Origin of the sequence: Streptococcus sp. HMSC034B03 (assembly GCF_001838575.1) — a bacterium.
GTDB lineage: Bacteria > Bacillota > Bacilli > Lactobacillales > Streptococcaceae > Streptococcus > Streptococcus anginosus.
Window position 1 is genome coordinate 230,686 of record NZ_KV837619.1, and the last position, 57,671, is coordinate 288,356.

Here is a 57,671-nt window from a genome sequence, read left to right on the forward strand (position 1 = left end):
CAAAATCGCCATAAACATGTCCGCGGAAGAAATAGTATTGATTGTCTATAAAGTAGAAGGTAACACCGTTTAAAACTGTACGTTTCACGCCTACATATTGACCACGCCAACCGACCTTCACTTCAAAATGGAACAAGTCTTCCATTTGGTCGCCAAACTTTTTATCCACCATATCATAGTATGGAAGAATGACACCCACTTCATGACCAGCTTTCACAAGAGATTTAGGGAGAGCGCCAATGACGTCTCCCAATCCTCCTGTTTTAGAAAAAGGTGCACCTTCTGCTGCTACAAATAAAATTTTCATTGAATTCTATCCTCTGTCACTTTTTCGCCTTTTTTAAGAACAACTGGGTTATCAACTGTTCCTCGAACGGTCACATTCTCAGCAATCTCAACACCCTTATCTAAGATTGCATAGTCTACAACAGCATTTTCGCCAATAAGGACACGTGGGAAAAGAATACTGTTTTTTACACGACTTCCTTTTTTAATACGAGTATTACGAGAAATGACAGAACCACTCACTTCTCCTTCAATAATACTGCCAGAAGCAAATTGAGCATTTGAAACCTTAGAACCGACTGCATAATAAGTTGGCTCTTCGTTTTTTACTTTCGTATAAATCTTTTGATTTGGAGAGAAAAGGGAATAGAATTTTTGTGAATCAAGCATATCAATATTGGCATTGAAGTACGAAGTGACAGAATGAATATTTGCTAAATAACCCGTATATTCATAAGCAAACGCTTTTTCCTGAGCAGCTAAATCACGTAAAACATAACGTAATTTTTGAGGAAATTCTTTTTGTGCTTCTATTTCTAACTTTTCAATCAGCCAAGGTGTATCCACAACAAAGATATCCGTTGACATGTTGTACAAATCCTGATCTTTTTTATCATCAAAAAGATGGTGATTTTTCACATGATCTGTTTCATCAATTTCCAAAACAGCATTGACTTCGGAAATTTCTTCTTTTGGTAATTTTTTATAGACAACTGTGATCGGTTGATCAGTTGTACCATGTAAGTGGAAGACTTGGTTCAAGTCGATGTTCACCAAAACATCACAGTTCAATGCTACCGTTTGATCGCTGCCCGAACGTTTTAAGTAGGTCAATAATTGCTCGTAGTATTCTTTACCAACAGTAGAACTTTCTACGCGCGTATTATAAATACCAAGATAGTAGTGACTCAAAAGAGTAGACAGCCCCCATTCACGCCCCGAACGGATATGGTCAAAGACAGAACTAATATTATCTTGTTGGAAAATGCCAAAGACGCTCCGAATCCCTGCATTGGCCAGGCTAGACAACGGAAAGTCAATTAAACGATATTTCCCACCAAACGGCAAACTGGCAACTGGACGATGATTTGTCAAAGTAGACATATCATGAAATCCAACTGTATTTCCTAAAATTGCTGAATATTTATCAATCTTCATCTGATGGTACCCCCACTTTCTCATTGTATCCGATAACTTGTACTTCGTCTGTTCCATCAATTTCTACACCATCAGAAATGATAGCTCCTTCACCAATAATAGCACGTTTGATTTTTGCACCTTGACCAATGATAGCACCACTCATAATCACAGAATCTTCTACAACTGCATCTTTACGCACTTGAGCTTCCGTAGAAAGAATGGAATGCTTAACCGTGCCATCTACCAAACAGCCGTCCACAACCAAAGAATCTTCTACATGAGCATTTTCTCCAAGGAAGTTTGGTGGGGAAATCAAGTTACGTGAATAAATTTTCCATTGACGATCACGGCTATCTAAAGCATTGTTTGGATCAATATATTCCATATTGGCTTCCCAAAGTGATTCAATCGTTCCAACATCTTTCCAGTAGCCTTTAAATTCATAAGCATAGACGCTTTCGCCGGATTCGAGATAATTTGGAATAACATTCTTACCGAAGTCAGACATATCTACATTGCTCTTTTCAGCAGTGACCAACATATTGCGGAGACGTTTCCAGTCAAAGATATAAATCCCCATAGAAGCCTTGGTAGACTTAGGTTCAGCCGGTTTTTCTTCAAATTCGACAATGCGATTATTAGCATCAGTATTCATGATACCAAAACGACTGGCTTCTTTTAAAGGAACATCCAGAACAGCTACCGTCAGACTGGCGTTGTTGTACTTGTGAGATTGAAGCATATCATCGTAGTCCATTTTGTAAATGTGGTCACCAGACAAAATCAAGACATACTCAGGATTGATAGTATCAATATAATCAATATTTTGATAAATCGCATGACTAGTTCCTTCAAACCAACGATTTCCTTCACTTGCTGAATACGGCTGGAGAATAGAAACTCCTGTATTAATACCATCCAGTCCCCAACTAGAACCATTCCCAATATGACTATTCAAAGCTAATGGTTGGTATTGAGTAATGACACCAACATTATGAATTCCTGAATTGGCACAATTGGACAAAGCAAAGTCAATGATACGGTAGCGTCCACCAAATTGTACTGCTGGTTTGGCAATACTTTGAGTGAGTTTTCCAAGGCGTGTCCCTTGCCCACCGGCAAGAATCAAAGCTAGCATTTCATTCTTCATCTGTTACTCCTTTTTGGACTTCTTACTTCCATTTGCTGATTTCACACGACGTTTAATTTTCCAAATACTTGCCCCTAATGCTGGCAAAGTAAAGGTCAACGTCTGAGGATAATCCTTCCACAAGCCTTCTTGAGACTGAACTGTTTGATTGTGTTCTTTCCACACACCTCCCCATTCTTCTAATTCGGTATTCCAAATTTCTTCATATATGGCTGCTACCGGAACACCAATGGTAAAGTCTTTGCGTTCTACCGGAGCCATATTAAAGACGCAAACTAACATATCTCCCTTGTCATTTTTCCGAATAAAGGAAAGTACACTTTGATCTGTATTATCCGCATCAATAATCTCTAAACCGTCCCAACTCAAGTCATTTTCCCACAAAACGCGATTTTCTTTATAAAGCTGATTGAGCTGAGAAGTGAAATGCTGCATCTTGGCATTCATATTATCAGCCAAATCACGCCATTCTAAAGATTCTTCGCATTTCCATTCTAAGAATTGTCCCCATTCGCTGCCCATAAATAGTAATTTCTTCCCTGGGTGACATATTTGATAAGTATAAAGATTTCGCAGACCAGCAAATTGATTATAGCGATCTCCCCACATCTTATGCATGAGACTCTTCTTACCATGTACCACTTCGTCATGAGAGAATGGCAGTAAGAAGTTTTCAGAGAAAGCATACATAAAACTAAAGGTTACTAGATTAAAATCATACTTGCGGTAAATTGGGTCTTCTTCGTAGAAGCGCAGAATGTCATTCATCCAGCCCATGTTCCACTTGTAGTCAAATCCAAGACCACCCATTTCTGCCATACCTGTAATCTTTGTATCACTCGTGCTTTCCTCTGCAATCATCATGACATCTGGATGAGCCAGTTTGATAACCGTGTTCAAGCGTTGAAGGAAGTAATAGCCTTCGTAGTTGCGATTGCCCCCGTCAATATTTGGTTGCCATGGACCACTATCATAATCTAGGTAGAGCATGTTGCTAACAGCATCCACACGGATTCCGTCTAAGTGATAAAAGTCAATCCAAAACTTGATACTAGAAATCAAGAAAGACTGCACTTCATTCTTTCCTAAGTCAAAGTTAAGAGCGCCCCAGCCGTAATTATGGGCACGGTCATGATCTTGATACTCAAATGTAGGCGTACCGTCATAATAAGCCAAAGCATCATCATTGATAGTGAAATGTCCCGGCACCCAGTCTACAATTACACCGATATTATTGATATGACATTCTTCAACAAAATCACGGAATTCTTCTGGCGTACCGTAAGTATGTTCAAGAGCAAAGTACCCCATCAACTGATAGCCCCAACTCAACCCAAGCGGATGCGCCATAAGAGGCATGAATTCCACATGTGTGTAATTCATTTTGACAAGATACGGAATGAGTTCATCTTTTAATTGGGCAAATGAATACGGGGTTCCATCTTCATTTTTCTTCCAAGATCCTGCATGAGCTTCGTAAATATTCACCGGTCTAGAGAAAAATCCCCAACGTTTTCTGCGAGCCAACCACAGACCGTCTTTCCATTTCTTTTCAGGAATTGTTCGAACAACAGCTCCTGTTCCAGGGCGTTTTTCAAAATAAACTGCCAGCGGATCAATTTTCAAAATTTCTTGCCCGCTACTTCGTTTGATGTTGTATTTGTAAATGTCTCCTTCCTTAGGTAAATCCGTAAACACTTCCCATACGCCACCTTCATTACGTGCCATAGGGATTTGATTTTCATACCAGTCGGTAAAGTCTCCAATCAGATGCACACTCTGAGCATTCGGTGCCCATACACGAAATGTATAGCCACTTTGCCCATCTACTTCATCTTGATGAGCCCCCAAATAGTGCTGCAAATGGAAATTTTCACCTGTGGTAAAAGTTCTCAATGCTTCTTGTCTATCCATTTTTCCACCTCGATTTGTAAGCGTTTTCTATGATTCTATTTTACTATTTTTCCTATTTCTTTTCAAGTAAATTTCCATTATTATTACAAAAAATTCTCAAAACCGAACATTTCTTCAAACAATGCCCACTATTAGCAAAAATAACTAGATTTTGTTAAAGTTTTGAACTTTTCATTCCATTCCTACTAAATAGTCGATAAAAGAGTAAACTTTTTTAAATGAAAATTTTCATAAAGGTCTAGACAGCTTTACAAAAAAGGCCGCACAAAGCCGCCTTTTGATTTAGTTTATAAGATTGAATTGCAACAACAGGATATAATTTCAAATATCATTCCTCCATCGTCTGGTTACATACTAGTTTACCGTATTTTTCTGAAATTTTCAATAACTTTTTCTAAAAAATCAGCTGATTTGTGAACTTTTTTATTTTTTTACAACTCAAATATTCGGAAATAGAGGATTCTATTTTTGTAAAAAAGAATTGGGAGCATTCATCAGCCCAATTCTCTAAAAATCTTATCTAGTCTACTTTTACTACTTGAAGTTGAACTCCGCCCAACAACACTAGATATTTTTCTATTTTTTCAATACCATACGAACGACGAAGGGCTTCAGCGTAAAATGCTAATTGTGCCTGGTAGCGCCCCACTAATTCACTTGGATTTGTATATTGATCTGTCTTATAATCAAAGAGAACGATACGATCAGCCAGTAGGAGATAACCGTCCAAAATTCCACGGACCACAAAATCCTGTCCGCTCGCTTGATCTTGCTTTAACATAGCAAAAGGAGCTTCACGATAAACTTTATCTGCCTGCTTTAAGAGTAGTTGACCAAGCTCTGTCTCAAAGAAACTAGCTATCTTTTGCAAATCAATCTTCTTTTTGACAGTTTCTTCTGCCTGAACCTGAGCTAATGTTTCCTTTAAAATAGCTATTGTAGGCAGTTGATTTAAAGGAATACGCTGCATCAGTTCATGGACAGCACTACCGATTTGCGCTCCTGTAACAGGGGCTTTTTTAGCAAAGTCAGGTAGTTCAAAAGAAGTTTTTCCAATAAAATCTGGAGTTTTTTTCTCCATAATCTCAACACCGTCTGTATCCATGATCGGTTCATAAAATTTCTTGATTTGGCTCGGTGTCCGAACACTTGGCAAATGGATGGCTGCTCGATACTGAGTATTTAGCCTGTCCACATTTTCCAAAATATCCAAAGCCCTGCGAATATCCTCAGACTGGCGATTGTGCGCTAAGTTCTCCTCGACAATCCGTTCCTTCAGCTTTAACTGACCTATTTTCTCACTTGTTAAATCGCTATCCGTCACAAATTGTGTTGAAAAAGCTAAATCGTCTTTCTCAAAGACTGTCTGTAAAGCCCAAATCCAGTCTTGAAAACTTGTCATAGTTTGCCTAATGGAGGCTGCTAAACGACCATTTTCAGGAGCAGGGAAGGTCTTTTTCTCTAGGCTTTCTTGACGACCTTTGCCAACCAGATACAGCTTTCTTTCTGCCCGCGTCATAGCAACATAGAGCAGACGCATTTGCTCAGAAATACTTGCCAAATGAATCTCACGCTCATTTTGCACATAAGGAAGAGTATCAATAGACAAGCGAACATGATTAGGCGCTAACTCATCAGCAGCGTCTACCACTACGTCCGCGACATACTTGATGCCGACGCCATTTTGACGACTGAGAATCAAAGCAGAACTACTATCCTTACGATTGAAGACTTTATCCATATTAAGCAAAAAGACATATTTAAATTCCAAACCTTTGCTCTTATGAACTGTCACCAAGCGGACTGCATGCTTCGGAGCCGCAACGACGACACTCGCCAAGTCGTTCTGTGTTTCCAAGATTTTGTCAATCATCCCGATAAAACGCGACACCCCCTTAAAACTCATCTTTTCGTAGTCATTTGCTCGCAAAGTAAGAGCGTAGAGATTCGCTTGACGCCCTGCGCCATTTGGTAGGGCTCCTACATAGTCATAATAAAAGCGGTCTTGATAAATTTTCCAAAGCAAATCATAGAGCGAATTTATTTTTGCAAACTCTCGCCAATCCAGTAGTATTTCTTGAAACTGCTGGATTTTCTTTAAAAGAGGAGGTGTGATGAGTTCGGGATGTTGACCGTGTCCACTCAAAGCATTTTTCAACTTCTCATAAAGATTTTCTTGATGAATAATATAATTAGCTTCAGTCACCTTTTTTTGCAAGGCCAAACGAGCCAATTCATCCTCAGTAAAGGTGAACATTGGTGACTTTAGAAGTGCCACCAAAGCATAATCATTGAGCGGATTGTTAATCGTACGCAGAGTATCCAACATCACCATGACTTCTACAGACTGAAGGTAATTGTCCTCGCCACCGTCGGAAACGACTGGGATACCGTATTTGGCAAACTCAGATAAAATCACATCGTTGCGCGTCCGCGAAGCCGTTAGCAATGTCATATCTTCAAATGGGACATTTTCCTCATTGTTCAGACGGATAATCTCTTTGATAACCAGCGCCACTTCTCCCGCAGAAATAGAAGAAACATCCTTGTCATTCTCCTCATTATTCGTCTCAAGCATTCCGTCATAAATGAGAAACTCCGTCTGATATTGTGGATTTGGCTCTTTCTTATCAGGATTTCCAGCTACTAGATAATGCGTTTCATTGTAATCAATTTCTCCCACTTCCTCATCCATGAGACGTTTGAAAACGTCATTCGTGGCTTCCAAGACTTCTACATGACTGCGGAAATTCTCTTTCAAAACAATCAATTTCCCTTGCTGGCTATCGTCTTGATAGGTTTTAAATTTCTCATTAAAAATCTGTGGATCAGCCTGACGAAAACGGTAAATAGATTGCTTAATATCCCCCACCATAAAGCGATTATGCCCATTTGATAACAGCTCCAGCATACGCTCCTGCGTATGGTTGGTATCCTGATACTCGTCCACCATGACTTCATGATATTTTGTCCGATAAAAGTGGCGCACATCAGGAAATTCTTCTAAAATCTGAATGGCAAAATGACTGATGTCTGCAAATTCAAACGCATTTTCTTCTTTTTTCCGATTCAAATAACTTTCAACAAATGCTTTCATAAACCGTTGCAAGACAAGCAGGATTTCTCTTGCTTCCTCATGATAAGTTACTTGAAATTCAAAGCGATAAAATCGATCCGCTAAATTACGTAAAACTTGAATTTTTTCCTTACGTTTTTCATTATAAGTGCTGATAATTTCTTTTAATTCTTCTTTGCGTCCGCTGTTTGTCAAAGCTTTCCCATTGCTTGCACGTGAAATCTCTACAATTCTATCAAGTGCTGTGAGATAAGCTTCCTCAGAGGACTGCTCTTGTAAGCTTACCAGACAATCAAGCACGCTCTGCACATTCTCAAGGTATTTTGCTTTGGGAAATTCCTTGGCTTCATTCGCCAAATGATAATGGAAAAATTCTTCTAGGTCAAAAAGGGCTTCTTTTGTTTGTGCCAAAAGTTGCGCTTTTTCTTCTTGGAAATCTGCACGTTCATAGCCTTTCAAAAAATCTTTTTCCAACCATGCTATTGGACTACTAGTGGATTGCAAAAAAGCATAAATCTTATAAATCTGCTCTCGAAAACCAAGCAAATCTTTTCTTTGACCGGTAAAGTTTTTGACTAATTTTTTAAATAAAGCAGCCTGATCAGATTGATAGAATTCTTCAAAAACTTGCTCGAAAACTTCATTTTGCAGCAATAACTGCTCACTTGCGCTTTGTAAAATGCGAAAATTCGGCGCCAATTCTAGGAGATAACCATATTTATTTAGGACTTTTTGAGTGAAAGAGTCCATGGTACCAATGTCAGCATTTGGAATATCAGCTAATTGCTGTGCCAAATGCTGTTTGAGCTCCTCATCGCCTGTTGCCTTCAAAGCCTTGGATAACTCTTTCTCCAAGCGCTCTTTTAATTCACTGGCTGCTTTAACGGTAAAAGTCGAAATGAAGAGCTGGTCAATGCGAACTCCCCGCAGAATTTGGTCAATAATCCGCTGCACCATAACAAAGGTTTTTCCTGAGCCTGCAGAAGCAGATACAAGGATATTTTGACCGGAGGAGTAAATGGCTTCGATTTGCTCTGGTGTACGTTTTTGAGCTTTGTCAGACTGAGCTTCTCGTTCCTGCAAAGTATAGATTTCTTCCTGACTCAAAAATGGAATCTGTCTCATTTCTCTAACTCCTCCTTCATCTTTTCTATCCATGCTTGACGCTTCTTTTCACCTATCGGGTGACTATCTAACTTAACCAAATGGCGGGCGCTAGAGAGGTGAAGATTCGCTTCAAAACCCGTAATGGATTTGTATTGTTCCACAAAAGGCGCAATACTTCTACCATTTTCCGTATAAGGATTGATGTAAAAATGCCCTGCCAAAATCTGCTCAGCAGCACGGCGATACAAGAGTGCATTATAAGCCAACAATGTCTCCAATTCCTCTTGACTCAACAGATTCACTTTCTTTTTATCATACAAACCATTCAGCTGACGAGCCTGCTCAAACAAGAACAGACCTTTGTATTCTAGGTTCTTCATTGCTTCTTTGACAGCGTCGCCTTGCGACTTCGTCTTGGCTAAAGGCACAAGTGGATTGGTCATCTGCAGATACATAGCACCAAAAGCATGCGCTTCTTCATTCATCCACGACTCTTGTTTCAAAGCTGCTAGATAGGTAGGTAATTGAGAATTTAAGCCATTGAAAAATTTCTGAAAATCAAAATTCGTATCGCTTGATTTATAGTCAACAACGCCTAGACTGCCATCTATCTTCAAACGGTCAATCCGGTCAACTTTCCCTCGAATTTGAAGGTTGCGTCCGTCTGACAAGATTAGAACATTTGTTTCTTCTTGACCGAAAACAGCTTCTTCTTGAATGGTTTCTACCAATTCATTTCTCTCTAAAACCTGTCCTGTCGCACGCGCTGTGTCCAGCAAGACTTCGTGAGCAAACAAGGCTTCTGCATTTTCTGTATAAAGAGTTTTAAATTCTGCCTCCTGACTGGTTTCTTGAATGGCTTTTTCTAGGCGATTATCAAATGGCTCACTAGACTGCTCTTGCATGACTTTTTCAAACACACGATGCAGAAAATTTCCATGGCTACGCGCATCTGGGTGAATCGTCATTTCTTCCTGCAAAGCCAAGACATACTTCAAAAAATAAGCATATTGATTGCGGTAGAATTCTGTCAAAGCTGAAGTCGACAGTAGAAATGCCTGATGAGGCGGATAAAGAGCTTGCAATGTCTGTGTTGACAAGGTTTCTGTTTCAAGGCTTGACGTTACATTAGGAATCGAAATACCTTCGCTTTCCAATTTTTTGCGCAGAACCCGCACAGCTACTGACCAAAAAGTCTGTTCTTTCTCCGTCAAAGAGCGCTCTTTATCAATATCACCTTGATTCAACTCAATAACCCTCGCCAGCAGAGCTCGATAAGTTCCAATATCATCACTCGTTGCCTGCGAACGCTTCACTTCAATCGGCAGCCCAATTGGTTGTTCATGCAATTCTAACAAATATGGAGAAATGTTGTTCTCTATTTCATTGACAATCTGAGGAGTGGAGAGCACCAACCTCTCCGTTGCAGCATTCAGAAGTGACAAAGCGACAAAACGATTTTTCTGGAGATTTTCCTGAGCAGCAATTCGCAACTCCGAATGCTCATCAGTCGCTTCATTTAATCGTAATCGGTCTTCATCTGACAAGAGGCTCTTGTTTTGCGCAATTTTTGGAAAATAGTCTTGGGTCAAACCAACAGCATAGACAAAAGGACTTGACAAAGGCTCGATTAAGTCATAAGACTGAATGGTCACGACATCTACTGTTGCTGGAATAGTCCGATAGTTGGATAACAGCATTCCTGACTGCACCAGAGTCAGAAAATCATCTAGCTTGACTTTGCTGGCTGAAAAGACACTGGCAAATTGTTCCAAAACATGACAAAAAGCTTTCCAAACTTCTTCTTGCCGTTCTTGATCTTGCGGATTCGTAAAATCTACTAAACCAGCAAAATTCTGAGAAAAAGAAATTGTTGTTAAAAATTGATGAAATTTTTGAAGCAGGCCTGTCGCTGTTTGACTGCGAGATTTAAAAAATTCCAAGAGAGGAGTGACTATATTTTTTCTTAATTGATTGATATGAACTAGATTAAATTTTCGTTGTTGATTATGAGTAAATTCTTTAGAAAACTTACTCATTCCTCTCACGTCTGCAAAACGGATATATTGCTCAAACAAGTCTAGTTCTTCTTGCTTTAAATGACCATAAAGACCTGTTTTTAAGAGATTGAGCAAATCTTCCGTTCGAAAATTGTAGTGTTTTAGGCGCACTAAAGCTTCAATAAATTGCACCAAAGGGTGATGGGCCATAGCCTCACTTCGTCCCAGATAAAAAGGGATTTGATACTGATCAAAAATCGTCTTTAACTGTAAATGATACGTTTCCACATCTCCCAAAAGAACGCGAATATCCTTATAACGAACTCCATCATGAACTAACTGACGAATGCTTTTTGCCACATATTCTAATTCTTCTTTTTGATTGACTGTTGACCAAATCTGCACATGCGATCGATCCTGCTCCGTTAACTTTAGGTCAACATCTGAGAAATCATACCGACTTTCTAACAGTTTTGAAATCTTTCCAAAAGCATCATCTGGCTGGCTTGCTGGTATATATTCAGGTTTCACTTCAAATTTACCTGCTAACTGTCGCAAGAAATCAACACTCGCCTGATAAAGATTGCCCTCTCGAAAACTTGCACGATACGCTTTTTCACTTGCATAAGCACCGATGATAATTTCCACACCCTTATTATGCAAAAGCTCGATCAAATAAGCTTCCTCAGCCGAAAAGCGCGTAAACCCATCAATAACCAAGATTAAATCCTGCAGCTCCTCATCCACATCACCTGCTATAATATGATGGGTAAAGGCCATGATATTTGAATCAGAAGTAAATTCACTCTGATTAAGCTGATACATCACTACTTGAAAAATCTTGATTAAATCTGCTTTTTTCTCTGCTTCTTCCAAATAGTCTAGGTCTGTATAACTCATCTGAGCGACTTGCAGTTCATGATAGAGCTCAACCAATTGCTGAATAAATTGTGCATCCGTCCGAATGCCACCATACAGCCTCAAATCATGCTCATTCATTTCTGAAAGCACTTTATAAAAGAGCATGCTAAGCCCAATATCATCTATGTTTTCTCCCTTTTGCACATCATTGAGGACAAAATAACGTGCCATCTGCGCAAAACGTGTCACTGTAATAGCAAAGGAAGCATGGTTTTCTAAAAGAGCCAAAACAGCTCTCTCCTTTTCAAATGAAAGAGAATTAGGTGCAATATAAAACACGCGCTTACCTTCCTGTGCCAAGCGTTCTGCTTCTTTCACCAAAATCTTCGTTAAGGGATTGCGAATATCTGTATAAAGTAATTTCATGAGCATCCTGTTTCTGTCAAAATATAGTTTAATTATATCATTTTTAAAGTTTTTCAACAGCGATTGACTGCATGCCTTTTCAAGAAAAATCCCCACAAGAATACTTGTGGAGAACTATTTTTAATGATAAGCTAAAGCTTTTTTGAAGCTCTTCCAAATGCCAATATCATCCGTCTGCAAAATCAAACTGGAGTAAATCCGACCGATATAAACTGTCATTCCTAAGGTAAAGACAAAGGCAATGGCAAATGAAATCCAAGCTTCTAGCCCATTTGCATAACCGTTAATCGCACGGAAGGGCATAAAGAAGGTCGAAATAAACGGAATATAAGAACCAACTTTCAACAAGATCGTGTCACCAGCATTTCCAAGAGCCGTCACTCCCAAAAATCCCAAAATAATCAGCATCACAACAGGCTGAACAGCTTTCCCAACGTCTTCAATTCTCGTCACCATTGAGCCTAAAAAGGCAGATAAGACCACAAACATAAAGACACTCAAGGTGATGAAAGCAATAGTATTAAAGGAAATTGCTTCTCCCAAATGCTTCATCAGATTTGGATTGGCGTTTAAGAATTCTTTTACAAAAGAAATCTGGTCTGAAAAAGCAAGCAACAGCACTGCACCGATTACATAAATGCTGACATGGGTCAAGATAACTGCAAAAATCCCTGCCATTCGACCATAGAAATATTCAGAAGCCTTGATACTGGAGAAAATAACCTCCATAATCTTGGTTCCTTTTTCGCTTGCAATTTCTTGAGCAGTTGAGCTTGTGTAAACAATGAGAATCATATAAAGTACAAGACCAATTGCTGTTGCGACAATCGTTTGAGTTGCCTTCTTCGCTTCTTTCTTCTCATCAATTTTTTCTTTGAAATCAATAGCTCTTGAAAGTAGCTTCACTTGATTAGCTGATAAATTAGCTTGGCTAATATTTGCAACCTGTTGCAACTGCATCAGTTTCTGTGTAATTTCAATTTTTGTAGCACTACTCATGCTCGTATCTGCAAAATAAGTTGCCTTGATTTGCCCCTTTTCTTCTGATACTAGCAAATATCCGCCAACATCGCCATCTTTTACAGCTTTCTTAGCTGCTGCTTTATTTTTATAATCGAAATCTAGATTCTTAGTATCTTTCAGAGCTTCCTTGACTTGAGGATTATCCACTACGACTGCAACACGGTTAGAATTACTACCTGACATGGAGGAAAGATAACCAACTCCCATACTCAGACCGATAAAAATGAAAGGCGAAATAACCATGAAGACAAAACTCCATGACTTGACATGACGAAGATAGGTTTCTTTGATAACAATTAAAGTCTGTTTCATACTTCCACCCCTGATTCTAACTTAAAGATTTCATCAATTGTTGGAGCTTGTTGGTCAAAAGTTTCAATATATTGTCCTTTAGTCAACAAGTCAAACAATTCCTTACCAGCTGCTTCGTCATCTAATATCAATCGCCATGTTCCTTGGTTGGTTAGATTGGCTTTACTTACGTGAGGAAGTTCTTCTAATTCAGTTTGAGACAGCGAGCTAGACACAAAGAGACGCGTTTTGCCGTACTGATTACGAACTTCCTGCACGCTGCCATCTAAAATAACTTTTCCATCACGAATCATAACAACATCATCACACAATTCTTCCACATCGGTCATCACATGGTCAGAGAAAATAATCGTTGCTCCACGCTCTTTTTCCTCAATAATGACCTGTTTCAAAATCTCGGTATTCACAGGATCCAAACCACTAAATGGCTCGTCTAGGATAATCAAGTTTGGTTCATGCAGTAGTGTGATAATCAACTGAACCTTTTGTTGATTACCTTTAGACAAGCTCTTGATTTTATCAGTCAATTTTCCTTTAACTTGCAATCGTTCCATCCACTGAGGCAATTTTTCTCTCACAACTGCACTTGATACACCTTTTAAATTCGCCAAATAACGCACCTGCTCATAGACAGTCAACTTAGGCATCAGACTTCGCTCCTCTGGCAAATAACCAATTTTCTGATAGGTCTCCTGAGAAATTGGTTGCTTATCAAATGTAATGTTTCCGCTGTATTCTAAAAAACGCAGAATGCTGTGGAAAATCGTTGTTTTCCCAGCACCGTTCTTCCCAATCAGACCAAGGATTTGTCCTGATTCAGCTTTGAAATCAACACCAAATAGAACTTGTTTTTGCCCAAAACTTTTTTCTAAATTTTGAATTTCAAGCATCCTAAACCTCCTAAAATTCTAAGTTTACTATATGCATATATAGATTCTCTATATTTAATAGTATAATCTTTTGAAAGCGGATTTTCAAGTTTTTGTGTAAAATTTTCTTATTTTTTTTTACAACAAAAAGAGAGTCATCAATAGCCGCCATTTATAGATTGACTGCCTCTCACTCTCTTACCTTGATTCTATTTGCGCTTTACTAAGCCTTAAAAGCATCCACTAATACTTGAAATTCTTCATTGGAGAGCGTAATCCCTTTCCCCATTTTTGTATGGTCAGGACTCCAACTACGGATATCGTATTTGGCTGGCGCACCATTGAAGCTCACACGATTCAGCTCTTTCGTCCAGCCTTTATCATTTTCTGATAACACCAATAACTTTTCTTCTATCTCAAATTTGAATTCTGACATTTTTGTCTCCTTTTTCTTCTTTCTTGATTTATTCGTAAAAAATTTACTTTTTTAGCGAGTTTGTTATATAATATATTGTAACAAGTTATGGAGAATTTAGCTATGAAAAAATTTCTCGAAATGATTTTAGAGCGCGCAAGTGAATTTATCAATTACAAAAAGGATACACAAGAGATAGAGGAAGACAACGCCAATATTTTGCAGACGATTGAAACAGCTTTGCAAAAAAAATCAGGTGTGCATGTCATTTTTTCAGATAAAAGTTTTACTGGTGATATTGTCAAATATGACAAAGAGCGTCAGCAATTGATTGTTAAAAACTTCCAGAAAAGTATGTCAACGATTATTCGTATTTCAGATATTAAGCGGATTCGTCTGGTTCCAAATACTATCAGAGAAGCGCAAAAAAGAAATTCCAACCTCAGCTAGGAGATTGGAATTTTTTTATTCAAATAAGCTGTAATAATCCGCAATCGTCATTTTCGCTTTCTCTTCTTGATGTAAGTCTTGGATAATTTGTCCATCTTTCATGACAATCAAGCGATTGCCATATTTGAGAGCATCTTCCATATGGTGGGTAATCATGAGAGCAGTCAGTTGATCACGATTTACAAATTCATCTGTCAGACTCATCAATGCCACACTGGTTTTGGGGTCAAGCGCTGCTGTATGTTCATCCAAAAGCAACAGCTCAGGGCGTTTGAGAGTCGCCATCAACAAACTCAAAGCCTGTCTTTGCCCACCCGAGAGAAATTCAATCGGCGTATCTAAGTGTTTTTCTAAACCATTGCCGATTTTGTCTATCGTCTCCTGAAATTCTTTGCGATAATGGCTCAGACGGCGTGGCACTAGACGGCGTTTTTCACCACGAAATTTAGCAATCAATAGGTTTTCTGCCACCGTCATGCGCGGAGCTGTTCCCATCTTTGGGTCTTGAAAGACGCGTGACAGATACTTAGCCCGTTTTTCTGGTGAATAACTGGTCACATTTTCACCTAGAATATAAATGCTGCCACTCGTCAATGGTAATGTTCCTGCAATAACATTGAAAAGCGTGGATTTCCCTGCCCCATTTCCACCTAAAATGGTAATGAAGTTATGCTCAAAAATATCCAGTGAAACATCATTTAAAATAACTTTTTCTTCCTCAATACCTGTGTTGACAATTTTTGTCGCGTTTTTTAATTCTACAATTGCTGTCATTTGCTTAACTTGACTCCTTTAAAGAATTTATTTTTGAAAGTCGGAATCATGAGACAAATTGCCAAGATAACCGCACTATAAAGGCGAAGATAGCTGGTATTAAAGCCAAGCGCAATCACGCCCCAAATCAGGAATTGATAGAAAATAGAGCCGACAACAATCGTTAGTAAACGTTCTGCCAATGTCAGGCTGGTAAAAAGCACCTCTCCGATAATGAGACTGGCAAGCCCCACAACAATGACACCAATCCCGCGCGAGACATCCGCATAACCTTCCTGCTGGGCAATAAGGGCACCAGCTAGGGCAATGACACCATTAGACAGCACCAGACCCATTAACTCCATTCGTCCTGTGTGAATGCCAAAACTCCTTGCCATATCAGGATTATCACCCGTGGCAATGTAAGCTTGACCCAATTTTGTATCTAGAAAAAAAAGCAATGCTACAATTACCAAACTGACAAAAATCAATCCTGTCAGAAGATTGTTTAATTCGCCAGAAAACGGTAGAAAGTCCTGAATTTGCTTCGTTCCAAGAAGTCCAAGATTAGCCCGCCCCATTAACATAAGCATAATAGAATGGCAGGAAGTCATGACTAAAATTCCCGAAAGGAGAGTAGGAATTTTCCCCTTAGTATAGAGAAGCCCTGTTACCATGCCTGCCAGACAGCCTGCCAGAATAGCAACAGCAGTTGCCAGAAAAGGATTGATTCCCTTACTAATCAGCGTAACTGCTACTGCTCCGCCCAATGGAAAAGAGCCCTCTGTTGTCATATCAGGGAAGTTTAAAATGCGGAAAGTCATAAAAATCCCCAAACCCAAAATAGCCCAAACAAGTCCTTGTGAGACAATTGAAATAATCATACTGTTGTCCTAACTTTTAAAATATCGTTTCTTATAATCGGATTACTCAATGACTTGTCCTGCTTTTTTCAGAACATCATCTGGAATTGTTATTCCTAGCTGAGCAGCCACTTTTTTGTTCACAACTGATTTGCCAGTAGCAAAGATTTCAACAGCTGTGTCTGCTGGTTTAGCGCCCTTCAAAATTTTCGCCGTCATTTTTCCAGTCGCCACTCCAAGATCTTTTTGATCGACAACCACTGAACCCAGACCACCTTCTTCTACCATAGCTGTCGCACTTGGATAGATTGGTTTTTTAGCCGTTTGATTGCTGGAAACGACTGTTGAAAAAGCTGAAGCAATGGTGTTGTCAATTGGAATCCAAATGGCATCTACCTTTCCTGTCATCACATTCATGGTTGAAGCAATCTCATTGGTAGAAGGTACAGAATAAGGAAGCACTTTATAGCCTGCTTTTTCAGCCAAAGCTGTAAATTCTTCTACCTGCGTTTTTGAATTGTCTTCACTGCTTGAATAAAGGACGCCGATTGTTTTCACATTCGGTGTTAATTGTTTGATGAGCTCCAATTGCTGTTGAGCTGGGTTGTGGTCAGACACACCTGTAATGTTGCCTCCCGGCTTTTTCAAATCCTTTACTAAATTTGCCCCAACTGGATCAGTCACTGCTCCCATGACGATTGGCTTGTCTTTCGTTGCACTAGCCAAACCTTGAGCAGCAGGCGTTGCGATTCCAATCAGCACGTCATTGCCATTGGCAACTAATTGCTTGCTCATCGTTGCCACTTTACTTTGGTCACCTTCTGCATTCATAAAGTCAATTTTGATCTTCTTGCCTTTATAACCTTCTTGCGCCAATCCTTCTTGAATCCCTTTATAAATCAAATCAAGTGACGGATGACTGACATATTGCAGCACACCAACTTTTACTGTTTTGGTTGTATTGTTTGTCTTCGGTGCTTTCTCGCCATTTACACTAGAATAAATAATGCCTCCGACAACTAATACCACTAAAAGAGCAATCATTCCCATTAACCGTTTGTTTTTCATATCTGTTCTCCATTTCGTATTTTCTAATTTTTATTCGAGTAAAAGCCAGAGTCGCCATCGTTTCAACATATTTTTACCTCCATTAACGAGATTGAAATAATAAAAGAAAAACCCACACACAGTTCATCCTGTGTGAGGGCGTAAATCGCGGTGCCACCTCAATTATGGGAAAAATAATAGACTTCTCCCACATCTCTATCTTGTCTAACAACAAGTTGCACTGTAAGGTGTGCTCACCGAATTTTTATCGTTTCAAATTCAACTTCTATCCATTAGTCCAATTTCATAAAACGCTGCTGCTTGTTTTCACCAACCACAAGCTCTCTGCCAACAACTATTTTATTACTTTTCTAATTTGATATTATTTTAGATGTTTCTGAAACAAAAGTCAAGTATTTTGTCAAACTTTTCTGACAATAATTTTCCAACCTTTTCTTGCTATTTTTTGTTATAATTTTCTTTAGTATCATTCAAGGAGAGAAAAACATGTCCTTTGACGGATTTTTTTTACACCACATGACAGAGGAATTGCGGCAAGAGTTGCTATATGGTCGTATTCAAAAAATCAACCAACCTTTTGAGCAGGAATTAGTGCTGCAAATCCGCAGCAAGCGGCAAAATCACAAATTACTCTTATCCGCTCACCCTGTTTTTGGTCGCATTCAACTAACCAATACCAGCTTTGAAAATCCCGCAGTGCCTAATACATTCATTATGGTCATGCGGAAATACTTGCAAGGCGCCACGATTGAAAGCATTGAACAGATTGATAATGATCGAGTTTTAGAAATTTCTGTCTCCAACAAAAATGAAATTGGAGATAGCGTGGCAGCAACTCTAGTCATCGAAATCATGGGCAAACACAGCAATATCATCCTAATGGATAAGGCAAGCGGCAATATTATTGAAGCTATTAAACATGTTGGCTTTTCTCAAAATAGTTATCGCACGATTCTGCCGGGCTCAACCTATGTCACTCCACCTCAAACAGGCAGTCGCAATCCGTTTACGATTTCTGATGGAAAGTTATTTGAAATTCTCCAGACAGAGGATTTATCGGCTCGTTCTTTACAAAAGCTATTTCAAGGATTGGGGCGAGATACAGCAGCCGAACTCAGTCAGCGCTTAACAAGTGATAAGTTAAAAATCTTCCGCGCCTTCTTCACTAGCTCCACTCAGGCAACCCTGACTAGCAAGTCATTTACCCCCATTCTCTTTGCGGATAGTCAGAAAGAATTTCCTAGTTTATCACAATTGTTAGATGCTTTCTATCAAGATAAGGCAGAGCGCGATCGCGTTAATCAACAAGCCAGCGAACTGATTCATCGAGTGGAGAATGAATTAGAAAAAAATCGTAAAAAATTAACGAAACAAGAGCAAGAACTGGTCGCGACTGAAAATGCGGAAGAATTTCGACAAAAGGGAGAACTCCTCACTACTTTTTTGCACCAAGTTCCAAACAATCAAGACCAAGTAGAACTGGACAATTACTACACAAGCGAGAAAATTACTATTGTGTTGGATAAAGCTTTGACCCCTAACCAAAATGCTCAGCGCTATTTTAAGAAATACCAAAAGCTGAAAGAAGCAGTCAAGCATTTAACGGGACTGATTGAAGAAACTAAAGAAACCATTCAATATTTGGAAAGTGTGGAAACCGCCCTGTCACAAGCTAACTTGACAGAAATTGCTGAAATTCATGAAGAATTGATTCAGACCGGTTTTATTCGCCGGCGTCAGCGTGAAAAGATCCAAAAACGAAAAAAACCTGAGAAATATTTATCTACTGATGGACAGACAATTATTCTGGTTGGACGAAACAATCTGCAAAATGATGAGTTGACCTTTAAAATGGCGAAAAAAGAAGAACTCTGGTTTCATGCCAAGGATATTCCCGGCAGCCATGTGGTCATAACAGGAAACCTGCAACCAAGCGATGAGGTCAAGACAGATGCTGCGGAATTGGCAGCATACTTTTCTAAGGCGAGATTGTCCAATCTTGTTCAGGTGGATATGATTGAAGTCAAAAAACTTAACAAGCCAACAGGTGGTAAACCTGGTTTTGTAACCTACACGGGGCAAAAGACCCTACGCGTTACTCCTGATGAAGCCAAAATTAAATCCATGAAAATGTAAAGGTGTCCGCTAATCGGCACCTTTTTCTGACGACTCTTCGTACGGCCGACCCTCGGATGAAGCAAACTAATTCTCAGGCAGGCTGTCCGAACCTCGGACGAAGTGAAGCACTTTTCTGGCAAACTATCCGAACCTCGGACGAAGTGAATCAGTTCTCAGGCAAACTATCTGACCCTCGGACGGAGTGAAGCAGTTCTTAGGCAAACTATCCGACCCTCAGACGGAGTGAACCAGTTCTTAGATAGGTCGTCGACGTGGGCGGCAGTTTAAACTAATTCCCATTCTCTCCGTCGACCGAGACGACAGATTAAACCAGTTCTCATTCTCTCCGTCGACCAGAGAGACAGACCTAAACAAGGTTGGAAACTGAATTCCAACCTTTGTATTCTATTTCAGACTATTTAAGGTGTATGTAAGTCTCTTAAACCTACCCCGCCGCCTTTTATTCCGATTTCTCAATATCTTCCTTTAGCTCTGCCACATTCAATTTGGCAGAGAGAAACTCTTGGTCTTGAACAGGAAAACGCTGCTCCAATGCTGCAATCGTTCCGATTTCAACCTCTCCATTTTTCATGACAAAATCCATGACATGTCCACCGAATTGGTGGTCATCAGATAGAAAATGAAGATGATAACCAGCTACGCTGACGCCGTGAAACAGCTCCGGCGTCCAAAAGCCAACAATCGTTCCTGAAATGTGTTCTGCATGATACTCCGGCTGATGAGCTGCGATTTCTGCAAACCTCTTTCCCGGAGAGGATTTTGGAGCCATTCGCACGTGCATGCTGCTAAATTCACCATGAATCTTAATTGAGCGAAAAAGATTTTCCCCGACATAGCTAGCTTCTATGCGCTTCTTCAACGCTTCATCAGTCAGCTCAACGTCCTGACGAAAACACGCTTCTTCTCTGTGAAAAGCCACTGCAGCATAAGGAACCGTCCTATCTGTTGAAACTTCTATCACTTCAGGACTTGCTCCTATTCCCTTGGCTTGATAAGCCTTACCGTCAAGCACAATCAGCTCTCCGTCAATAGAGTCTAAAGTACCAATCCCTAAATCTCCATGTTGAAGCAATTCTCCAATCGTCATCGTTCCTTTGTAAAGCCCCGCCATTAAAGCTCCCAAAGTATTGTAGTGAAATAATGTTACAAGCTCTGCCATTTCTCCTCCTAGACAATGTTTACTATCTTTCCTTGAAAAAACAGTGGAAAAACGAACCCTTTTAAAATTTCGAGTTCTTTCCCACTTTTCCTTTAATAAAACTCATCTGGTAAAATCGTTTCTCCTAGTGTACTGCTGCCCTTGTAATCCACTGGTACATCAATGATAACCGGTCCACTTTCCTTTAGGGCTTTTTGCAGCAGCTGTGTCAATTCTGCTGGAGAGGTTGCTCGGAATCCTTTCGCCCCAAAACTCTCTGCATATTTGACAAAATCAACAGGTCCGAAGTCCACTCCAGATGAGCGACCGTATTTCATTTCTTCTTGGAATTCCACCATATTATAATGACCATCGTTCCAAATGAGATGAACAATTGGCAAGTGCAGGCGAACCGCTGTCTCTAGCTCCTGAGCCGAAAAGAGGAAGCCACCGTCTCCAGACACAGAAATAATCTTGGTGTTAGGACGAACCAAGGCTGCTGAAATTGCCCAAGGCAATGCTACACCTAGCGTTTGCATCCCATTTGAAAAAAGCAGATGCCGTGGTTCATAGCTTTTGAAATAACGCGCCATCCAAATATAATGCGTACCCACATCGACAGTAACTGTCATGTCGTCTGTCGTATTTTCCTGCAAGACTTCAACAATATCCAGCGGGTGCAGGCGACCTTTTTCAGTTTGGCTACGGTCAAATTTCACATCACCGTCCATTTTATCTCGCAGCACTTGCAGATATTCCCGCGACCCTTCTGGTAATTGATAACCGTTGATCGCTGGCAGCAATAAATCCAAAGTATTTGCAATATCTCCAATCAGCTCCCGCTCCGGTTGGAAGTAGGTATCAATCTCTGCTGGCTCTACGTCAATCACAATGACGCGGGCAGAAATTTCAGCATTCCAGTTGCGTGCTTCATACTCAATCGGATCATAGCCGATAGCGATGACTAGGTCAGATTTTTTCAGAAGCATATCCCCCGGCTGATTGCGAAACAGACCCACACGTCCAAAGAACGTAGCTTCTTCCAAACCACGTGAAACAATTCCAGCACCTTGGAAAGTTTCCACCACAGGCAACTGTACTTGCTCCAATAACTGACGAATAGAAGCCGTCACTTTGGCACTTGAAGCACCATTCCCCAAGAGAAGAACGGGCAACACAGCATTTTTAATCGCTTGCGCTAGGTAGTTGATGTCAGCTACCGAGCTTGACCCCAACTGCGGATCCGTCAACGGTTTAATCGCTTTCACTTGCACTTGACTATCCACCACATCCTGCGGAATGGAAATGAAACTTGCTCCCGGCATTCCTGACTTGGCATGACGATACGCATTGGCAATGATTTCTGAAAGAGTATTGCCGTCTTGCACTTCGACTGAATACTTAGTAATCGGCTTAAATAGTGCAGCATTGTCCATAGATTGGTGAGCGCGTTTGAGAAGATCAGCTCGTTTAACCTGACCAGCCAAAGCCAGCACTGGGTCACCTTCTGCAGTCGCAGTAACCAAACCCGTTGCTAAGTTTGAAGCACCTGGTCCACTCGTTGCAATCACGACACCCGGCTCTCCTGTAATCCGCCCAATTCCTTGCGCCATAAAAGCAGCATTTTGTTCATGACGAGCAACGATAAGTTGTGGACCTTTATCCTCTAAGGTATCAAACACACGGTCAATCTTTGCACCGGGAATCCCAAATACATAATCTACCTTGTGATTGATTAAACTATCCACAATCAAATCCGCACCAAATTTTTCAGTCATTTTCTTCGTCCTTCCTGAATATCACGCTCATCATTATATCATAATTCCCATGCGTCTTATAGGATTGTGCTTGTTACTCTTTTTACAAACTATTGTACAATTCCTGCATCTCCACATCATCTGGAACCAAGTGAAGATAATGCTCTGCTTGGTGTTTTGCTTCTTCAAAATCTCCCATTTCACGAAGTAGATAAATATATTGCTCTAAAAATTCTGGATTTTCCTTTAAATCCGAGAGCAACAGTCGATATCGCTCCAAAGCTGCTGTTGTCTGTTCCAAAGCCTGATAGGCACGCGCAATATTCCACTTAGTCAGTACATTGTCTATATCTTGCTCCTCAAATTTCAAAACTTCATCAAAACGCTCTTGCTCTAAGTAAAGATTAGACAAACGCAATGCAATTTCTTCCAAGTCTTCCGCATTATCTTTTGCTTTCAAAAGGTAATCTTCTGCCTTTCGCTCATCGTGCAACTCATAAGAAAGCTGCGAAGCTAGCAACAAAAGACGTGTATCAAATGGATTTTTCGACAAGCCCTGCTGCGTAAGGCGTAATGCTTCTTCTGTCTGATGTTCTGCATGAAGCGACAAAGCATAACCATACTCATAACCTTCAAATTCCGGTGAAATCGTATCAATTTGCTTAAAGTATAGATTAGCTTTTTGATATTCTTTCTGGTCATATAAAATAGTCGCTAATTCAAAGGCTACAGCATCATCGTATTCAATCTCTAAAGCTTTTTCCAAAAATTCAATCGCCACTTCAAATTTCCCCAAACTTGCATAGGAAACGCCAATCCGCTGATAAGTAGAAACACCCGTCTGCTCATAAATCAGGCGATTGTCTAAGCTAGCATACTCTTTAATAGCTTGATTGAAATGTCCCAATTCAAAATCTATTTCAGCCAAGCCAAAAGTCACTAACGGCTCGTCAGACAATTGCTTTGCCTCGGCTAATTTTTCCCTTGCAACATCTGGCAAGCCTTCCATTTGATAGAGATCAGCTTTGACTAAGAGTGCTGTCACATACCAGTCATTATCAGAAGTAATTTCTTCCAGATAAGCAAACGATTCTTCCACTTGTCCATCTTCACTAGCAATCTGTGCCAAACTAATATAAGCTTCTGGATAATGAGGAGCTAATTTTTCATAAATTCGCTTCGCTTGAGGGAAAAAGCCGATACTTTCTAAGTAGTCGGCTAATTCAAGTAATTCTTCCTCTGTATCATTTGTTAGAGCTCTTTCAAAATATTTATTGGCATGCGCCAAATCCTGCTTTTGCAAAGAAGCGATCATTTTCTCACTGTTGTTCAATTTCTTCTCCTGTTTCATCTACCAATTCTTCTTCATACAAGCCGCTGACTTTCTTATACCATTTAAAAATAGCAGCAATCACAACTTTTGCAGACGCATAAACGGGAATTCCCAGTAAAACGCCCCAGATACCAAACATAGATCCCGCTGTCAAAAGGACAAAAAGAACATTGATTGGATGAATGTTCAATTGGCTACCGAGAATTAATGGCGACACAAACCGCCCTTCAATCGTTTGCTCTACAATAAAGACCACAATGACTTTCAAGAGCATAATTGGTCCAGCAATTAAACCCAGAACAAGAGCCGGCAGCATAGCTAGAAAACTTCCCAAATAAGGAATCAAATTTAAAATCCCTGCCGTCACCCCAAGTGTCACTGCATAGCGAAGCCCGATTACTTTAAAGAAAATGATGAACATTATCGCTACGATAATAGCTACAGTTACTTGCCCACGAACGTAATTGGCAAGCTGCGTATTGACATCTGTCAAAATTTGTCCGACTGGTTCACGAAACTTAGTTGGCATGAATTTTGTCAAATAAGATTTTAAGTTTTTTCCATCTCGCAAAAGATAAAAAAGGATAAAAGGCATGATGATAATGGCTACAATCACTTGCGAAGCCGTACTAATCAATGTGCTTACCCAATTCACTGCTTTCGATGAAAAATTACTTGCCCAAGTCGTCACTTGAACTGAAAAATTATTCACAATCTCTTCTAATTGAGGCTTGACATCATCAGAAATTCGATTTTCCAAAAAATCCTGAATTATTTTATTCGACTTTTGCAAATTAGCTGGTAAATTCTTGGCAAAGCTGACAATCTGATGCTGCAAACTTGGAATTGCCACAGCCAATCCCCAAATCAAGAGCAAAGCAATTAAGATAAAGACAATCGTAATCGCGACCAAACGATTGATCTTATGTTTCTCCATAAAATCTACAATTGGATTTAAGAGATAATACAAAAGCCCTGCTAAAATCACCGGCAGCATGATAACTCCGATAAATTCTAGAACAGGAATAAAAATAAAACTAATTTTGCTTAATACAAAAATATTCAACCCCAACAATAAGGTCACCAAAAAAACAGTGATTGCCTTATTGTCTAAAAACCACCGAAAAAACCATGATAGGCTGAAATCCTTCTTTTTGTGTTCCATACAGACATCCTTTTCTTTATTTATCTCATTGTAGCATTTTTCACTAAAAAATTCTTGAAGAAAGGGTAGTCCTTTATGAATTTCCTTCTTGCGCCCGAGTCAAACACAAAAAGCGGTCATCCATTCAATTCATGAACGGATTCCCACTTTTAGCTTTCTTTATCTGAGAAAAAAATTGTAAATCGCATTCGTTTGTCATCAACAGCTTCAAAGCGATAGCGCAAATGATGATTTTCCAAAATCTGTTGCACGATAAAGAGTCCCAGACCTGTTCCACCATCTTTGCGGTTACGACTGTAATCCGGACGATAAAATGGCTGAAATATTTGCTGGATTTGCTGTTCATCCAACACATGTTCTGCATCATTTTCAATGATTAACTGACTGTCTTTAATCATTAAAAGAATCTCTCCGCCGGCTAAGGTATAATGGAAAGCATTATCTAGTAAATTTTTAATAGCTTTCAGCAAATAAGTCTTGTTGCCATGCACTTGAAGCTCTTCTAACTGTACAGTAAATTGATAGCCTTTCACATCAGCTAACATCTTATAGCTGCTCAAGTTTTCCTCCAAGAGCTGATTAAGTGAAAAGTCCTCTTCTTCAGCTTCTATTCGCATTTCAATCTTAGAAATTGCCAAGATAGACTGTACAAGTTTTGATTGCTCTTCCAAAATTTCACGACATTTATGCAGGTATTTATCTTTATCTTTGAAGTCACCAACACCGTAAATCATACCATCCACAATTCCCATCATGCTGGTAATCGGCGTTTTCAGCTCATGAGAAGTCATCCGTAGAAATTCTGCTTTCTCACGTTCACTTTCAGCAACTTTCTCATTTTCCAATCGCAGCGCTTCAATACTTGTCAAAAGATTGTTATACAGACTGTTAATATCTTGAGCGAGAGTGGAAATTTCATCTCGCCCTTTGACAGGACAAGCCACATCTGGAGAAAGAGTTGCCATTTTTCGCGTGCTCTCTGAAATATCTGTAATGCGTTTGGTTGCAAATCGACTATAAAGAAAAGCCACTATACCACCTAACGTTAACGAAAAGAATAAGATATAAGGATAAAGACTTAACAACACGTAAGTAGCATCCGATATTGGTTGGAGCGAATATTCCCCACGTAAGGTCAATGTGGTCCCTTCTGCCGTTCTTATCTTCTTGCTCATACTTTTAGTTTGATTATTCAAACTCATGTCAGAAGGTAAAATTGTTAATTGGAATTCTCCCTTTTCATTAGCTAAATCAATATGTGGATAAATAAGTTTTCCTTTCGCATCTAATATACTAAACCAGACGCGTGTATTCTTTCGATTGTAGTCACTTAAAAGCTTTCCTATATCATCTGACGGTTTTCCTTGAACTTGCTGAGCAATCTGAAAGAACTCACTTTTAGCTTCTCGATGCTTGACTTGCTCATAATAAACAGGCATCACAAAATAGAGTGTTGTTAAAACCGTTGTCACGACAATAAAAATTATTGTTCCTGTCAAAAGAAAATGCTTTTTAGCAATTCTCACTCTTCTTCTCCTCCAAGTTGATAGCCCATACCAGTAATGGTTTTAAGAGGAATTCCTGGAATTTTTTTGCGAATATTCTTCACATGATTGTCCAATACACGACTATCCAGTTCGCTATAACCCCAAATTGTATTCATCAATTGATCCCGAGTCACCAAATGATTTTTTCTTTTAGCTAAAGCTTGGATAATTTCATATTCTTTTTTAGTAGGAGACATTTTCTCTTCTTGCCAATAAACTGTACAATCGTCAATTGAAACACGTAAGTCTCCAACGACAATCTCTGATTCTGTCACAGTACTCCGGAAAATATTTTCAATGCGTTTCATCAAAATAAGTGGCGAAAATGGTTTGGTAACATAATCACTGATAAGGTGATTAAAGCTGACCAGCTGAGTATATTCATCATCTAGTGCAGTTAACATCATAACTGGTACCTGCGACGTCTTCCGGATTTCCTTCAACACATCCAAACCGCTCATAGAGGGCAACATAACGTCCAAAATGATGAGGTCAAACGATTTTTCCTCAAATTCACGTAGGGCTTCTGCCCCGTCAAAAACTGGTGTCACCTCATAATGATTTTCTTTCAAAAATTCACAAATCACTTGATTAATCGTAGTGTCATCTTCTACTACTAAAATCTTATGCATTTCTTACTCCTTAAAATATAGATATAAAATTAAATGACTGCTAATCAATGTAAAGATTACTTTTATTATACAACAAAATAGTGAACTTACAAAGATTGAACCGTGATGTAGGATAAAAACTTTCTTCCAAAAAACTAAACATTTTTCAGAAGTCAAACAGACAACCATAATTGTTAGCACAAACACCCACAAATCTATTTTTATTGTATCAAAGTTATCTGTTCCCATCCTATCTCGAATCTATTTTTTATCTATTTTTTCATTATAAAACTGACAGCAGCTTTCATTTGTGAAAACCATTTCATTTCTTTTTGTGTTATAATAAAAGTATCAAATATTTCGAGGTGAATGATGACACAAACAGTTTATTTTGGAACTTATACACGTCGTAGCTCAGAAGGAATTTACAAAGCTGATTTTGATACTAGCACAGGAGAACTGGCAAATTTAACACTTATTGTAAAAGAGCCAAATCCTACGTATTTAGCTTTTGACAAGCAGCATCACCTGTACTCTGTCGGAGCTGAATATGGGGAAGGAGGTATTGCAGCTTACAATAAAACATTCCAATTACTCAACCATGTTGTAGCTGAGGGAGCTCCTCTCTGCTATGTGAGTGTCGATGAAACAAGAAGTCTTGTCTACGGAGCAAACTATCATAAGGGGCAAGTCTTAGTTTATAGACGACAAGAAAATGGCAGCCTTAAATTAGTTGATTCTGATGTTCATATCGGCTACGGTCCTCATGAAAACCAAGCTGCTGCTCATGTGCATTTTGCAGATTTAACACCCGATAAGTATCTGGTTACGTGTGATTTAGGGACTGACGAAGTCATTACATATGACATTAGTGATTATGGTCGGTTAATCCGATTAGATACCTATCACGCGACATCTGGTGCTGGTCCACGTCATATCGTATTTCATCCTCATTACAAAATCGCTTATCTTATTTGTGAATTAAACTCTACCATTGAAGTTTTAATTTATGATGGTGATGGTCAATTTGAACGCCTACAAACTATTTCAACCTTACCAGAAGACTTTTCAGAATTTAATGGAACAGCTGCTATTCGTTTATCTACAGATGGTCGGTTCCTTTACGGTTCTAATCGTGGGCATAATTCAATTGCTGTTTACAAAGTGGTAGGAGACGGAACTCTTGAACTTGTAGAAATTGTTCCAACTAACGGAAAAAATCCACGAGATTTTAATATTACACCAGATCAACAGTATATTATTGCAGTTCATCAGGACTCAGACAATGCCACTGTCCTCAAACGCGACCCAGAAACAGGAAAACTAACAGAAATCTCACATGATTTCTTTGTCCCGGAAGGCGTTTGTGTTGCTTTTACTCATTAAAAAATAAGGGGATTACATACCTATTTACACAATTGCACAGTATAGTTGTCAAATTTACAAAAATCATGTTTTAAAAAACTACATATTGTGATTGGTGTAGACTGTTATATAATTCCTAAAATAAAAAACGCATTCCTGCTGAAATCTGAGATTTTCATTCAATATAAGTAGAAGAAAATTTGAAAGGCATTGGTTATAAGTTTATAAGATCAAGTTATTGAACATTTCTCAAAAACAATTAAAATTACAATAAATAAGATTGTCTGCATGAACAAGTGATTTATCTGATTCAAAATTATATGAAAAATCACTTGAGAAAATATCTTAAACGAATAAAAAATTAAACTTGTTTGAAGAAGACCAAAATAAACTGATAAGCAACTTTTTAGGAATTAAAATTTAACCTACTTTGACAGATTCTTTGCCCTAGAAAGGGAATACACTGCAAAATACAAACTATATTATTTATAGAAAAAACACCTCTAAAGCTAGACTAGACATCAAAATCTAACTTTAGAGGTGTCGTTTCCTTTCGTCTATCTAACGAATGCTCTGCCCATAATTTTTGCTACCACCCATAATTGGGCTCCATGCAAGTAACCATGGCATTTAGCAGTTCTTCAGGACTAACTATCTTCAAGCCTCCATAAACAGGATCCTGAACCATATAAGACGGATCCAAATAATATACATAGGCAACATCTGCCCCATCTGCTGTTAGCACATAGCCTACTCCGATAACATTGTGCTCACCGCTTCTGCCGGGATACATTTTTGAATTATCAAAAGTATAATACATTGGATAACCGTCATTGATATTTTGAATCAGACGCTGCTTGAATAACCTCATATCTTCTGAATCAGAACTTGGATTTGTCACTGTGGCCAATCTATATCCCGCCTGATTGCCATAAGGAGCATCATAGCCAAACATATATCTATTCAAAACTCTTATCGCATTGCTGTTATGTGTCCCGAAAGATTCATCTGTTCCCATTTCATTAGCTAATTGAGCCTGATCAACATTTATCCCTCTACTAGCTAACATCATGGAAACTGTTGCCGGAGCGCAGTAATTCCAATAACGCTGGATAATGAGAGGTACATTTAACCGCACTCTCTGCCCTCCCACAGCCTGAACCTGACTGCCTTGCATACCTTTTTAAATCAACAGCCCCGCTGCAACACTAGGGTCCATCGGAGGATTTTCCTCCACCCTCTCACTTGGTTTGACTTCTCCTGACTCCCCGCCTTGTGTTGGACTTGTTTGCGGGTCACTGCTAGACTGTGAGGACGCTACCGAACTCTGTTCTTTATCAGAACTTTCTGATTTTTTACTAGAATCTACAGTTGACCCCTTTGTAGCATCTGTCTTATTTTTAGACTTAGATTGCTCAGAAACTTTCGAGGAAGACGTGCTATTGTTTTTGGAGGAAGGTGAAGAATTTTGACTACTAGCACAAGCAGCTAGTGCTATGATTGACAGCAAACACACTAGCATTCCAATATTCTTTTTCATGCTTGTCACCCCTTTCTTTTATTCATCAAAGGCGAGGTATCTCATTACAGAATTGTCATTGGTGAAAATTTGTCCCTTCTCAATTTCTTTTTCATCCTTTAAAAAATCAACCCAGAAAATACCTGTTTTTGATAATAGAATAATCCCATCATCATAGTTGTAATTAATCATTTTTTTAAGATCAAATAAATAATATTGTGGTCTAACCCTATCTTTATCAATTCTATCGCCTAAAAATGTAATATAATTTCCTTTATAATCAAGAGTTTCAATCCAATTGGAAGAAAAGAATTGTTTTTCTGTTTCTATATTTCCTAAAGATAAATAGTTTATTCCAAGTTTATATTCGGATATAATAACATTTTTATCATTAGAAAAAAGCCCATTATAAAAGTTATCTTTCCTAGATAATTCCTTGACTTCTTTTTTTAATTCGTCATGTTCATTATATTTAATTATCTTGGTAATTTAATGACTGTTATCTATTAAAATATAATATACATTCCCATTAAAATAAATTGGGTGACTACTATTTTCTTTTTCAATTACTTTCATGTTTCCAGACAATAAATCAAAGGAATACGTTCTATAAATATCAGACTTATAAAACATATTCATATATAATTTATTACCCTGTCTCGCTATTTGCGTATAATGAATAGGATTTACATTTAAAACTGAATGAATGATTTTATAGTCACCCTCACGTAAATTAAAGATAAAATATATTGATTTACGATTTACTTGATCAAATTCCTCAAAAATAATGTAATCTTTATCGGCATAATTAACAATAATAGTTACTATTTCCGATGTTTTATCCACATATTTTATTTTTTTAAAACTTCTATCTTTAATGTTTAGAACTGCCAAATAATTTTCACTTTGATTATTCATATCATACGCTTCACCTATGACTAGTGAATCATCTGTAAGATAGGTAGGAGTGAAATATACCCCTTCAGGATAAGAAATTTTTATAGAAGGTTTCAATAATTCTTCAGATGCAACAGTTTTAAATGCTGTTGCATCTGAAATCTGGTTAGTTTTTGTCTCAGTTGAATTACTTGATAAACTCGCATTATCCCTATTTGAACAACCTGTTAAAAGAAGAAGAACAATGTAAATCAAAAAGAGGGGATAAATTCTAACTAAACTATTACCATGCATAACCACGGCCACCAGTTGCATAGCTCATATTTCGAATCGTAACTCGTTGGTTCATAACAAAACCACCATATCTTCCATATCCTGGGTCAACATATGTAACCGAGTTCCCGTTATCAAAATAGTCTCCTATAACACCAAAATGATACAAAGCTGTTCCGATATTATGACCTTGAAGATACACATCCCCAGGGCTTTCCATTGTATTTACCATAACTGGATTTCCCCAACTCAGTGCCTCTGTAATATGATTTTTCATTTTATTAATTTGTGTATAGGTGTGCCACTCCCAATTAAATCTATATCTTGAACCAGCTACAACAGCATTCAATGCATTGGCTACTCCATTACCAGCATTAGTACCATTGGTTGTAGTCCCCAATAGTGCAGCCATTTGATGTTGGCTTTTATTATATCCTAATGACCTAACAATCATAGAAGCCGATGCTGGTCCACAGTAATAATCATTAATCTGTGTTTGGAATGGTATATTTAAAATAACTTGTTGTGGCTTTGCTTTCAACGTATTTGTTCCTGAGCCTATCTCAAGAGGAGGGTATTCTGAAGGTGTTAACAAATCAACACCTCCATTAACCACTTTTTACTCCTTTATTTTTATTAAACAAATGCATCCGCTTACACTTTAATTTTAATGTTTTTCTTTTAATTTGTCAACTAATTATGTATAAATATCCAATGTCAAATTCAATGGTAATTTCTTAAAGTCACCTCCAGTTTTCATCACAAATAAGAGTTAGATTGAAATGACAAAATAGTGCAAAACATTAGTAGGACTTATTAAACTAAAATACAAACATTTAACCCTCTCAGACCGTAATGACATTCAAATGAGCATTGAACAGAAAAAGCTTTCTATAAAATCAGTTCACAAATTGCTACCATTATTCTGGGCTACTTAAAAAAACATTGCCTACTTTTTGACTGATCCGAAAGTAAAGAATTAAAAAACACCTATACATTTATCCATTGAGGATCCACGTAATTTTCTTATAAAAAGGAATAGAACAATCGTATTTTCATATAATACAAATAAAGAGAAGGAAATAAACCTTCTCTTTATTTGTATAACTTTTCAATTTAAAATCGGATATTTTCTCGTGTTTTTTCATACGATGTAACAAAACGATTGGTTACACCGGGCTCTACTACATCCAATGCTTGTGAGATTTCTTCAAATGAAGCTTGATAATCAAAATCATTCTCAAAAATTTCTAATGCACGGTCGAAAGCAGTTTGTACACCTTCATCAAATGAACGATAGCGATTCGAATACTGTAATAATTGTTCTGTCAACGTTGCATTTTCAACAATTCGATAGGTTTCATTTTCAAGCTCATTCATATCATTTGTCAAAATTTCCAGCATACGATTCACCGATTCAATATTGACACGATACTGCTCCAATTCTGCCACTAAGCTTTCCGTGTTATCACTTGCAGTAAAGAAAATGGTCAGGAAGTTCCGTGGAATACCTGGCAGATTGCGTTTTTCCATATAACGTTTAATTGTATGCAGTTTGTTGATATAAATATTGACTTTTTGTCGAGCATTGGCATCATCTTTTTCAATTTTAGCCAATTTTTCACTCAGTACTAACTGCTCATCTTCAATTTCTTTCACGCGTTTTTGAATTGTTTCAAGATTTTCTTGAAGAACAGAATAAGCTTGTTTTCTTTCTGAAGAATCTTCAATAGCTTCTAAAACAACATCATCTAAACTCGAAAGTTCACTTTGAAGGCGACGAACATGATTCGTATCGCTTTCTGTCAAGAGATACAATTTTGAAAGGCGGGCAATCTCTGTCAAAAGATTTTGATTGTTTTCTTTTGTATGACCTAAATAACCTGGTAAACTATTGACTAATTTGACAACTACTTTATGTGACTTGATTTCACGGTTAAACATGTCATATAAAGCATCCATTTCTTCTTGGATTTGCGTATTTTCATATTGTGCATTGTCTAATTCCAAACTAGCAATGTTTTCACTGTTACGTTTCAAACTAGTATGCAGCTGTTGGAAGCGTGATTCAATATCAGTTTCAATAAAGTGATAACCGGATTCCAGTAATTTGCGATGACCAGACTCCAAATCTTCCAACTGTTCTGGTAACTTTTGATCTAATTCTGATACAAGCTCTGGGATTTTTTCCACAATATGCGTTAAAGCAAGGATATGATCTTCTGTTTTATCTAAAATTTCTGCTGCTTCAACAGGGTCTCCCGATGAATTCAAGGTTACAAATTGAGAGAATTCAGATTGAATTTTCTCTAATTGTTTTTCAATCTCAGGAAGTGCTGAGCCATAACTTTCTGTATCATTTGCCACAGACACTTGCAACTTTTCAAATAAATCCAAAGCATGCAAGACACGACCACTATTTTTAGATTCTTGCTTTTCTAATTCAGCAAGTGCATTGCGAATAGCAGTAATATCTTCTTCAATCAAGTCAATTTGACTCTCGATTTTATCAATACCATGCTTTGCTTTTAGAAACCGAAACGAATTATTGTAACCTTCTGTTTCAAAGAGGTTGTTTTCGATGTCTGCAAAAGAATTTAAAGAAAGGTCAACCCATTTTTGATTCCATTCACGAAAAGCCACTTGACTTTGTCCAATCAAATGCATGTTTTTAACCGCTTCTACTTCATCATTTACAGGAAGATTATAAAGTTCTTCTTTGCGATCTTCTAACTTAGCAAGCAAGGCATCATTTCTTTTTCTTAATAAGACAGCAGTTATGTAAGCAACAATCAAGAGAACTGCTATCACTATGATTAGTATGATTAGTCCGTTAGACATGTAAAACTCCTTCAAAATATTACTTGAAAATAATCATGATTATTATATCATAATTTTCTTGGTAAATGTGAATTTTTTCAGATTTTTTTAAACGTCCAATGTACTGTATACGGCGTTCTCTTCGATAAATTCACGACGAGGTTCTACACGGTCACCCATTAGCATATCAAAAATCTTGTCCGCTTCTGCTGCATCATCGACTGAGACACGCGCCATTAAGCGATGTTCTGGGTTCATCGTTGTTTCCCAAAGTTGGTGGTCGTCCATTTCTCCCAAGCCTTTGTAACGTTGAATACTTGGTTTAGAACGCCCTTCAGAATAACGCTCCAATGCCAACTGTAGCTCTTCTTCTTGATTGGCTCCGGGCTGGATGTATTCTTTCACTTCACTGCCGACTTTCACACCATAAATAGGCGGTTGAGCAATATAGACATACCCCGCTTCTAAAACAGGCTTCATATAACGATAAATCAATGTCAAAAGAAGGGTTCGGATATGCGCACCATCAACATCAGCATCGGTCATAATGACTAATTTTTGATAGCGAGCCTTGCTCACATCAAAATCCGCTCCAAAGCCTGTTCCCATTGCGGTAAAGAGACTACGAATTTCTTCATTGGCTAAAATTTTATCCATGCTGGCTTTTTCAACATTTAAAATCTTACCACGAATTGGCAAAATAGCCTGAAACTCCCGATTTCGACCAGACTTGGCTGAACCACCTGCCGAATCTCCTTCCACGATAAACAATTCTGTTTCATGCGGATCATTAGAAGAGCAATCTGCCAATTTACCAGGTAAGTTGGAGATTTCTAGTCCTGATTTCTTGCGGGTCACTTCACGTGCGCGCTTAGCTGCAATCCTAGCTTTAGATGCCAAAATTCCCTTTTCAACAATTTTTTTAGCAACCGCAGGATTTTCCAAAAGGAAATCTGAAAAAGCTTCGCTAAAGAGACGATTGGTTATTTTAACAACTTCGCTATTTCCAAGCTTCGTCTTTGTTTGTCCTTCAAACTGAGGATTAGGATGTTTGACAGAGATGACAGCTGTCAAACCTTCACGAACATCTTCACCAGTTAGATTATCTTCATTTTCTTTTAAAAGTTTGTTCTTCTTCGCATAGTCATTGATGACACGCGTGAGTGCCGTACGGAATCCTTGTTCGTGAGTCCCACCTTCATGAGTGTGGATATTGTTTGCAAAACTCATGACAGTTTCGTGATAGCCTGTTGTATACTGCATAGCTACTTCAACAGTAATATCATCCATTTCTCCGTCTGTATAAATCGGATTTTCAAAGATAACATCTTTATTTTCATTGATATACTGGACGTAGCTGGCAATCCCACCTTCATAATGGTAATCTTTTGTTTGCTCCAAACCTTCCCGTTTATCGGTAATAGAAATTCGCAGACCACGATTCAAGAATGCTAGTTCTTGCACCCGTTTGTTTAATTTTTCAAAATCAAATTCAACCGTTTCTGTGAAGATTTCTGGGTCTGGTGTAAAATGAACAGTTGTTCCTGTGCGATCAGTCTCGCCGATAATCTCCAGATCCGCTACGACGTGCCCGCGACGGTATTCTTGAAAATGAATCTGACCGTTCTTGTAAACCCGAACATCAAGTTGAGTAGAAAGAGCATTAACCACAGAAGATCCAACACCATGCAATCCTCCAGATACCTTGTACCCGCCACCGCCGAATTTTCCTCCAGCATGAAGAATGGTAAAGACAGTTTCTACCGCAGGACGACCTGTTTTTTCTTGAATATCTACAGGGATTCCACGACCGTCATCAACAACGGTAATCGAATTGTCTTTCTCAATAAACACTTGAATATGTGTTGCAAAACCAGCTAATGCCTCATCAATTGAGTTATCTACAATTTCCCAAACAAGATGATGCAGTCCTTCTTTTGAAGTTGAGCCAATATACATCCCTGGACGCATTCGGACAGCTTCCAAACCTTCTAAAACCTGAATTTGACTGGCATCATAATCTTGTGCTTGCAGTTCTTTATTTTCTTCTGACATACGATTCCTTTTCTATATTTTTATAAATTTCTTGAGATTTTTCATATCATCAAAGAGATAAGTTGCAAAGCCAGCTGATTGACCCGCTTCTGTGTCAATTGAGCGATCTCCGATGACTAACCCATTCTCAATCTGATACTTATCTTTTAAATACAGCATTGACTCAGGATTTGGCTTTCTCTTAAAACCACGATTAGAAGTCACCACTTCTGTAAAGTAGCCTGAAATCCCTGTTTTATCAAGAATCTCTAAAACCTGATCATTCCGATGAGAAATCAGAAAATTACGCCCTCCTTGTGCAACGATATTCTTGAGCAAATCTGCAGCACCTTCAAATAATACTGGATGAGCTAACTCTCTTGCTTCATTCACTTTATAAGTTTGTAAAAATGCAGGAATGTTGGGCGCAAATTGAGCAACTGCATAGGGAGTTGAAACCTTTAGCGCCTTGTAAACATCATCATGGGCAACTTGAATCCCAAAACCAGCTAACGTTTCTACAAATGCAGCCGTTGACGTCTCGTAATTATTGAGGAGAGTCCCCCCTAAATCCCAAATATAATCTTGATAATCCATACCCTTTATTATAACATATTTTTGTAAAAAATGGCGGTAAAAAGGGATAGGAGAGCTTATTTTAGATATGAATTTCCATAAAAAAACTTACTTGGTTAATTCCAAATAAGCTTTAGTATCATAGAACATCAATCACTATAGACATCATTGTAAAGCATCGCCGTTGCAAGCTGCTCACTGTCTCCACCTAACTGATGAACCAGCTCATAAGAAAAAGTTAGAGCAGTTGCGGGACCTCGACTGGTAATCACTTTCCCATCAACAACGACAGTTTGTTTGATGTAAGTTCCAGTTTCAATATCTGACTCGATACCATCGTAACAGGTAAATTGTTTGTTCTTTAAGACTCCTGCACGATTTAGTGCAATCGGTGCTGCGCAAATGGCTGCTATCCACTTGCCTTCTTCTTGCATCTTTTGTAGAGCTAACATCAAACGATCATCATCTCGCAAATTTGTCGCACCAGGCATTCCTCCCGGCAGTACCACCAATTCATAATCATCTAACTTTCCAGTCCAAACTTTATCTGCTTGAACTGCGATACCGTGAGAACCCGTTACCGCTTTTTCAAATCCAATCATGTCACATAGGATTCCTGCACGGCGAAGAACATCCACAATCGTCAATGCTTCAATTTCTTCAAAGCCATTGGCTAACATAACAGCTACTTTTGTCATACTTCTTCTCCTTTATTTTAATTGTTTTAATACTACTTTTTTACGCCTTGTAGGATAATGTGAGCGTTTCTCATCTGAGAGATTATTTTGATAACTTATCGAAAGCAAGAGTCCGACACCAATTAAATTACTAATAATCGAAGAACCACCTTGAGAAATGAATGGAAGTGGGATTCCTGTTAAAGGCAAAATTCCCGCCACTGCTCCGATATTTTCAAAAATATGAAAGAGTAACATCATGATAAAACCAGTAGAAATATAGGTGTAAAATTGATTATTTGATTTCAGCGTAATTTTTAACATACGATAAATCAATAGCAAATACAAGGCAATCACAATCGTTGCACCGACAAAACCAAAATCTTCTGCAATGACAGTAAAAATCATATCACTTTCACGTACAGGCACCAATAGATTGGATACATTAAACCCTTGTCCCCAGAGACCACCACTACCAATTGCTATTTGACCTTGTGCCTGTTGATAAGTAGTGGTTTGAGCGTAGTCAAACGGATTCAGCCAAGCCAAAATACGGTTGATCTGATAGGTTGGCATCCCAATTTGGTGCAAAAAAGCTCGCCCGTCTTTTGAAATGAAGATAAGTAAAAAGCCACCGCCTACAACCAGAATGGTCAAAACAACTGGTACAATGATTTTCCAAGACACACCTGATAAGAGGACAATTCCTGAAAAGATTGCGATAAAGACTAATGCTGTCCCTAGGTCACTCTGCAATGCCAATAAAATCAGAACGGGTAAGGTATAAAGGGCTAACTCAAAAATCAGGAAGAAGTCCAATTTAACCGTTCGCTCTCTATCTTTATAACGCTGTAAAAAATTAACAACAACTCGTGACAACATCAGAATATAAGAAATTTTCATAAATTCAGATGGTTGAAACAAGGTCACATGTCCTATAGTCACCCAGTTTTTTGCTCCTGTTGAAGAGACTAATTCTGAACTATAAAAAATAAGTGGTAGCACCATCAATGCCAATCCGAACACATATAAGTATGGCGTGATTTGCCAAAGAAATTTTGTATTGAATAGCATGATAACCAGACTGATAACTGTCCCTAGAGCAATCCAGGCAATCTGCTGTCCTACAATTGGCCAAACATTTTTTGGATAATCATGACTAACAGCGATATAAATGGCTACAACACCAATAAAAAGCAAACAAAACACCGGTAATATTAAACTATAGTCCACTCGTGAATCAATCGAGCGTTTTTGATAAGGCATATCTCCTCCAACATACGTAATAAATGTCAGTCACTTTTAAAGCACTTTTACGAGAAAAAGTATTGAATAATTAAGCTAGATACAGCAACTGCAAACCAAGCAAATGCTCCTGTCAACAACGGCGCTGCGCCTGCTTTTCTAAATTGCCCAAAGGATACTCTTGCACCAATTCCAGCAAGAGCCATTGCCATGAGCCACTGTGACAAGAACTTCGTTGCAGGAACGAGCGAACTTGGAAAAATCCCAACACTAGTAACAATAGACGCCACAACAAACCACAAAATAAACCAAGGGAAAATTTTCTTTAAATCGACTTTTTGATGACTGTTTTGTGAGCGTACATATCGGACTCCTGCAAAGATGAGACAAGCTGGTACAATCATTAGAGCACGACTGAGCTTAACAATCGTTGCTAAATCTCCTGCTGACTGACTGTAAGTGTAGCCCGCTGCTACAACAGATGACGTATCATTGATAGCTGTTCCTGCCCAAGTTCCAAAAGTTGCATTATTCATATGCATCAGATGCCCTAAAAATGGGAAAATAAAAACTGCTAAAATGTTAAAGAAGAAAATTGTTGAAATAGATAAAGCGATGTCTTCATCTTTTGCTTCTAAAATCGGTGAAGCTGCTGCAATGGCAGAACCACCACAAATAGCCGTTCCAAATCCAATTAAAGTGGTTAGAACTTTGCCCATTCCCAACAGACGTCCTACCACATAAGCTGAAATAAAAGCAATCAGTATAGTTAAAATGCTAATTTTTAAAGAGGAGATGCCTGTAGCAGAAACCCGACCAATGGACATGCTGAACCCCAGCAAAATAATGGAATATTGCAGTAATTTCTTACCTGAATAAGCTAAACCAGCATGATAAGTCTTTTTTATATGAAAAAGATTATTGGCTAAAATTCCCAAAAGAATGGCAAAAACACTAGAACCTATCAAGGGGAAGAAATTTCCCAAGACAGTAGCTACTGCTGCTAGTACAAAAGCAAAGCCAATCCCTGAAAGATATTTTTGATACATATCGAACCTTCTTTCTTTGTGTTTCTATTATAACAAAATTTAAAACTAGCAGCGGAGGAAATTCGTATTTTTATCAAAAAACTCAGTTTGCATTTTAACTGAGTCTTCTACTCTGCTGACGTTAAAGAGATTTCTTCCTCAAAAACTGCTCAATTTCTTTTGGAATTTTTTTCATACTTGTGACAGATATTGGAGCAATTTTTTCCAAGGCTGTCTGAATTTGCCGTCCGTAACGTTTGGTTAATATGCGATTGTCTAAAATGACGACTGCTGACTGCTGCTCTTGGTGTCGAATTGTACGTCCCAAAGCCTGTTTTAGGCGTAAAATCGCAACAGGCAAGCTATAATCATAAAAAGGATTCTTACCTTCTTGCCGCAATTTGCGATTGAGTTTCTGCGTAAAGAAATCACTCGGATTGTCAAATGGAATGCGTGTAATGACTTCAATCATTTGCTCCTGACTGGAGAAATCTGTTCCTTCCCAAAAACTACCCGACCCCAATAAAATACTCGTTTCCCCTCTGTCAAAACGACGTTTAATATTAGCCGCTTCACCATTCTTATACTGGGCTAAATGAGGTAGGCACAAGCGTTCTGAAACAGCTAACAATAACGCTTTCGATGTAAATAAAACGAAAAGTGGAACTTCCTGAGTAGCTAATTTATGAACCCATTTGACAATCAATTCTGCATAAGTGTCCACATCCAAGTCTACAACATTTGGAAAATTCTTATCCAACCATATTTTCTGCTGATGTTTCTGCTTTTGTGGTAACTGATAAAATGGTGCATTTTCAAAACCAAGTAAATGCGCTAAATGCACTTTTTTACTGATTTCAAGCGTGGCTGAAACGAATAAGACTTGAACTTCTTCAGGCAGCAAAGCTCGAAAATCTAGCACTTCTAGGCAAGCGGCTTCTAACATCGTCACTCGATAATCATCAAACTGCTCTTCTTTTAACCAGAACTGGTCGTATTTTGTGACAAAAATAGTGCGTAAGTCAGAAAGAGATCTTTGATCTAACTCTGATAAATCTTGTCGGAGTTTGGAACAGGTTTCTTTCGTTAACTCATTTTTCTTGTAGTGTTGGAATTGTTCCACCGCATGAGCCAGCTCAAATTGAATATCTTCTAATAAACGACGTTTCAAAATGGTATCTGCTATTTCAAGTTCTGATTGAATTTGCTGCAAGCATTTTGTCATATTGAGAGATTTTCGAGAAAGATTTTCCAAAGCTAAAAACAATTTTTGAGCCTCGTCCACAATCAAAAGTCGATCTTCCACTATAGATTTATCATCTTCTAGCCGCGTCAAAAAATAAGCATGATTGGTCACTAACACACGGCTGCATTTCGATTTTTCTTGACCTTTTTGCCAAAAATCCGCATCATAAAAGAGGGATTTTTTGCTCAATTTGCCATCATGAAGCACCTGTTGAAAATAGGTCTGATAGCGATGCCGTTGACCAATTTCATCCAAATCACCAGATTCCGTTTCTGTGAGCCAAACTAAAAGCAACATCTTGCAACGATTGACCAAACGATTGTCATCTACCTGCTGCAAACTGTCATAAAAGAAGTCAAGTTTTAAATAATTAGCAGGGCTTTTCAAGCTATGAACAGAAACATGAAAGATTTCTTCTAACTTTTGTCCTTCATTTGCCACAATCTGATCTTGCAACACTTTCGTAGGAACCGTTACCAAAATTTGCTTGCTCGTTTGAACCAAAGCAGGGAGCAAGTAACCATAGGTCTTGCCTAAACCTGTCTGAGCTTGTAAAAAACTTGGTTGCTGACTTTTTAAAGCCTGTTCCACATCATGCGCAAACTCATCTTGTTCTTTTCGTTCCTCTAAATCCAACAAATTGATATTGTGTTGGAAATTTTGGGATAATTTCCTTGCTTTTTTAATCTTTTTACTTTTTCTAAGAAAAATTCCCTGCCGCTTCATCAAATCGTGGAAAGTTATGTCCGATATTTGGTGAAAAGCATCTTCTATTGCTAAGCGTGATTCGTAAATCAAACTATCCGAAAATTTCAACAAATATTCCACTAATTCTTTCGGAAGTTTTTGGATTTTTTCTTGTATTTTTAAAAATAATGTAGCCGTTGCTGAGGCATCCGCAAGCGCTGTATGCGCATGTTTCAAAGGAATGTCTAACTGTTCACATAATATTCCTAGATTGTATTTTTCAAACGTTGGGAAAAAGACTTGCGCAAGCTCTACTGTATCTACCCTCGGAGTCACTAATTCAAATCCTTCCCAAAAGAGGGCTTCTGCCAATAAATTAGCATCAAATTTCACATTATGAGCCACAAAAATGGCATCCTCAATCAACTCATAAATCTCACGAGCTACTTGAGAAAAGTCTGGCGCCCTTCTCAATCGCTTGTCTGTCAATCCTGTTAATTGGCAAATATGAGAATCCAGCTTCTCATGAGGATTCACATCGGTTTCATAAGTTTTAACAATCTGACCATTTTCAATCAGCACAATCCCGACTTGAATAATCTTTGCGTTGCTGCTGGCACTGGTCGCCTCCAAATCTACCACAGCATATTTTCTTTTTTCTTGTGTCATACTAGAAAAATTATACCATAAATCCAACTATTTCGTATCACGTTTTATGCCTTATTTTCCCTTGATAAATAACTTAATATTTCTTTTATGTCATTTTTCATATTTTTTGCTAAACTATGAAGTGAAAGGAGTTCTCATGATAACAATTCATAAAACTTTAAACGCTCAAGCATATGAAAATACTTATTATTTAGAAAATGAGCATCACCTCATCGTAGTTGATCCGGGTAGTGACTGGGATAAAATTGCAACCAAAATTCAAGAAATCAATAAGCCAATTACAGCTATTTTGCTGACCCATACTCATTATGATCATATTATGAGTGTTGATTTAGTCCGTCAGCAATTTCACCAGCCGCCTGTCTATGTCGCTGAAAGTGAAGCAACTTGGCTTTACACTCCGGAATATAATCTATCTGGACTAGCTCGCCACCAAGATATGGATAACATCATTCTCCAGCCTGCTGATGTCTTTTTTGATTATCATAGTTCCTATAGTCTAGATGATTTTTATTTTTACGTCGTACCAACACCAGGACATTCCATCGGTGGTGTTTCAATCATCTTTCCTAACGAGCACTTTGTTTTAACCGGCGATGCTTTATTCTGCGAATCAATTGGTCGAACGGACTTCTATACTGGAAATATGGCACAACTCATTTCTAGCATCAAAAACGAATTACTGACCTTGCCTGATTATGACGTTTATCCTGGGCATGGTTCTCAAACCACCATTGTTCATGAAAAAATGTTTAATCCATTTTTGCATTAAAAAAGCCCTAAATGAACTGCATCTCAAAAGTTAGATTTTTCTGTCTAACTTTCGGATCAGGGTTCAATAGGGTTTTTATTATCACTTTTTTTTTTAAATTTTCAAGAATCGTCTCATTGAGAGAACCGAGCCAAATGCTCCGATGATAATTCCTACTACAAAAAGGAAGGAAATCATCAATGGAATAAAGGTTTTTGGTACAATCATTGAAAGATTTTGACTAGCAAGAGATGGATTAAATGACTTGTATGCCATTTCGTAAATAAAATAGACCAAGCCAGCTGGAACAACTGCTCCAAGCAAGCCGATCCAAGCTCCTTCTAACAAGAACGGACCTCGAATGTAACTGTTTTTTGCTCCCACCAGACGCATAATTTGAATTTCACGACTACGTGAAATAATCGTAATCCGAATAGTATTTGAAATCAAGAAAACAGCAATAAAGACTAAGAGGAGCGCTCCTACAATTCCCCATGTACGAATAAAATTAGCTAACGCAAAAATACGTTTTGTATTGGCTCCACCGTATTCTACTTCAGAAACCCCTTCCACTTTCTTCGCATTATTTGCGACAGACGTGACGTATTTAGGGTCAGTTGTATCGACAATATAAGCGTCATGTAGGGGATTGGCATCTCCTTCAAAGAGTTTCCAATCTTTACCCATGACTTCTGTTAGTTTCTTTAATTGTTCTTGTTTGCTAGAAAATGTTACTGATTTCACATTTGACATTTTGTTGAGGGCATCATATACCTTATGGTAGTCCTCATTTTTGACTGTTTGACCTTCTTTTGTAATAGTCTCTTCATTGTCCGCTGTATCTGGTCGCATATAGACCATAACCCGCACATTATTTTCAATATCTGTTGCTAGCTTCGCCGTGTTTAAAATGACTGACACAAAGATTGCGACTAACCCTAGTGTAATCATCACGGAGCTGACTGCAGCAACTGTCATCCAACCATTTCGCTTCAAACTTTTGAGCGATTCAAGCAGGTGACTTAAAAATCTACTATTCATCGTATCCGTATTCTCCTTTTGCTTCATCACGCACCACACGACCATTTTCGATGGCAATAACGCGGTGACGCAAAGTATTTACAATTTGGCTATTGTGGGTTGCCATTAGAACAGTCGTTCCTTGCAGGTTAATTCGCTCCAGTAGATTCATGATTTCCCACGAATTATCTGGGTCCAAATTTCCTGTCGGCTCATCGGCAATCAAAACTTTAGGATTGTTCACAATCGCACGAGCAATGGCAATTCGCTGCTGCTCCCCTCCTGAGAGTTCATTTGGAAATGAACGGACTTTGTGTTTTAAACCAACCAAATCCAACACTTCCATAACGCGCTTTTTGATATTCCGACGGCGTTCTCCAATAACTTCCATAGCGTAGGCGATATTTTCATACACCGTCTTTTTGGGTAGCAATTTATAATCTTGGAAAACGACGCCAACATTACGACGCAACATTGGAATATCACGTTTTTTAATTTTAGCAAGATTAAAGCCAGCAACTTGCAGACTTCCCTTATCAACTTTCACTTCACGATACAATAATCGAATAAAAGTTGATTTCCCTGCTCCAGAAGGACCTACAATATAGGTGAATTCTCCTGGCTCTACTTCAATGGACACACCACGCAGGGCTGTTGTCCCGTTGTCATATTTTTTGACAACATCTCTCATTTCAATAATTGACATTTATTGTTAAGAGTTCCTTTCGTAAGATAGTTTAGGGAGTGGGAGAGGAAACTATGATTGCATTGCAATTACGGTTGTCTGCACCACTCTCGTAAATTTAATATTTAGTTTAACCGCCATTTCAAGTAGGCATCGATGAAGCCATCAATATCTCCGTCCATGACTTTGTCGACCTGTGCGACTTCAAAGCCTGTCCGATGATCTTTGACCATCGTGTAAGGAGTAAAGACATAAGAGCGGATTTGACTTCCCCAAGAAATTTCTTTTTTGTCTCCCTTTAAGGAATCCACTTCAGCTGCTTTCTTTTCTTGCTCCATTTGGTAGAGTTTCGCTTGAAGCAATTTCATTGCCCGATCACGGTTTCCATATTGTGTGCGGTCAACAGTGGATTGTGTCACAATTCCCGTTGGTATGTGGGTTAAACGAACACCGGTTGAAACTTTGTTGACATTTTGCCCGCCAGCACCACCGGAACGGAAAGTGTCCATCTTGATGTCTTCGTCTCGCACCTCAATTTCAATCGTGTCATCCAACTCCGGCATGACTTCCACTGAAGTAAAAGAAGTGTGACGACGCTTAGCTGAGTCAAATGGCGAAATGCGCACCAAGCGATGAACTCCCATTTCAGACTTCAACAAACCATAGGCATGAGGACCCTCAAAAGACAAGGTAACAGACTTAATTCCCGCTTCATCTCCCGCTTGATAGTCCAATACTTCAACCTTGAAACCATGAGCATTGCCAAAGCGTGTATACATCCGCAGCAACATATCCCCCCAGTCTTGAGCTTCTGTTCCACCAGAGCCTGGATGAATTTCAAGGATAGCATTGTTATTATCATAAGGTTCCGACAAGAGGAGTGTCATTTCATAGCTGGTCATTTTTGTTTCCAACTCTGCTAATTTTTCTTCCAACTCTTCCTGTACAGAATCATCCTCCGCTAGAAAATCAAGCAAAATCTCTGATTCGTCAAATAAATCAGTCATTTGCTGGAAGTTATCATAGGTTTGCTTAAGTTCGTTTAATTCTTGAGATGTTTTTTGTGCTGCAATATTATCATCCCAAAAATCAGGTTCTGTCATCTTATTTTCTAAGATTGCAATTTCTTCTTCCAGACCTTCTAAGTCAAAGAGACCCCCTGAAAGAAGCTAATTTTTCACGATTTGCGTCAATTTTTTGACGAATTTCTGAAATATCCATACTTACCTCTTTTCACATATCGTTTTATTATATCACAAGTCAGTATTTTTTTCTAATTTCTGACAGAGTCCAATAATAGTTATTGTATAAAATTTCTAATTCTGAATCAAGAAATTTCGTTCTTTGTTACATGATTGTTAGATAGATTGCCATCTGGCTAAAAATATTAAGAGGTTAGATACGTCAAAATGATATTCATGATAGTCCCTTCTTTACAACCTTTCGCTCGAGAATTTCTAAAACGCCTGATTCTTGATTGCTTGGTGCTTGATACTTTGCTGTTTTCTTGACCTTTTCAGAAGCATTTGCCATCGCATAGCTGTGACCCACATAAGCTAGCATTTCTAGGTCATTTCCACCGTCCCCAAAAGCCATCATCTCCTGTGGTGCAATACCAAAATGCTGACTAAGTAATTCAAGAGCAGAGCCTTTATGAACACCTCTTTGGATGATATCAATCGAACCATGTCCACTTGAAACTGCCTGAACGAGTTGACCAGTAACTTGATTTAGCTTTTCAAGGAGTTGATCTGTTTTTTCTTCTGGCACCAATAAAGCTAACTTGACAAAATCATCTTCTGGTAAATCCTGAAAATTAGAGATTTCTTTCAATGCATGGTAATAAATTGCAATTTCTTCTTTGTACTGTTTGGGTGCTGACTTGAGCAAATAAGTAGAATGAAGTCCGCAAAGAGTTGTTGCATTTTCTAAGTCTTCTGACACAAGCACATCTAAAACTTTTTCAATCTCTGTTCTAGCAATTTTTGCTTCTCGTAATAGCTTATCACCCTCAAAAATTAGTGCTCCATTTTCTGAAACAATGATCAACTCCTCCTGATGTTTTGGAAAAAATGAAGCCAGTTGGGCATACTGATTGCCTGAAATGACGACCACTTTTATGTCTTTGTCTTGCAATGTTCGATAAATTTTCTTAAAGCGCTCCACATCATAGATATTGTCAGAGCGAAGAAATGTACCGTCTATGTCAAATGCTACTAATTTTATCATCTGCAGACCTCCACTTACTTCTATTTTACACCAAAAGACTTAAACCTTCCTATGATTTTTGGCGAAAAATTTATTTCTTTCATCGTCCCTCAAATATGCTACACTAGGAGCATGACAAATTTAGCATTTATGAGCGATCTTCATTTGGATTCAAACCAATTTACCGATGAAGACATCACCATTTTGATTGATTTACTAAAAAAGAAAAAAGTTGACCACATTCACTTTGCAGGGGATCTGTCTAATGATTTTGAACACATTAGTTTGCCTTTTTTACAAAAGCTCAAAAAATCCTTCTCCGTTTCTTACAATTTAGGCAATCATGACATGCTAGGAATGACTGAAGACGACATTCAACAGCACAATTTCAATGTACAATCATTTGGACAGACTCAGTTTATTAGCCTAGCAGGTTGGTATGACTATGGCTTCGTCCCCGAAAAAACACCTGAAGAACACAAACGAACCAAGCAATTTTTCTGGTTTGATAGACGATTGAACCGCAACACTGATGACCCTATACTCACTCAACAGACCCTAGAACAACTTGAGAGAATTTTGACTTCTCTGAATGATCCTATTATCCTAGCTATGCATTTTGTTCCTCACAAAGATTTTCTTTACAATCACCCTTATTTTCAGCGCTTTAATACTTTTCTGGGTAATCAGGCCTTTCATGAGCTCTTTGTCAAATATGGTGTGAAAGGTGTTGTCTTTGGTCATCTTCACCACCGCCACTCCGCTCGAATGATTGACAGCGTCTGCTATCATACAAGACCTCTTGGTTACATCCGCGAATGGCAGTTGACCCAACAATTCTTCGAGGATTATCCTCAATACAAAATATCTCAAATGTACCGTCTCCACAAACGCTATAATGCAGTAAAAGACTTATCTCTTTTCCAATCATATAAGAAAAAGCACCTCCAAAAAGAACTAGAAGATGCACTTATCATTTTTGATATTTAGTACGAAAACAACTGAATAGCTTCTCTTAGCTCGTCTGAGAGAGCTTTTTCTTTGTCTAACTGAAGATAAACTTCTAACAAGCATGAACGAGCATTAGAAAATTGCAAAAAGTCTACTGGTTTTTCTAGTGGAAAATCAAGTGAAGCTAACCAAGTTGCAACTCTGGTTTGTGAGAGTCTCTCATTTAAAATAGCCTGATAGATGACCCGTGCCAAACGCCAGTCCTCATCGCTGATAAAGCGTCAATTCACTCTTTTAAAAATCTTTTCTAGTACTTGAAGAACTTCATTTACTCGTATTATAGGAAAATCTGGGTGACAAATAATCTCAACTAAAAGATCTGCGCCATGAGCAAAGGCATGCACCCAACCATATTCTTCAGAATAACCAATCCTATCATTTTCGTACAACAAATAAGACAGTCCTTGTTCAAATAGAGCCATTCTTTGCTGACTAGAGAGCCTTTTAAAATAAAGTGAATTTTTCTTAGCATCCGCATGTAGCAAATTAGCGAATAATAAAGCCGTAAAAGATCGAGTCAGAGTCGCTTGACCAACCTCTTCTTTTTTATACAAGAGTCCCTGTCGTTTTAGAGCCTCAATCACTACAAAATCAAACTGATCCTTTGTAAATAGTTGTTCTTGTATGGCTCTAGCTAGAGAAACAAAAATTAACTCATCTCGTATTTTATAATCAGGATGACCGATATAATCTAACATCCAAAGAATTTCTTCTCTTTCATAATGCACTTGATTATCAAGTAACCTCTGCTGTAACCTATCTTTTATTCTTACCATTTTATTCCTCGGCTAAGATGAAAAACTCACCATCCTGTTTAGGAAACTGTCCACAAATACTATTATTAATATCATCAGGTGCTAAATACTTTTTTGACCATTGACATATCGTTTCAAAAATTGGTATCACAGACTCTGCTTTTTCTATCAACTAATAAGTAACGCGCACAAGGATTTCATTATATTGTCGTCTTTCTACCATATTATTTTGCATTAATTCTTTCAAAGTTCTAGAGAGAACAGTATCTGTAATATCTAGCATTTCTGCTTATAGTTAGTTACTCACTAATTTGGTAACATATTGCATTTAAAATAGCACTATTTTATAATAAATTCAAATAAAAGGAAAGGGAACTTAATACTATGTCTCAAGTTAAAGCATATTTACAAATCACTCTAGATATTCCGGATGAAAGTCGTCCTGCCGTAGCGAAAGTTTATAATGACTATCGCAAGCCATTTCTAGATACTATCGAAGGGGCTGTGAGCAAGAACTTACTTATTCGCACAGAAGATATGCAAGTTTTACATGGTTTTGACTCTGTTGAGCACGCTCAAAATTATCTACAAAGTGATATGTTCAAAAATGATGTTTTTGTTGGACTTCAACCACTTTGGAAACAAGATCCAGATGTCCGTATTTATAGCTTATAATAAGTACTCAAAATTGTCGCATTCACGGCAATTTTTTATTATACTTTGACAATTAAAAAAGCCACCCGAAGATGACTTTTCTGTCTTAAATGGCATTTTTATCCATGCCTAATTTACGTTGAACAAATTTGACAATTTCTACAATGATAATCATTGAAAAACTGCCAATGAGAACGGCTGCCCATTGTGAAAAGTCTAATTTTGTTACATGGAAAATTCCTTCTAGTGGCTCAACCAAAATGGTAGAAGCCAATAAAATGAATGAAACAAGAATAGACCAGTTGAAAGTTTTAGATTTGAATGGTCCAACTGTTAGAAGTGATTGATAAACAGATTTTACATTAAAGGCATGGAAAAGCTGGATTAGTCCAAGCGTTGCAAAGGACATGGTCAACGCATCCGCATGAATAGATCTCATGTCACCAACATGAACTGGATTCATCAAAGCATAAGCATAAACACCGAGTACCAAAGCACCTTGCAAAAGCCCTTGATAAATAATCGAACTCATGACACCACCTGAGAAAAAGCTAGACTTACGACCACGCGGTTTATGCGTCATCACACCCGGCTCAGCTGGCTCAACCCCTAGTGCAATAGCTGGGAAAGTATCTGTCACAAGGTTGATCCAGAGAAGATGAACCGGCTGCAGCACATCCCAGCCAAAAAGAGTTGCAAGGAAAATAGTCAAAACTTCTGCTGTATTGGCTGAAAGCAAATATTGAATCGTCTTTTGAATGTTAGAGAATACTTTGCGCCCTTCTTCAACAGCCACGATAATCGTTGCAAAGTTATCATCAGCTAGAATCATGTCAGAAGCACCTTTCGAAACTTCTGTCCCTGTAATCCCCATTCCGATACCGATGTCGGCTGTCTTCAAGGCTGGTGCATCATTTACACCGTCACCTGTCATAGCAACAACCTTGCCTTGATGTTGCCATGCTTTGACAATTCGCACCTTATGCTCAGGAGATACACGCGCATAGACAGAATATTGACCAACAACTTTTTCAAACTCTTCGTCTGACAATTCGTTAAGCTCAGCACCAGTCATGACATGGTCTTTACTATCATCATTGATAATTCCAAGGCGTTTAGCAATAGCCTCCGCTGTGTCTTGGTGGTCACCTGTAATCATAATCGGACGGATACCCGCTTCTTTAGCCACTCGAACAGCTTCAGCAGCTTCTGGTCGTTCAGGATCAATCATTCCAATCATACCTGTGAATATTAAATCATTTTCAAGATTTTCAGACGTTAAGTTTTCTGGAATTTCATCAATAATTTTGTAGGCACCAGCTAAAACACGCAAGGCCTGATGAGCCATACCTGAATTATTTTCCTTAATTAACTGAGTCGTTGCTTCATCAATCGGCGCAATATCGCCTGCCTTGTCACGAGCCACACAGCGCTTTAAGAGTTGATCTGGCGCACCTTTTACAGCCACCAAAAATTTACCATCTGGCAAAGGATGAATGGTTGACATGAGCTTACGTTCAGAATCGAACGGCAACTCTGCTACACGAGGATACTGTTGCAAAAAGGCCTTGACATCATACCCTTTATCAAGTGCATACTGAACAAAAGCTGTTTCTGTTGGGTCACCAATGAGTTTCCCGTCTTGGTCAATTTTAGTATCATTAGCAAGTACAACGGAACGTAGCAACGGTAAGTCGAGTCCAAGGTCAATATCTTGTTTTGCTTCATGCAAACTGCCGTCATAAAAGACTTTTTCAACCGTCATCTTGTTCATGGTCAAGGTTCCCGTCTTATCAGAAGCAATAATTTCAGTAGAGCCAAGCGTCTCAACTGCAGGAAGCTTTCTGATAATGGAATTTCTCTTCGCCAAAACTTGTGTGCCAAGTGCCAAGACAATGGTCACAATAGCAGGAAGTCCTTCTGGAATTGCTGCCACAGCAAGTGCGACTGATGTCATCAATTCGCCCAGCGGGTCTTTTCCTTGAACAAATACGCCGACCACAAAAGTGATTGCTGCAATGATTAAAATCGCATAGGTCAGCACTTTTGAAAGACCATTTAGATTTTGCTTGAGTGGAGTATCTGTTTCATCAGCATTTTGGAGCATACCAGCAATATGACCGACTTCTGTAAACATACCTGTATTGACAACGACACCCATTCCACGTCCATACGTAACGTTTGAATTTTGGAATGCCATATTGATACGGTCGCCAATACCTGCATCAGCAGCTACATCAACAGTCAGATGTTTTTCAACTGGAACGGATTCGCCAGTCAGAGCCGCTTCTTCAATTTTTAAAGAATTTGCTTCTAAAAGACGCATGTCAGCAGGTACCACATCACCTGCTTCCAGCATAACGATGTCTCCAGGGACCAATTCTTTTGAGTCTACTTCTGTCACATGCCCGTCACGCAGCGCACGCGCAGCTGGGCTAGACATAGATTTGAGTGCTTCAATTGCTTCTTCTGCCTTACCTTCTTGGTAAACTCCAAAAATGGCATTAATAATGACCACAGCTAGGATAATAATCGCATCTGCAATATCTTCACCACCTGAAGTCACAACCGAAAGAATAGCCGCAATCAGCAAAATAAGAATCATCAAATCCTTAAATTGCTCAACGAATTTCATCAGAAGGGATTTTTTCTCTCCCTCATCCAGTTCATTGCGTCCGTATTCGTCTAAACGCTTAGCGGCTTCATTGCTTGATAAACCTTGCTCAGAAGTTTCTAAATTTTTTAAAACTTCCTCCGAACCTTGCGTATAAAACGCTTGGCGTTTTTGTTCTTTTGACAAAATATTTCCTCCTTTGATCCCTTTTTGACAAACAAAAAGAGACCTGTTTATTGCAACAAGTCTCGCTGTTTCATACAAGGCCGGAAATTGCTTTCGTATTGACGACCTTGTAACGGATATCCCGCTAGCTACTCCCTTGAGTATTTTTATTATATCAAATTATTCAATTTTTTCAAGCAAAAAAAGGTCAATTTTTATCTATTTTACCGAACAGATAAAAAGACGAAATGAATAAAACAATGGCTAAGATGATTGTCTCTGCTAGATCAAAGAGCATACCGCCTCTCGTTAGAAAAAACCAAATAAATCTGCTCATAATGAAAATAGCCGTCATCACTCAACTAGGAAGGTTTCTTTTCATATCTTTCTACCTCCACGAAATTTCCATTTGATAATCCGCAAAAGTTCGTTCGCCATCAGGCATTCTCAATTGATAATGAAGCTCAAGTATCTGCTTTTTCAAATCAACTTGGTAATAACTTGTTTTCGTGATAAATTGCTGCATGCCTATTGGTGTCGGAATCCCAACCAAAGCTTCTCCCCCTTTGATAAATCGCATCAAGGATTTAGGGGTGGAGAAGCGTGTCATGACTAGTTCTTCATCATGAAACTTCAGCACAACCTTCTCTCCTTCTTCATTTTTAAACAATAAATAATGATAAGCGCCTTTTTGAGTCCAATCTACAGCGTAACTTTGGTCAATTTGCTCTACTTGCTCATCCATTTGAATTCGATTTCGGATTCTAATTTTCACTCTTTAAATTTCCTCGTCTTCCTATTTCTTTTTTCATTTTAGCAGAAAATCAAAAATATTTCTCCCATTTTTCTTATACTTTTATTTTGCCATTGCTCTAAATGGGAAAAGTTTTGAATTAAAACAGCAAGTTTGAATCGCTATTTTCAGAGGTTATAGATTACTTTGTTATTTGGACTGCTAGACGAGATGTGGTATAATAGAGCCATGATTGAAAAAGTATTTCGTGATCCCGTCCATAATTATATTCATGTGGATCACCAAGTCATCTATGATTTAATAAACACCAAAGAATTTCAACGACTGCGCCGCATCAAACAGCTAGGAACTTCTGGATATACCTTCCACGGAGGCGAGCACAGCCGTTTTTCGCATTGCCTTGGATCTTATGAGATTTCAAGACGAATTACAAAAATCTTTGACGAAAAATATCCAGAGGTTTGGGATCGTCATGAAAGCTTACTTGTCATGGCAACAGCCCTCTTGCACGATGTAGGTCACGGCGCTTATTCACATACTTTCGAGCGTCTCTTTGATACCGACCACGAGGAAATTACACGGCAGATTATCACCAATCCAGAGACTGAGATTAACCAAGTTCTGGTTCAAGTTTCGCCTGATTTTCCGGAAAAAGTAGCCAGCGTTATCAATCACACCTATCCAAACAAACAGGTGGTGCAGCTCATTTCCAGTCAGATTGATGTGGATCGTATGGATTATCTCTTGCGAGACTCCTACTACACGGGCGCTTCTTATGGACAATTTGATTTGACACGGATTTTACGCGTCATCTGTCCTGTTGAAAACGGCATTGCTTTCAAACACAACGGCATGCATGCTGTAGAAGATTATGTCGTCAGTCGTTATCAAATGTATATGCAGGTTTATTTTCATCCTGCTAGTCGTGCGATGGAGGTACTCTTACAGAATTTACTCAAACGAGCTAAATTTCTCTATGAAAAGCAGAAGGACTACTTTGCGCTCTCTTCTCCCAATCTTATTCCTTTCTTTGAAAAGCGAGTGACCTTGAAAGATTATTTAGCACTTGATGATGGTGTGATGAATACCTATTTCCAAATTTGGATGACGAGTCCTGACACGATTTTATCTGATTTAGCACAGCGTTTCATCAATCGCAAAGTTTTTAAATCCATTATTTTTTCAAAAGAAAATGAGAAATATCTGAATGTTATGCGGGATTTAGTTGCAGAAGTTGGCTTTGACCCTGATTACTATACTGCTATTCATCGTAATTTTGACCTACCTTATGATTTTTATCGTCCAGATGTCGAAAAGCCACGCACCCAGATTGAAATTATCCAAAAGGATGGTAGTCTCGCTGAATTATCCACTTTGTCACCCATTGTTGAATCGTTAGCAGGCACAAAACATGGAGATAATCGTTTCTATTTTCCAAAAGAGATGCTGAAAGAAGCTGGACTTTTTAGCGAAAATAGTAAAACTTTCTTGTCGTATATCAAAAACGACCAATTTATATATGGAGAAGCATACGAACATGAGTATTAAACTAGTTGCCGTTGATATTGACGGAACCTTATTAAACACCAAAAGAGAAGTCACACCAGAAGTTTTTTCTGCTGTACAAGATGCCAAAGCTGCTGGAGTAAAGATTGTCATTGCAACTGGACGCCCCATTCCAGGAGTGAGAAATTTGCTTGAAGAGTTACACCTAAACGAGCCGGGAAATTATGTCATTACCTTCAATGGCGGGCTGGTTCAAGATACAGTTACAGGGGAAGAATATATCAAAGAAACTCTAACCTACGATGATTATTTGGATATTGAATGTCTCAGTCGCAAATTAGGGGTTCACATGCACGCTATCACCAAGGACGGTATTTATACTGCTAACCGTAACATTGGAAAATATACCGTTTACGAGGCCGGACTGGTCAATATGCCAGTCTATTACCGCACCCCAGAAGAAATGGTAGATAAAGAAATCGTCAAAATCATGTATATTGATGAACCAGAAATTTTGGATCAAGCAATCGCCAAACTCCCTAAAGAATTGTACGACAAGTACACACTCGTGAAATCTGCACCTTTTTACTTAGAAATTGTCAAAAAAACTGTCAATAAAGGGGCTGCAGTCGTGCATCTAACGGAAAAATTAGGATTGACAAAAGAGGAGACTATGGCTATCGGGGACGAAGAAAACGACCGTGCAATGCTAGAAGTCGTGGGAAATCCTGTTGTAATGGGAAATGGGACTGACGCGTTGAAGAAAATTGCCAAGTATATCACCAAATCAAACGATGAATCCGGCGTTGCATACGCTATTAGAGAGTGGGTTTTAAACTGATGTACACTTATAAGATTGGAATTTCTGTTCAAGAACACGATGATTTTGTTAAGGCAAGTTCTCAAACCAACTTGCTTCAAAGCGCTTCTTGGGCAAAGGTCAAAGATAATTGGGACAATGAACGAATTGGCTTTTACAAAAATAACCAATTAGTGGCCTCAGCCAGCATTCTCATCAAGCCTTTGCCGCTCGGCATGACCATGCTTTATATTCCTCGCGGTCCTATTATGGATTATCAGAATCAAGAATTACTACAATTTGTCCTGACTTCCTTGAAACAATTTGCTAAAACTAAAAAATCTCTTTTTATCAAGTTTGATCCGAGTCTTTTCCTCGTGCAGGCTCAAATTGGAGAAGACAGAAAAGAACAGCAAGAAACACTTGACGTGATTCAAAATCTCCAGAAAGCTGGAGCGATTTGGGTGGGGCGGACAGAATCACTTGATGACACGATTCAGCCACGTTTTCAAGCAAATATTTATAAGGACAATTTCAGCGAAGAACTTTTATCAAAAAGTACACGACAAGCCATTCGCACTGCACGAAACAAAGGCATTCAAGTCCAGTTTGATGGCAAAGAACTTTTAGATGATTTCTCTGCTTTGATGAAAAAAACCGAGAATCGAAAGAGTATTCACTTACGAGGGAAGGACTATTATCAAAAACTCCTTGATACTTACCCAGAGCATTCCTATATCACACTTGCAAGCATTGACCTAAATGAGCGTCTAGAAAGTCTTCAAGCTCAAAAAGCCAAGGCTGAAAAAGAAGCCAGCAAATTCACTGAAAAAACTAAACCTGGTAAAATTGAAAACAATAAGCAAGAACAAAAACGACTGCAAGAAGAAATGGATTTCTTGTCAGAAAAAATTGCTCAAGGTGTAACAACCGTGCCTTTATCTGGGACATTGGTTCTAGAATATGGAGCTACCTCTGAAAATATCTATGCTGGAATGGATGAAGAATACCGTCGTTACCAGCCAGCTCTCCTCACTTGGTATGAAACTGCAAAGCACGCCTTCGACCGTGGAGCGAACTGGCAAAACATGGGTGGTGTTGAAAATGATTTAGACGGCGGACTTTATCACTTTAAATCCAAGTTCAATCCAACTATTGAAGAATTTGTCGGGGAGTTTAACTTGCCAACCAATCCACTCTATCATCTCTCTAACCTTGCTTATACTTTGAGAAAGAAATTCCGTAGCAAACACTAAGAAAGGAATCGTATGACATTCAGACAACTTCGTCAGGAAGAATTTGTAAAACACAGCGCTTCTTGCGCTCAACGTTCTTTTATGCAGACGGTAGAAATGGAGAAGCTCTTATCAAAACGTGGCTTTACTTGTCAATATGTAGGATACACAAATGAGCATGACGAAGTGACTGTTTCAGCTGTGCTCTACAGTATGCCCATGACAGGCGGACTTCACATGGAAATAAATTGTGGCCCTGTTTCAACAAATCCTCAAGACCTACAGCATTTCTACCGTGAACTTAAGACCTACGCTAAAGAAAATGGCGCTTTAGAGCTAATTGTCAAACCTTATGAAACTTATCAAACATTTGACAGCAATGGTCAGCCGACCTCGCCCGAAAAAACAGAATTGATAAAAGAGTTGACAGACTTAGGTTATGAATTTGATGGCTTGCAGACAGGTTATCCAGGCGGCGAACCTGATTGGCACTATGTCAAAGACCTGACTGAACTAACTGAAAAAGATCTACTCAAATCCTTCAGCAAAAATGGTAAATCGACTGTAAAAAAAGCCAATACTTTCGGCATTCAATTAAAAAAATTGAAGCGAGATGAATTAAATATTTTCAAGGAAATCACTTCTGCTACTTCCGAGCGGCGTGAATATAGTGATAAACCTTTAGATTACTACCAAGATTTCTACGATGCTTTTGGCAATCAAGCGGACTTTATGATTGCAACGCTTAATTTTCAAGATTATCTGCAACATCTGCAAAATGATCAAAAAAAACTCAGACAAAAAATTCAAAAATTAGAAGCGGATTTAGAAAAAAATCCTCAGTCAGAGAAGAAGCACAATCAACTGCGTGAATTCTCTAGCCAATTTGAAAGTTTTGAAACACGCAAAGCCGAAGCACAAGAATTGATAGATAAATATGGAACAGAAGACCAAGTTCTTGCAGGCAGCCTCTTTATCTATACGCCACAGGAAGCGACTTACCTCTTTAGTGGTTCCTATCCTGAATTTAACAAATTCTACGCCCCAGCACTTCTCCAAGAATACGTCATGAAAGA

45 protein-coding genes, 2 pseudogenes and 1 other annotated feature (2 of these 48 only partly in view) are annotated in these 57,671 nt (G+C 38.5%); of the genes and pseudogenes, 10 read left to right on the plus strand and 37 right to left on the minus strand.

Translation table 11 applies throughout. The features are described 5' to 3' along the window. The 9 genes from glgA to HMPREF2634_RS01210 form a co-directional block, all read right to left on the minus strand. Positions 1–307: the start of a glycogen synthase GlgA gene (glgA, locus tag HMPREF2634_RS01170; RefSeq protein ID WP_021001507.1), read on the minus strand. It extends 1,124 nt beyond the left edge of the window; the window shows 307 of its 1,431 coding nt (coding positions 1–307); the start codon lies at positions 305–307; its stop codon lies beyond the left edge, outside the window. Beyond that, entirely contained in the window at positions 304–1,443 is a 1,140-nt protein-coding gene (gene glgD / locus HMPREF2634_RS01175) for a glucose-1-phosphate adenylyltransferase subunit GlgD (protein WP_021001506.1), read from the minus strand. Before glgD ends, glgA begins: the two co-directional genes overlap by 4 nt. Beyond that, positions 1,433–2,575, minus strand: a complete 1,143-nt coding sequence (locus tag HMPREF2634_RS01180) for a glucose-1-phosphate adenylyltransferase (RefSeq protein ID WP_021001505.1) — start codon at positions 2,573–2,575, stop codon at positions 1,433–1,435. The genes glgD and HMPREF2634_RS01180 overlap by 11 nt, the downstream gene beginning before the upstream one ends. A gap of 3 nt (positions 2,576–2,578) precedes the next feature. Further along, a complete protein-coding gene (gene glgB / locus HMPREF2634_RS01185; RefSeq protein WP_021001504.1) occupies positions 2,579–4,489 on the minus strand; it encodes a 1,4-alpha-glucan branching protein GlgB in 1,911 nt (636 codons plus the stop codon). A 520-nt stretch (positions 4,490–5,009) separates the two neighbouring features. Further along, a complete protein-coding gene (gene addA / locus HMPREF2634_RS01190) occupies positions 5,010–8,690 on the minus strand; it encodes a helicase-exonuclease AddAB subunit AddA (protein ID WP_021001503.1) in 3,681 nt (1,226 codons plus the stop codon). After that, positions 8,687–11,959: an ATP-dependent nuclease subunit B gene (gene rexB / locus HMPREF2634_RS01195; protein ID WP_070836120.1), complete on the minus strand. Its 3,273-nt coding sequence runs from the start codon at positions 11,957–11,959 to the stop codon at positions 8,687–8,689. The genes addA and rexB overlap by 4 nt, the downstream gene beginning before the upstream one ends. Before the next feature lie 120 nt (positions 11,960–12,079). Continuing rightward, positions 12,080–13,294 (minus strand): ABC transporter permease, encoded by a 1,215-nt coding sequence (locus HMPREF2634_RS01200; RefSeq protein WP_057489605.1) that lies wholly within the window; start codon positions 13,292–13,294, stop codon positions 12,080–12,082. Then, on the minus strand, positions 13,291–14,184 hold the full coding sequence (locus HMPREF2634_RS01205) for an ABC transporter ATP-binding protein (RefSeq protein WP_021001500.1): 894 nt from the start codon (positions 14,182–14,184) through the stop codon (positions 13,291–13,293). Before HMPREF2634_RS01205 ends, HMPREF2634_RS01200 begins: the two co-directional genes overlap by 4 nt. A 202-nt stretch (positions 14,185–14,386) precedes the next feature. Next, positions 14,387–14,599, minus strand: a complete 213-nt coding sequence (locus tag HMPREF2634_RS01210) for a YdbC family protein (RefSeq protein WP_003025304.1) — start codon at positions 14,597–14,599, stop codon at positions 14,387–14,389. A gap of 87 nt (positions 14,600–14,686) precedes the next feature. On the opposite strand from HMPREF2634_RS01210, the gene HMPREF2634_RS01215 reads away from it, so the two are divergent. Then, positions 14,687–15,028: a hypothetical protein gene (locus HMPREF2634_RS01215; RefSeq protein WP_003028044.1), complete on the plus strand. Its 342-nt coding sequence runs from the start codon at positions 14,687–14,689 to the stop codon at positions 15,026–15,028. A 15-nt stretch (positions 15,029–15,043) separates the two neighbouring features. On the opposite strand, the gene HMPREF2634_RS01220 is transcribed toward HMPREF2634_RS01215, so the two are convergent. From HMPREF2634_RS01220 to trpX, 3 genes are read right to left on the minus strand one after another with little or no spacing between them, the layout of a single operon-like run. Beyond that, entirely contained in the window at positions 15,044–15,802 is a 759-nt protein-coding gene (locus HMPREF2634_RS01220; protein WP_003025306.1) for an ABC transporter ATP-binding protein, read from the minus strand. After that, positions 15,799–16,665, minus strand: a complete 867-nt coding sequence (locus HMPREF2634_RS01225) for an ABC transporter permease (RefSeq protein ID WP_021001499.1) — start codon at positions 16,663–16,665, stop codon at positions 15,799–15,801. The genes HMPREF2634_RS01220 and HMPREF2634_RS01225 overlap by 4 nt, the downstream gene beginning before the upstream one ends. 42 nt (positions 16,666–16,707) lie before the next feature. Next, positions 16,708–17,712: a tryptophan ABC transporter substrate-binding protein gene (gene trpX / locus HMPREF2634_RS01230; protein ID WP_021001498.1), complete on the minus strand. Its 1,005-nt coding sequence runs from the start codon at positions 17,710–17,712 to the stop codon at positions 16,708–16,710. A 131-nt stretch (positions 17,713–17,843) separates the two neighbouring features. Then, positions 17,844–18,080 (minus strand) — a binding site (T-box leader). 118 nt (positions 18,081–18,198) lie between these two features. Between trpX and fbp62 the strand changes: the two genes are divergently transcribed. Then, on the plus strand, positions 18,199–19,848 hold the full coding sequence (gene fbp62, locus HMPREF2634_RS01235; RefSeq protein WP_021001497.1) for an Rqc2 family fibronectin-binding protein Fbp62: 1,650 nt from the start codon (positions 18,199–18,201) through the stop codon (positions 19,846–19,848). Positions 19,849–20,290: 442 nt separating this feature from the next. Here fbp62 and budA read toward each other — a convergent pair whose 3' ends face one another. The 6 genes from budA to HMPREF2634_RS01265 form a co-directional block, all read right to left on the minus strand. Continuing rightward, a complete protein-coding gene (gene budA, locus HMPREF2634_RS01240; protein WP_021001496.1) occupies positions 20,291–21,010 on the minus strand; it encodes an acetolactate decarboxylase in 720 nt (239 codons plus the stop codon). Between the two features lie 92 nt (positions 21,011–21,102). After that, positions 21,103–22,767: an acetolactate synthase AlsS gene (alsS, locus tag HMPREF2634_RS01245; RefSeq protein ID WP_021001495.1), complete on the minus strand. Its 1,665-nt coding sequence runs from the start codon at positions 22,765–22,767 to the stop codon at positions 21,103–21,105. An 82-nt stretch (positions 22,768–22,849) separates the two neighbouring features. Then, positions 22,850–24,079: a tetratricopeptide repeat protein gene (locus tag HMPREF2634_RS01250; protein WP_041784101.1), complete on the minus strand. Its 1,230-nt coding sequence runs from the start codon at positions 24,077–24,079 to the stop codon at positions 22,850–22,852. After that, the gene (locus HMPREF2634_RS01255; protein WP_003025319.1) at positions 24,066–25,244 is read right to left on the minus strand and encodes an AI-2E family transporter; all 1,179 of its coding nucleotides are present in this window, start codon (positions 25,242–25,244) and stop codon (positions 24,066–24,068) included. Before HMPREF2634_RS01255 ends, HMPREF2634_RS01250 begins: the two co-directional genes overlap by 14 nt. 149 nt (positions 25,245–25,393) lie before the next feature. Further along, on the minus strand, positions 25,394–26,770 hold the full coding sequence (locus HMPREF2634_RS01260) for a sensor histidine kinase (protein WP_003025321.1): 1,377 nt from the start codon (positions 26,768–26,770) through the stop codon (positions 25,394–25,396). Then, complete coding sequence (locus HMPREF2634_RS01265; protein ID WP_003025323.1) at positions 26,767–27,423, minus strand: response regulator transcription factor; 657 nt, start codon at positions 27,421–27,423, stop codon at positions 26,767–26,769. Before HMPREF2634_RS01265 ends, HMPREF2634_RS01260 begins: the two co-directional genes overlap by 4 nt. A 351-nt stretch (positions 27,424–27,774) precedes the next feature. On the opposite strand from HMPREF2634_RS01265, the gene HMPREF2634_RS01270 reads away from it, so the two are divergent. Further along, positions 27,775–28,788: a lactonase family protein gene (locus HMPREF2634_RS01270; protein ID WP_041784004.1), complete on the plus strand. Its 1,014-nt coding sequence runs from the start codon at positions 27,775–27,777 to the stop codon at positions 28,786–28,788. A gap of 568 nt (positions 28,789–29,356) precedes the next feature. Here the strand turns inward: HMPREF2634_RS01270 and HMPREF2634_RS01275 are convergent. The 11 genes and pseudogenes from HMPREF2634_RS01275 to HMPREF2634_RS01320 all read right to left on the minus strand — a co-directional run bounded on the left by HMPREF2634_RS01275 (position 29,357) and on the right by HMPREF2634_RS01320 (position 42,438). Beyond that, positions 29,357–30,307: pseudogene (locus HMPREF2634_RS01275) on the minus strand (C39 family peptidase). A gap of 18 nt (positions 30,308–30,325) precedes the next feature. Continuing rightward, the gene (locus HMPREF2634_RS10070; protein WP_172964232.1) at positions 30,326–30,478 is read right to left on the minus strand and encodes a hypothetical protein; all 153 of its coding nucleotides are present in this window, start codon (positions 30,476–30,478) and stop codon (positions 30,326–30,328) included. Positions 30,479–30,775: 297 nt separating this feature from the next. Further along, complete coding sequence (locus HMPREF2634_RS01280) at positions 30,776–31,498, minus strand: hypothetical protein (protein WP_142350288.1); 723 nt, start codon at positions 31,496–31,498, stop codon at positions 30,776–30,778. Then, entirely contained in the window at positions 31,467–32,072 is a 606-nt protein-coding gene (locus tag HMPREF2634_RS01285) for a C39 family peptidase (protein ID WP_021001491.1), read from the minus strand. The genes HMPREF2634_RS01280 and HMPREF2634_RS01285 overlap by 32 nt, the downstream gene beginning before the upstream one ends. A gap of 500 nt (positions 32,073–32,572) precedes the next feature. Next, positions 32,573–34,297 carry a septation ring formation regulator EzrA gene (gene ezrA, locus HMPREF2634_RS01290; protein ID WP_021001490.1) on the minus strand — a complete coding sequence of 575 codons (1,725 nt, stop codon included), beginning with the start codon at positions 34,295–34,297 and terminating at the stop codon, positions 32,573–32,575. An 87-nt stretch (positions 34,298–34,384) separates the two neighbouring features. Next, complete coding sequence (gyrB, locus tag HMPREF2634_RS01295) at positions 34,385–36,331, minus strand: DNA topoisomerase (ATP-hydrolyzing) subunit B (RefSeq protein WP_003025329.1); 1,947 nt, start codon at positions 36,329–36,331, stop codon at positions 34,385–34,387. A 12-nt stretch (positions 36,332–36,343) separates the two neighbouring features. Next, positions 36,344–36,907 carry an HAD-IA family hydrolase gene (locus HMPREF2634_RS01300; RefSeq protein ID WP_003025331.1) on the minus strand — a complete coding sequence of 188 codons (564 nt, stop codon included), beginning with the start codon at positions 36,905–36,907 and terminating at the stop codon, positions 36,344–36,346. A gap of 128 nt (positions 36,908–37,035) precedes the next feature. Next, positions 37,036–37,584 (minus strand): DJ-1 family glyoxalase III, encoded by a 549-nt coding sequence (locus HMPREF2634_RS01305; protein WP_021001489.1) that lies wholly within the window; start codon positions 37,582–37,584, stop codon positions 37,036–37,038. A 12-nt stretch (positions 37,585–37,596) separates the two neighbouring features. Beyond that, positions 37,597–38,829: an FtsW/RodA/SpoVE family cell cycle protein gene (locus HMPREF2634_RS01310; protein WP_003025336.1), complete on the minus strand. Its 1,233-nt coding sequence runs from the start codon at positions 38,827–38,829 to the stop codon at positions 37,597–37,599. A gap of 47 nt (positions 38,830–38,876) precedes the next feature. Further along, positions 38,877–39,857 carry a YeiH family protein gene (locus HMPREF2634_RS01315; protein ID WP_021001488.1) on the minus strand — a complete coding sequence of 327 codons (981 nt, stop codon included), beginning with the start codon at positions 39,855–39,857 and terminating at the stop codon, positions 38,877–38,879. A 121-nt stretch (positions 39,858–39,978) separates the two neighbouring features. Further along, positions 39,979–42,438 (minus strand): bifunctional DnaQ family exonuclease/ATP-dependent helicase, encoded by a 2,460-nt coding sequence (locus tag HMPREF2634_RS01320; protein WP_021001487.1) that lies wholly within the window; start codon positions 42,436–42,438, stop codon positions 39,979–39,981. Between the two features lie 136 nt (positions 42,439–42,574). Between HMPREF2634_RS01320 and HMPREF2634_RS01325 the strand changes: the two genes are divergently transcribed. After that, entirely contained in the window at positions 42,575–43,210 is a 636-nt protein-coding gene (locus HMPREF2634_RS01325; RefSeq protein ID WP_021001486.1) for an MBL fold metallo-hydrolase, read from the plus strand. Between the two features lie 93 nt (positions 43,211–43,303). Here HMPREF2634_RS01325 and ftsX read toward each other — a convergent pair whose 3' ends face one another. The 4 genes from ftsX to HMPREF2634_RS01345 all read right to left on the minus strand — a co-directional run bounded on the left by ftsX (position 43,304) and on the right by HMPREF2634_RS01345 (position 47,123). Further along, on the minus strand, positions 43,304–44,230 hold the full coding sequence (gene ftsX, locus HMPREF2634_RS01330; RefSeq protein WP_003037328.1) for a permease-like cell division protein FtsX: 927 nt from the start codon (positions 44,228–44,230) through the stop codon (positions 43,304–43,306). Next, positions 44,223–44,915 carry a cell division ATP-binding protein FtsE gene (ftsE, locus tag HMPREF2634_RS01335; protein WP_003025346.1) on the minus strand — a complete coding sequence of 231 codons (693 nt, stop codon included), beginning with the start codon at positions 44,913–44,915 and terminating at the stop codon, positions 44,223–44,225. The genes ftsX and ftsE overlap by 8 nt, the downstream gene beginning before the upstream one ends. Positions 44,916–45,019: 104 nt before the next feature. Then, positions 45,020–46,115, minus strand: a protein-coding gene (gene prfB / locus HMPREF2634_RS01340; protein ID WP_117644653.1) for a peptide chain release factor 2 whose coding sequence is annotated in 2 segments (ribosomal slippage) — positions 45,020–46,042 and positions 46,044–46,115 — 1,095 coding nt in all. Because the reading frame shifts where the segments join, the coding sequence is not laid out codon by codon here. 195 nt (positions 46,116–46,310) lie between these two features. After that, positions 46,311–47,123 (minus strand): Cof-type HAD-IIB family hydrolase, encoded by an 813-nt coding sequence (locus tag HMPREF2634_RS01345; RefSeq protein WP_021001484.1) that lies wholly within the window; start codon positions 47,121–47,123, stop codon positions 46,311–46,313. A 111-nt stretch (positions 47,124–47,234) separates the two neighbouring features. Here HMPREF2634_RS01345 and HMPREF2634_RS01350 point away from each other — a divergent pair, with 111 nt between their 5' ends. Beyond that, positions 47,235–48,092: a metallophosphoesterase gene (locus tag HMPREF2634_RS01350; protein WP_021001483.1), complete on the plus strand. Its 858-nt coding sequence runs from the start codon at positions 47,235–47,237 to the stop codon at positions 48,090–48,092. Here HMPREF2634_RS01350 and HMPREF2634_RS01355 read toward each other — a convergent pair. Further along, a pseudogene (locus HMPREF2634_RS01355) lies at positions 48,089–48,889 on the minus strand (DUF2785 domain-containing protein). The gene HMPREF2634_RS01350 and the pseudogene HMPREF2634_RS01355 overlap by 4 nt on opposite strands. Positions 48,890–49,040: 151 nt before the next feature. Next, entirely contained in the window at positions 49,041–49,151 is a 111-nt protein-coding gene (locus tag HMPREF2634_RS10295) for a winged helix-turn-helix transcriptional regulator (RefSeq protein ID WP_142350289.1), read from the minus strand. A gap of 101 nt (positions 49,152–49,252) precedes the next feature. Here HMPREF2634_RS10295 and HMPREF2634_RS01360 point away from each other — a divergent pair, with 101 nt between their 5' ends. Beyond that, positions 49,253–49,543, plus strand: a complete 291-nt coding sequence (locus HMPREF2634_RS01360) for a hypothetical protein (RefSeq protein ID WP_070836124.1) — start codon at positions 49,253–49,255, stop codon at positions 49,541–49,543. A gap of 85 nt (positions 49,544–49,628) precedes the next feature. Here HMPREF2634_RS01360 and HMPREF2634_RS01365 read toward each other — a convergent pair whose 3' ends face one another. Next, positions 49,629–52,322: a cation-translocating P-type ATPase gene (locus tag HMPREF2634_RS01365; RefSeq protein ID WP_070836126.1), complete on the minus strand. Its 2,694-nt coding sequence runs from the start codon at positions 52,320–52,322 to the stop codon at positions 49,629–49,631. Positions 52,323–52,689: 367 nt separating this feature from the next. Then, positions 52,690–53,076 (minus strand): YwiB family protein, encoded by a 387-nt coding sequence (locus HMPREF2634_RS01370; protein ID WP_021001480.1) that lies wholly within the window; start codon positions 53,074–53,076, stop codon positions 52,690–52,692. A 207-nt stretch (positions 53,077–53,283) separates the two neighbouring features. Here HMPREF2634_RS01370 and HMPREF2634_RS01375 point away from each other — a divergent pair, with 207 nt between their 5' ends. The 4 genes in view from HMPREF2634_RS01375 to HMPREF2634_RS01390 are tightly spaced (at most 12 nt apart) and all read left to right on the plus strand, a layout consistent with a single transcriptional unit that may run on beyond the window. After that, on the plus strand, positions 53,284–54,603 hold the full coding sequence (locus HMPREF2634_RS01375) for an HD domain-containing protein (RefSeq protein ID WP_021001479.1): 1,320 nt from the start codon (positions 53,284–53,286) through the stop codon (positions 54,601–54,603). Next, positions 54,593–55,402, plus strand: coding sequence for a sugar-phosphatase (gene yidA / locus HMPREF2634_RS01380; RefSeq protein WP_021001478.1), 810 nt, complete (start codon positions 54,593–54,595; stop codon positions 55,400–55,402). Before HMPREF2634_RS01375 ends, yidA begins: the two co-directional genes overlap by 11 nt. Next, positions 55,402–56,616: an aminoacyltransferase gene (locus HMPREF2634_RS01385; protein WP_021001477.1), complete on the plus strand. Its 1,215-nt coding sequence runs from the start codon at positions 55,402–55,404 to the stop codon at positions 56,614–56,616. The genes yidA and HMPREF2634_RS01385 overlap by 1 nt, the downstream gene beginning before the upstream one ends. A gap of 12 nt (positions 56,617–56,628) precedes the next feature. Further along, positions 56,629–57,671 carry the 5' portion of an aminoacyltransferase gene (locus tag HMPREF2634_RS01390; protein WP_021001476.1) on the plus strand. Its footprint extends 196 nt past the window's final position, so only the first 1,043 of its 1,239 coding nucleotides appear in the window; it begins with the start codon at positions 56,629–56,631; its stop codon lies off the right edge, out of view.

What these genes read in the sequence shown, in the direction of transcription:
- glgD (WP_021001506.1), bottom strand. Translation starts at nt 1,443, where the DNA reads ATGAAGATTGATAAATATTCAGCAATTTTAGGAAATACAGTTGGATTT.
- HMPREF2634_RS01180 (WP_021001505.1), bottom strand. Translation starts at nt 2,575, where the DNA reads ATGAAGAATGAAATGCTAGCTTTGATTCTTGCCGGTGGGCAAGGGACA.
- glgB (WP_021001504.1), bottom strand. Translation starts at nt 4,489, where the DNA reads ATGGATAGACAAGAAGCATTGAGAACTTTTACCACAGGTGAAAATTTC.
- addA (WP_021001503.1), bottom strand. Translation starts at nt 8,690, where the DNA reads ATGAGACAGATTCCATTTTTGAGTCAGGAAGAAATCTATACTTTGCAG.
- rexB (WP_070836120.1), bottom strand. Translation starts at nt 11,959, where the DNA reads ATGAAATTACTTTATACAGATATTCGCAATCCCTTAACGAAGATTTTG.
- HMPREF2634_RS01200 (WP_057489605.1), bottom strand. Translation starts at nt 13,294, where the DNA reads ATGAAACAGACTTTAATTGTTATCAAAGAAACCTATCTTCGTCATGTC.
- HMPREF2634_RS01205 (WP_021001500.1), bottom strand. Translation starts at nt 14,184, where the DNA reads ATGCTTGAAATTCAAAATTTAGAAAAAAGTTTTGGGCAAAAACAAGTT.
- HMPREF2634_RS01210 (WP_003025304.1), bottom strand. Translation starts at nt 14,599, where the DNA reads ATGTCAGAATTCAAATTTGAGATAGAAGAAAAGTTATTGGTGTTATCA.
- HMPREF2634_RS01215 (WP_003028044.1), top strand. Translation starts at nt 14,687, where the DNA reads ATGGAGAATTTAGCTATGAAAAAATTTCTCGAAATGATTTTAGAGCGC.
- HMPREF2634_RS01220 (WP_003025306.1), bottom strand. Translation starts at nt 15,802, where the DNA reads ATGACAGCAATTGTAGAATTAAAAAACGCGACAAAAATTGTCAACACA.
- HMPREF2634_RS01225 (WP_021001499.1), bottom strand. Translation starts at nt 16,665, where the DNA reads ATGATTATTTCAATTGTCTCACAAGGACTTGTTTGGGCTATTTTGGGT.
- trpX (WP_021001498.1), bottom strand. Translation starts at nt 17,712, where the DNA reads ATGAAAAACAAACGGTTAATGGGAATGATTGCTCTTTTAGTGGTATTA.
- fbp62 (WP_021001497.1), top strand. Translation starts at nt 18,199, where the DNA reads ATGTCCTTTGACGGATTTTTTTTACACCACATGACAGAGGAATTGCGG.
- budA (WP_021001496.1), bottom strand. Translation starts at nt 21,010, where the DNA reads ATGGCAGAGCTTGTAACATTATTTCACTACAATACTTTGGGAGCTTTA.
- alsS (WP_021001495.1), bottom strand. Translation starts at nt 22,767, where the DNA reads ATGACTGAAAAATTTGGTGCGGATTTGATTGTGGATAGTTTAATCAAT.
- HMPREF2634_RS01255 (WP_003025319.1), bottom strand. Translation starts at nt 25,244, where the DNA reads ATGGAACACAAAAAGAAGGATTTCAGCCTATCATGGTTTTTTCGGTGG.
- HMPREF2634_RS01265 (WP_003025323.1), bottom strand. Translation starts at nt 27,423, where the DNA reads ATGCATAAGATTTTAGTAGTAGAAGATGACACTACGATTAATCAAGTG.
- HMPREF2634_RS01270 (WP_041784004.1), top strand. Translation starts at nt 27,775, where the DNA reads ATGACACAAACAGTTTATTTTGGAACTTATACACGTCGTAGCTCAGAA.
- HMPREF2634_RS10070 (WP_172964232.1), bottom strand. Translation starts at nt 30,478, where the DNA reads ATGATTAATTACAACTATGATGATGGGATTATTCTATTATCAAAAACA.
- HMPREF2634_RS01280 (WP_142350288.1), bottom strand. Translation starts at nt 31,498, where the DNA reads ATGCAACTGGTGGCCGTGGTTATGCATGGTAATAGTTTAGTTAGAATT.
- ezrA (WP_021001490.1), bottom strand. Translation starts at nt 34,297, where the DNA reads ATGTCTAACGGACTAATCATACTAATCATAGTGATAGCAGTTCTCTTG.
- gyrB (WP_003025329.1), bottom strand. Translation starts at nt 36,331, where the DNA reads ATGTCAGAAGAAAATAAAGAACTGCAAGCACAAGATTATGATGCCAGT.
- HMPREF2634_RS01300 (WP_003025331.1), bottom strand. Translation starts at nt 36,907, where the DNA reads ATGGATTATCAAGATTATATTTGGGATTTAGGGGGGACTCTCCTCAAT.
- HMPREF2634_RS01305 (WP_021001489.1), bottom strand. Translation starts at nt 37,584, where the DNA reads ATGACAAAAGTAGCTGTTATGTTAGCCAATGGCTTTGAAGAAATTGAA.
- HMPREF2634_RS01310 (WP_003025336.1), bottom strand. Translation starts at nt 38,829, where the DNA reads ATGCCTTATCAAAAACGCTCGATTGATTCACGAGTGGACTATAGTTTA.
- HMPREF2634_RS01315 (WP_021001488.1), bottom strand. Translation starts at nt 39,857, where the DNA reads ATGTATCAAAAATATCTTTCAGGGATTGGCTTTGCTTTTGTACTAGCA.
- HMPREF2634_RS01320 (WP_021001487.1), bottom strand. Translation starts at nt 42,438, where the DNA reads ATGACACAAGAAAAAAGAAAATATGCTGTGGTAGATTTGGAGGCGACC.
- HMPREF2634_RS01325 (WP_021001486.1), top strand. Translation starts at nt 42,575, where the DNA reads ATGATAACAATTCATAAAACTTTAAACGCTCAAGCATATGAAAATACT.
- ftsX (WP_003037328.1), bottom strand. Translation starts at nt 44,230, where the DNA reads ATGAATAGTAGATTTTTAAGTCACCTGCTTGAATCGCTCAAAAGTTTG.
- ftsE (WP_003025346.1), bottom strand. Translation starts at nt 44,915, where the DNA reads ATGTCAATTATTGAAATGAGAGATGTTGTCAAAAAATATGACAACGGG.
- HMPREF2634_RS01345 (WP_021001484.1), bottom strand. Translation starts at nt 47,123, where the DNA reads ATGATAAAATTAGTAGCATTTGACATAGACGGTACATTTCTTCGCTCT.
- HMPREF2634_RS01350 (WP_021001483.1), top strand. Translation starts at nt 47,235, where the DNA reads ATGACAAATTTAGCATTTATGAGCGATCTTCATTTGGATTCAAACCAA.
- HMPREF2634_RS10295 (WP_142350289.1), bottom strand. Translation starts at nt 49,151, where the DNA reads ATGCTAGATATTACAGATACTGTTCTCTCTAGAACTTTGAAAGAATTA.
- HMPREF2634_RS01360 (WP_070836124.1), top strand. Translation starts at nt 49,253, where the DNA reads ATGTCTCAAGTTAAAGCATATTTACAAATCACTCTAGATATTCCGGAT.
- HMPREF2634_RS01375 (WP_021001479.1), top strand. Translation starts at nt 53,284, where the DNA reads ATGATTGAAAAAGTATTTCGTGATCCCGTCCATAATTATATTCATGTG.
- yidA (WP_021001478.1), top strand. Translation starts at nt 54,593, where the DNA reads ATGAGTATTAAACTAGTTGCCGTTGATATTGACGGAACCTTATTAAAC.
- HMPREF2634_RS01385 (WP_021001477.1), top strand. Translation starts at nt 55,402, where the DNA reads ATGTACACTTATAAGATTGGAATTTCTGTTCAAGAACACGATGATTTT.